Origin of the sequence: Helicobacter sp. 13S00482-2 (assembly GCF_002272795.1) — a bacterium.
GTDB lineage: Bacteria > Campylobacterota > Campylobacteria > Campylobacterales > Helicobacteraceae > Helicobacter_J.
Window position 1 is genome coordinate 1 of record NZ_MLAT01000012.1, and the last position, 50,269, is coordinate 50,269.

Annotated in this window: 50 protein-coding genes, 2 tRNA genes and 1 other RNA gene; 14 read left to right on the forward strand and 39 right to left on the reverse strand. The window is 33.5% G+C overall.

Annotated features, from left to right (window positions below; translation table 11 throughout):
• The 3 genes from BKH42_RS06315 to lolA form a co-directional block, all read right to left on the reverse strand.
• Nucleotides 1-598: DUF4102 domain-containing protein (locus BKH42_RS06315; RefSeq protein WP_143428576.1), on the reverse strand; the 598-nt coding region annotated here is incomplete at its 3' end.
• Between the two features lie 282 nt (nt 599-880).
• Nucleotides 881-1,249, reverse strand: a transfer-messenger RNA (tmRNA) gene (gene ssrA, locus BKH42_RS06320).
• 40 nt (nt 1,250-1,289) lie between these two features.
• Nucleotides 1,290-1,823 carry a LolA-like outer membrane lipoprotein chaperone gene (lolA, locus tag BKH42_RS06325; RefSeq protein WP_095295781.1) on the reverse strand — a complete coding sequence of 178 codons (534 nt, stop codon included), beginning with the start codon at nt 1,821-1,823 and terminating at the stop codon, nt 1,290-1,292.
• 89 nt (nt 1,824-1,912) lie between these two features.
• On the opposite strand from lolA, the gene secA reads away from it, so the two are divergent.
• From secA to BKH42_RS06340, 3 genes are all read left to right on the forward strand, one after another.
• Nucleotides 1,913-4,480: a preprotein translocase subunit SecA gene (gene secA / locus BKH42_RS06330; RefSeq protein WP_180674003.1), complete on the forward strand. Its 2,568-nt coding sequence runs from the start codon at nt 1,913-1,915 to the stop codon at nt 4,478-4,480.
• Nucleotides 4,473-5,708: an ABC transporter permease gene (locus BKH42_RS06335; RefSeq protein WP_095295782.1), complete on the forward strand. Its 1,236-nt coding sequence runs from the start codon at nt 4,473-4,475 to the stop codon at nt 5,706-5,708. Before secA ends, BKH42_RS06335 begins: the two co-directional genes overlap by 8 nt.
• 167 nt (nt 5,709-5,875) lie before the next feature.
• On the forward strand, nt 5,876-6,124 hold the full coding sequence (locus BKH42_RS06340) for an RNA-binding protein (RefSeq protein ID WP_095295783.1): 249 nt from the start codon (nt 5,876-5,878) through the stop codon (nt 6,122-6,124).
• Nucleotides 6,125-6,126: 2 nt separating this feature from the next.
• Here BKH42_RS06340 and thiE read toward each other — a convergent pair whose 3' ends face one another.
• From thiE to BKH42_RS06405, 13 genes are all read right to left on the reverse strand, one after another.
• Nucleotides 6,127-6,750, reverse strand: coding sequence for a thiamine phosphate synthase (gene thiE, locus BKH42_RS06345; protein WP_095295784.1), 624 nt, complete (start codon nt 6,748-6,750; stop codon nt 6,127-6,129).
• Entirely contained in the window at nt 6,751-7,689 is a 939-nt protein-coding gene (hemC, locus tag BKH42_RS06350; RefSeq protein WP_095295785.1) for a hydroxymethylbilane synthase, read from the reverse strand. It abuts the gene before it with no gap.
• An 8-nt stretch (nt 7,690-7,697) separates the two neighbouring features.
• Nucleotides 7,698-8,177, reverse strand: a complete 480-nt coding sequence (locus BKH42_RS06355; protein ID WP_095295786.1) for an FxsA family protein — start codon at nt 8,175-8,177, stop codon at nt 7,698-7,700.
• Between the two features lies 1 nt (nt 8,178).
• Nucleotides 8,179-9,936, reverse strand: coding sequence for a proline--tRNA ligase (proS, locus tag BKH42_RS06360; protein WP_095295787.1), 1,758 nt, complete (start codon nt 9,934-9,936; stop codon nt 8,179-8,181).
• 11 nt (nt 9,937-9,947) lie between these two features.
• Entirely contained in the window at nt 9,948-11,279 is a 1,332-nt protein-coding gene (gene hemA, locus BKH42_RS06365; RefSeq protein ID WP_095295788.1) for a glutamyl-tRNA reductase, read from the reverse strand.
• Nucleotides 11,279-12,172 (reverse strand): polyprenyl synthetase family protein, encoded by an 894-nt coding sequence (locus BKH42_RS06370; RefSeq protein ID WP_095295789.1) that lies wholly within the window; start codon nt 12,170-12,172, stop codon nt 11,279-11,281. Before BKH42_RS06370 ends, hemA begins: the two co-directional genes overlap by 1 nt.
• Before the next feature lie 9 nt (nt 12,173-12,181).
• Nucleotides 12,182-12,574, reverse strand: a complete 393-nt coding sequence (locus BKH42_RS06375) for a hypothetical protein (RefSeq protein WP_180674004.1) — start codon at nt 12,572-12,574, stop codon at nt 12,182-12,184.
• On the reverse strand, nt 12,567-12,854 hold the full coding sequence (locus tag BKH42_RS06380) for a DUF2018 family protein (protein ID WP_095295790.1): 288 nt from the start codon (nt 12,852-12,854) through the stop codon (nt 12,567-12,569). The genes BKH42_RS06375 and BKH42_RS06380 overlap by 8 nt, the downstream gene beginning before the upstream one ends.
• On the reverse strand, nt 12,854-14,155 hold the full coding sequence (gene hisD / locus BKH42_RS06385; protein ID WP_095295791.1) for a histidinol dehydrogenase: 1,302 nt from the start codon (nt 14,153-14,155) through the stop codon (nt 12,854-12,856). The genes BKH42_RS06380 and hisD overlap by 1 nt, the downstream gene beginning before the upstream one ends.
• 1,599 nt (nt 14,156-15,754) lie before the next feature.
• Nucleotides 15,755-15,985 (reverse strand): Arm DNA-binding domain-containing protein, encoded by a 231-nt coding sequence (locus BKH42_RS06390; protein ID WP_095295792.1) that lies wholly within the window; start codon nt 15,983-15,985, stop codon nt 15,755-15,757.
• A 282-nt stretch (nt 15,986-16,267) separates the two neighbouring features.
• Nucleotides 16,268-16,354, reverse strand: a tRNA-Leu gene (locus BKH42_RS06395).
• 9 nt (nt 16,355-16,363) lie between these two features.
• Nucleotides 16,364-16,448, reverse strand: a tRNA-Leu gene (locus BKH42_RS06400).
• A gap of 29 nt (nt 16,449-16,477) precedes the next feature.
• Nucleotides 16,478-16,789: a F0F1 ATP synthase subunit C gene (locus tag BKH42_RS06405; protein WP_095295793.1), complete on the reverse strand. Its 312-nt coding sequence runs from the start codon at nt 16,787-16,789 to the stop codon at nt 16,478-16,480.
• A gap of 232 nt (nt 16,790-17,021) precedes the next feature.
• Between BKH42_RS06405 and BKH42_RS09520 the strand changes: the two genes are divergently transcribed.
• Complete coding sequence (locus tag BKH42_RS09520) at nt 17,022-17,219, forward strand: hypothetical protein (RefSeq protein ID WP_095295794.1); 198 nt, start codon at nt 17,022-17,024, stop codon at nt 17,217-17,219.
• Between the two features lie 389 nt (nt 17,220-17,608).
• Here the strand turns inward: BKH42_RS09520 and BKH42_RS06415 are convergent, their stop codons facing one another.
• The 8 genes from BKH42_RS06415 to BKH42_RS06450 form a co-directional block, all read right to left on the reverse strand.
• A complete protein-coding gene (locus BKH42_RS06415; RefSeq protein WP_095295795.1) occupies nt 17,609-18,781 on the reverse strand; it encodes a pyridoxal phosphate-dependent aminotransferase in 1,173 nt (390 codons plus the stop codon).
• Between the two features lie 132 nt (nt 18,782-18,913).
• Nucleotides 18,914-19,915 carry a hypothetical protein gene (locus tag BKH42_RS06420; protein ID WP_095295796.1) on the reverse strand — a complete coding sequence of 334 codons (1,002 nt, stop codon included), beginning with the start codon at nt 19,913-19,915 and terminating at the stop codon, nt 18,914-18,916.
• On the reverse strand, nt 19,908-21,089 hold the full coding sequence (gene folP / locus BKH42_RS06425; protein ID WP_257874280.1) for a dihydropteroate synthase: 1,182 nt from the start codon (nt 21,087-21,089) through the stop codon (nt 19,908-19,910). The genes BKH42_RS06420 and folP overlap by 8 nt, the downstream gene beginning before the upstream one ends.
• Nucleotides 21,076-21,714 (reverse strand): DNA polymerase III subunit delta', encoded by a 639-nt coding sequence (locus tag BKH42_RS06430; RefSeq protein ID WP_180674005.1) that lies wholly within the window; start codon nt 21,712-21,714, stop codon nt 21,076-21,078. The genes folP and BKH42_RS06430 overlap by 14 nt, the downstream gene beginning before the upstream one ends.
• Nucleotides 21,715-21,721: 7 nt before the next feature.
• Entirely contained in the window at nt 21,722-22,279 is a 558-nt protein-coding gene (locus BKH42_RS06435; RefSeq protein ID WP_095295798.1) for a HobA family DNA replication regulator, read from the reverse strand.
• Entirely contained in the window at nt 22,276-23,481 is a 1,206-nt protein-coding gene (locus BKH42_RS06440; RefSeq protein WP_095295799.1) for an aspartate kinase, read from the reverse strand. The genes BKH42_RS06435 and BKH42_RS06440 overlap by 4 nt, the downstream gene beginning before the upstream one ends.
• Nucleotides 23,481-23,951, reverse strand: coding sequence for an RNA pyrophosphohydrolase (locus BKH42_RS06445; protein WP_095295800.1), 471 nt, complete (start codon nt 23,949-23,951; stop codon nt 23,481-23,483). Before BKH42_RS06445 ends, BKH42_RS06440 begins: the two co-directional genes overlap by 1 nt.
• 107 nt (nt 23,952-24,058) lie before the next feature.
• Nucleotides 24,059-24,367, reverse strand: a complete 309-nt coding sequence (locus tag BKH42_RS06450; protein WP_095295801.1) for a c-type cytochrome — start codon at nt 24,365-24,367, stop codon at nt 24,059-24,061.
• Between the two features lie 90 nt (nt 24,368-24,457).
• Here BKH42_RS06450 and hemW point away from each other — a divergent pair, with 90 nt between their 5' ends.
• Entirely contained in the window at nt 24,458-25,531 is a 1,074-nt protein-coding gene (gene hemW / locus BKH42_RS06455; protein WP_095295802.1) for a radical SAM family heme chaperone HemW, read from the forward strand.
• Nucleotides 25,532-25,611: 80 nt separating this feature from the next.
• Here hemW and tsf read toward each other — a convergent pair whose 3' ends face one another.
• Nucleotides 25,612-26,679 carry a translation elongation factor Ts gene (gene tsf, locus BKH42_RS06460; protein ID WP_095295803.1) on the reverse strand — a complete coding sequence of 356 codons (1,068 nt, stop codon included), beginning with the start codon at nt 26,677-26,679 and terminating at the stop codon, nt 25,612-25,614.
• Nucleotides 26,680-27,477: a 30S ribosomal protein S2 gene (gene rpsB, locus BKH42_RS06465; protein WP_095295804.1), complete on the reverse strand. Its 798-nt coding sequence runs from the start codon at nt 27,475-27,477 to the stop codon at nt 26,680-26,682.
• Between the two features lie 378 nt (nt 27,478-27,855).
• On the opposite strand from rpsB, the gene BKH42_RS06470 reads away from it, so the two are divergent.
• Genes BKH42_RS06470 through folE form a run of 5 tightly spaced genes read left to right on the forward strand, consistent with a single transcriptional unit; the run spans nt 27,856 to nt 31,899 of the window.
• Entirely contained in the window at nt 27,856-28,170 is a 315-nt protein-coding gene (locus tag BKH42_RS06470; RefSeq protein ID WP_095295805.1) for a c-type cytochrome, read from the forward strand.
• Between the two features lie 29 nt (nt 28,171-28,199).
• Nucleotides 28,200-29,228 carry an alanine racemase gene (locus BKH42_RS06475; RefSeq protein ID WP_095295806.1) on the forward strand — a complete coding sequence of 343 codons (1,029 nt, stop codon included), beginning with the start codon at nt 28,200-28,202 and terminating at the stop codon, nt 29,226-29,228.
• Nucleotides 29,228-30,376, forward strand: coding sequence for a tRNA pseudouridine(13) synthase TruD (gene truD, locus BKH42_RS06480; RefSeq protein WP_095295807.1), 1,149 nt, complete (start codon nt 29,228-29,230; stop codon nt 30,374-30,376). The genes BKH42_RS06475 and truD overlap by 1 nt, the downstream gene beginning before the upstream one ends.
• 50 nt (nt 30,377-30,426) lie before the next feature.
• Complete coding sequence (gene htpX, locus BKH42_RS06485; protein ID WP_095295808.1) at nt 30,427-31,353, forward strand: zinc metalloprotease HtpX; 927 nt, start codon at nt 30,427-30,429, stop codon at nt 31,351-31,353.
• On the forward strand, nt 31,354-31,899 hold the full coding sequence (gene folE / locus BKH42_RS06490; RefSeq protein WP_095295809.1) for a GTP cyclohydrolase I FolE: 546 nt from the start codon (nt 31,354-31,356) through the stop codon (nt 31,897-31,899).
• Nucleotides 31,900-31,941: 42 nt separating this feature from the next.
• Here folE and ppa read toward each other — a convergent pair whose 3' ends face one another.
• The 4 genes from ppa to BKH42_RS06510 are packed head-to-tail and all read right to left on the reverse strand — an operon-like array spanning nt 31,942 to nt 35,782.
• Nucleotides 31,942-32,460, reverse strand: a complete 519-nt coding sequence (gene ppa, locus BKH42_RS06495; protein ID WP_095295810.1) for an inorganic diphosphatase — start codon at nt 32,458-32,460, stop codon at nt 31,942-31,944.
• 9 nt (nt 32,461-32,469) lie between these two features.
• A complete protein-coding gene (locus tag BKH42_RS06500; RefSeq protein WP_095295811.1) occupies nt 32,470-33,042 on the reverse strand; it encodes an adenylate kinase in 573 nt (190 codons plus the stop codon).
• Between the two features lie 21 nt (nt 33,043-33,063).
• On the reverse strand, nt 33,064-34,812 hold the full coding sequence (gene aspS / locus BKH42_RS06505; RefSeq protein WP_095295812.1) for an aspartate--tRNA ligase: 1,749 nt from the start codon (nt 34,810-34,812) through the stop codon (nt 33,064-33,066).
• Nucleotides 34,813-34,837: 25 nt separating this feature from the next.
• Entirely contained in the window at nt 34,838-35,782 is a 945-nt protein-coding gene (locus BKH42_RS06510) for a chemotaxis protein (RefSeq protein ID WP_095295813.1), read from the reverse strand.
• 116 nt (nt 35,783-35,898) lie between these two features.
• Here BKH42_RS06510 and ligA point away from each other — a divergent pair, with 116 nt between their 5' ends.
• Complete coding sequence (gene ligA, locus BKH42_RS06515; protein ID WP_095295814.1) at nt 35,899-37,872, forward strand: NAD-dependent DNA ligase LigA; 1,974 nt, start codon at nt 35,899-35,901, stop codon at nt 37,870-37,872.
• Between the two features lie 337 nt (nt 37,873-38,209).
• Here ligA and BKH42_RS06520 read toward each other — a convergent pair whose 3' ends face one another.
• Nucleotides 38,210-38,470 (reverse strand): hypothetical protein, encoded by a 261-nt coding sequence (locus BKH42_RS06520; protein WP_095295815.1) that lies wholly within the window; start codon nt 38,468-38,470, stop codon nt 38,210-38,212.
• Between the two features lie 899 nt (nt 38,471-39,369).
• On the opposite strand from BKH42_RS06520, the gene BKH42_RS06530 reads away from it, so the two are divergent.
• Entirely contained in the window at nt 39,370-40,764 is a 1,395-nt protein-coding gene (locus BKH42_RS06530) for an outer membrane family protein (RefSeq protein WP_095295817.1), read from the forward strand.
• Between the two features lie 26 nt (nt 40,765-40,790).
• Nucleotides 40,791-42,083, forward strand: coding sequence for an outer membrane family protein (locus BKH42_RS06535; protein ID WP_095295818.1), 1,293 nt, complete (start codon nt 40,791-40,793; stop codon nt 42,081-42,083).
• Between the two features lie 7 nt (nt 42,084-42,090).
• On the opposite strand, the gene BKH42_RS06540 is transcribed toward BKH42_RS06535, so the two are convergent.
• The 8 genes from BKH42_RS06540 to BKH42_RS06575 form a co-directional block, all read right to left on the reverse strand.
• Nucleotides 42,091-42,570 (reverse strand): shikimate kinase, encoded by a 480-nt coding sequence (locus BKH42_RS06540; RefSeq protein ID WP_095295819.1) that lies wholly within the window; start codon nt 42,568-42,570, stop codon nt 42,091-42,093.
• On the reverse strand, nt 42,571-43,164 hold the full coding sequence (locus BKH42_RS06545) for an AMIN domain-containing protein (RefSeq protein ID WP_180674006.1): 594 nt from the start codon (nt 43,162-43,164) through the stop codon (nt 42,571-42,573). It abuts the gene before it with no gap.
• A complete protein-coding gene (locus BKH42_RS06550) occupies nt 43,161-43,421 on the reverse strand; it encodes a hypothetical protein (protein WP_095295821.1) in 261 nt (86 codons plus the stop codon). Before BKH42_RS06550 ends, BKH42_RS06545 begins: the two co-directional genes overlap by 4 nt.
• Nucleotides 43,418-44,698, reverse strand: coding sequence for a phosphopyruvate hydratase (gene eno, locus BKH42_RS06555; RefSeq protein ID WP_095295822.1), 1,281 nt, complete (start codon nt 44,696-44,698; stop codon nt 43,418-43,420). The genes BKH42_RS06550 and eno overlap by 4 nt, the downstream gene beginning before the upstream one ends.
• A 10-nt stretch (nt 44,699-44,708) precedes the next feature.
• Nucleotides 44,709-45,755: a recombinase RecA gene (gene recA, locus BKH42_RS06560; protein WP_095295823.1), complete on the reverse strand. Its 1,047-nt coding sequence runs from the start codon at nt 45,753-45,755 to the stop codon at nt 44,709-44,711.
• A gap of 425 nt (nt 45,756-46,180) precedes the next feature.
• Entirely contained in the window at nt 46,181-46,690 is a 510-nt protein-coding gene (locus BKH42_RS06565) for a DUF302 domain-containing protein (RefSeq protein WP_180674007.1), read from the reverse strand.
• A gap of 73 nt (nt 46,691-46,763) precedes the next feature.
• Complete coding sequence (locus tag BKH42_RS06570; protein ID WP_095295825.1) at nt 46,764-47,243, reverse strand: GNAT family N-acetyltransferase; 480 nt, start codon at nt 47,241-47,243, stop codon at nt 46,764-46,766.
• Complete coding sequence (locus tag BKH42_RS06575) at nt 47,243-48,223, reverse strand: phosphatidylglycerol lysyltransferase domain-containing protein (protein ID WP_095295826.1); 981 nt, start codon at nt 48,221-48,223, stop codon at nt 47,243-47,245. Before BKH42_RS06575 ends, BKH42_RS06570 begins: the two co-directional genes overlap by 1 nt.
• 458 nt (nt 48,224-48,681) lie before the next feature.
• Between BKH42_RS06575 and BKH42_RS06580 the strand changes: the two genes are divergently transcribed.
• A partial coding sequence (locus BKH42_RS06580; protein ID WP_143428579.1) for a hypothetical protein occupies nt 48,682-50,269 on the forward strand: 1,588 nt, incomplete at its 3' end.

Genomic DNA, 50,269 nt, shown 5'->3' on the forward strand with positions numbered 1-50,269 from the left:
TATCAGATAGAGGATTAGCTTTTAATAAACCTATATTAAAGGCATATCTCCAAAAGTCCCTAATAAGCCAAAATGCTCTTCTGGCTGAATCAGGACTGCTTGTTTTTTCAAATTTAATAACAATATCGATGACATCTCGATGAGTAACATCATTGATATTCAAAGAAGAAATAATGCTTCTATCCTTATCATATTTTGAAAAATAAGGGAGAAAAAACCCTTCAAAGAATCTTTTAATTCTTTGTATTGCACCTTTTTGTAGTTTTTCACTTTTCCTTAAAAACCATTCCTCATAAATGTTATGAATTTGAGCTTGTGTATCAAATGTTAAAAGCATCTCTTCTTGTTTTTTGATAAATTGAGGGTCTTGATTATTAAAAATAAGTTCTTGATATTCTAAGGCTTTTTTTCTTGCTTGTAATAATGAAATTTGAGGATAAGAACCTAAATTGATGATTTTTCTTCGTTTCTGATGAGTGTATCTGTATTGCCAATACTTATAACCTAAATGATGAACTAATAATCGCAATCCTTTTATATCTGATAAAAAATAGTCTTTTTCTTTTGGTTTAGCATTTTTAATTTCAAGTTCTGTCATTTCTAGCCTTTTTAAAAAATCAAAACAACACAAGACTTCTTTAATTTGGGGATCAACTATAAAAGTGGTTACAAAAAAAGAAGCTATAAAATTATAGCCATTTTTGTGTCCGTTTTTGTAACCATTTTTTATTGACTACAATATACTATGATTAGTATGCAATATACTATGAAATGCAATGAAAATATTAGAAAATAGTTAATCAGCGTTGTTATTTATGAGATTTGGGGTAATCAATAGGAGATAATATACTATGATTGAATATGAAATGGAAAGTTGTAATGGTGGAGCTGTGGGGAATCGAACCCCAGTCCAAAAACCATACCTATCAAGAGCGTCTACATACTTAGGCAGAATTGAAAATTCTTTTTGTATGTTTGTTCAATTCCCAAAACATAACACACAAGCAACCAAAATCTTTCCTTATGAACCTGGCATCTCAGAAGGGCAACTAGCAATTTTGATGATCAGAAAAGCTAGCTAGTATGACTAACCTGATCAGCTCCTAAGAGTTAAGTTAAACTCACGCGATTTTTGCGTAAGCTGGAGCGTAATTTGTATTATTTGCGTTTATTGTTGTTTGTAGTTTTACAGCGTACAGCTGGTATGCAACTCAAGCGATATAGCTCCTGTCGAAGCCAAATCAACCCCAAAAAACCTCCTAATTATACTGAAAAATTTTTAAAAATAGCTATTTCTGATAGATAACATCAATGTCATCGCTAGGGACAAAAATAAAATCTTTATCATCTATAGTTGCATTGATAAGGACATTGCTAAATTTTATCTCTGTGGCATTTCCAAACTCATCTACAAATTCCAATAAATAGGGTTTCTTATCCTTAAAAGTGAGCATATATGAAGTATCTCCAACTTTGGAGCAATACCTTCCATCTTTTGAAATCACAGCCTTTTTAAGTATGGAAATAAAATCAGTCTCCTGTTTTAAATGCGTGATGGTAGCTTGAAACAGATTAGGTTCATAAACAACCACATCCCTTCCATCAATATAAATTTCTTTTTTTAACGGCTTAAAATATATCCATTTTGCAAAACCAGGTGCTTTTGCTTCTATAATACCTTCATAGGAAGCTTTTACCGAACTATCACCACGAACATTTTGAATAAACTGAGCTCGAAAGGTTTTTATATCTTTGTCTAGATCATCGGAATTAGCACTCACGCACAAAAGAAAAAACAAAAACAAAACTCTCATAAAGTACATTCATATCCCTAATAGCAATATTTTTTTTAAACCAATTTTACCCTAACTATGTTAAAATAAAATTACTCAAAAAAATCGAAGGTTATCAAATGATACAAAAACTGATAGGAAAGATCATAGGGACTAGGAACGATAAGCTTATAAAAAAATACCAAAAACGGGTTAATTCAATCAATGCGCTAGAACCAAAATACCAAACGATGAGCGATGAAAATTTACAAGGTGCATTCAATCATCTCAAAATTGCCCTGCAAGAAGGTAAAAAAACTCTTGATGATGTTTTAGAGGATAGTTTTGCAATCACCAGAGAAGCCTCTAAAAGAATATTAAATATGAGACATTTTGATGTCCAGCTCATCGGCGGTATGGTTTTAAATGATGGCAAAATAGCCGAGATGAAGACAGGAGAAGGAAAAACTCTTGTGGCTACTCTAGCTGTTGCATTAAATGCAATGACTGGTAAAAGCGTTCATGTTGTTACTGTAAATGATTATCTAGCCAACAGAGATGCAAACGAAATGGAGCCCTTATATAATTTTTTAGGCTATACCATAGGAGTGATAACAGCTGAAGTCAAAGATGATGAACAAAGACTGCAGGTTTATTCTAACAATATCATATATGGCACAAATAATGAATTTGGATTTGATTATTTACGTGATAATATGAAATACTCTCTTGATCAAAAAGTTCAAAAAGAACATTCTTTTGCAATCATTGATGAAGTAGATTCCATCTTGATAGATGAGGCAAGGACACCACTCATTATATCAGGTCCAGTCAATCGCAAAATGGAAAACTATGAGAGTGCCGATCAAGTAGCAAAAAAACTTAAAGTTAATGAAGATTTTACTATTGATGAAAAAAATCGAGTCATCCTCATTAATGAAAAAGGTATCAAAAAAGCCGAAGAGTTCTTTGGGATTGAAAATTTATATAGTATAGAAAATGCCGCACTATCACATCACTTGGATCAAGCTTTAAAAGCAAATCATCTATTTGCAAAGGACAAAGATTATGTCGTCCAAGAAGATGAGGTTATCATAGTGGATGAGTTTACAGGACGCCTGAGCGAAGGTCGTAGATTCAGTGAAGGTCTCCATCAAGCCCTAGAAGCAAAAGAAAAGGTAAAAATAAAAGAAGAGAGTCAGACGTTAGCTGATATCACATTTCAAAATTATTTTAGACTCTATGAAAAGCTCTCTGGTATGACAGGAACAGCACAAACAGAAGCGAGCGAATTTCTCCAAATTTATAATTTAGAAGTTGTTTCTATTCCTACAAATGTTCCCATCAAAAGAAAAGACCTTAACGATCTTATTTATAAAAGTGAGCAAGAAAAATTTGAAGCGGTTATCAATAAAATCAAAGAGCTTTATTCAAAAGGTCAGCCTGTATTAGTGGGAACTGCCAGCATTGAAAAAAGTGAAGCTCTTCACGCACTTTTACAAAAAGAACGTATCCCTCATACTGTCCTTAATGCAAAACAACATACAAGGGAAGCTGAAATCATCAAAGATGCGGGAAAAAAAGGAGCAGTAACTATCGCTACAAATATGGCTGGGCGTGGTGTAGATATAAAACTTGAAGAAGAAATCAAACAACTAGGTGGATTATACATTATCGGGACAGAGCGACACGAGAGTCGCAGGATTGATAATCAACTAAGAGGAAGGAGTGGAAGACAAGGCGACCCTGGCATAAGTCAATTTTATTTAAGTCTAGAAGATCCCCTTCTTCGGATATTTGGTAGCGATAAAATCAAAGGAATAATGGAAAGATTGGGACTAAAAAATGGTGAACATATAGAATCAGGGCTAGTCACTCGTTCTGTAGAGGGTGCACAGAAAAAAGTGGAAAATTTACATTTTGAATCCAGAAAACATCTCTTAGAATATGATGATGTTGCCAACGAACAAAGAAAAACTGTTTATAAATTTAGAAATGAGCTATTAGATACGCAATACAATATGAGCGAACGCATTGAAGAAAACCGCCAAAGTGCAATTATGCAATCTCTTCAAAAAGTGAAGAGTTTTGAAGGTGATGATATGGATATAGAGGGAGTAATATCTATCATAAAAGAAGAATTTGGCTCACAGTTAAGCAAAAATGTTCTAGAAGATTTAAATCAAGATAAAATTTATGAATACATATTAGAAAAACTTTCAAAAGAATACAAAGAAAAAATGTCTCTCCTAGCAGATGAGCAAAAAAATGAAATAGAAAGAATTATCTATTTACAGGTGCTTGATAATAATTGGAGAGAACATCTCTATACGATGGACAATCTAAAAACAGGTATAGGACTCAGAGGCTATAATCAAAAAGATCCTCTTGTTGAATACAAAAAAGAAAGTTACAATCTTTTCATAGAACTGATTGAATCAATTAAAACTGAAGCAATCAAAACACTTCATATCATACAATTTACTCCCGAAGATAGCAAACAAGCTCAAGATGGAACCCAAAAAATCATAGAAGAACTTGAGGAATCCCAAAAGGAATTGAATTATAATCTTGAAGACATAGAGCTTGATATTAATCCAAAAAAAATATCTAGAAATGATTCTTGTCCATGTGGTAGTGGTAAAAAATATAAACAATGCCACGGTAAAAGTGGTCCAAAAAAAGGCTTATTGGCTCAGAATGCTTAGCAAGACAATTTTGATAAAGTTTTTACTCAAACGTTACTTACGTTTTGACAAAGCTCAACCATTTATATCTATCACAGCTATTTTGGCATTTTTAGGTGTGGGCGTGGGTGTAATGGTGTTGATTGTTGCGATGGCAATAATGAATGGAATGAGCAAGGAGTTTGAAAAAAAACTCTTTGTGATGAATTATCCTCTAACTTTATTTGCGACCACTCCTAAGGGTGTCTCTGAAGACATATTAGATGCATTAGAGGAAAAATTTCCTCATTTACTTTTTAGTCCTTATTTAAAAATTGAATCTGTGACAAGACACAATGGCGTTATGTCTGCTGGAATTGTTTTTGGAGTAGATATTCAAAGAGAGGCTAAAATCAATGAAATATTAGCACAGGCAATCAAAGGCATAAAAATTTCAGATTTTTATCAAGATAAATTTTCTCTGATCATAGGCGAAGGACTCAAAGAAATACTGATGGCACAAAAAAACAGCAAAATCAGTTTATTTTTTACAAAACTTGAGCCCACTGGTCTGACTTTTTCTCCGACAATGAAAAGATTTGATGTGAAGGGTTTTTTTAGTTCAGGACTAAAAGCCTATGATACTAGTTACCTGTATGCAAATATCTCTGCGATTGCTGCGATAAAAAATGTTCCTGCTGGTATCTATAATGGAATACATATATACTCAAAACATCCGATGCAAGATATCGCCAAAATCAAAGAATTTCTCTTGAATACACAAAATAATGGGGTGGCAGTTGAAGGTTGGTGGCAACAAAATGGAAATTTCTTTTCTGCAATGGCGTTAGAAAAAAGAGTTTTATTTATCGTATTGATGTTAATTATTTTGATGGCCTCCTTAAATATTATCAGTTCCCTTTTGATGGTCGTCATGAACAGACGAAAAGAAATTGCACTGCTTTTAAGTTTAGGTGCAAGTTCTAACGAAATTAGAAAAACATTTTTTTGGTTGGGAAATCTTATTGGAATAAGTGGAATCATTTTTGGAGTGATACTATCAATGCTGGTTCTTTATGTTTTATCTACATTTCCTATTATTTCACTCCCTGCAGATGTCTATGGAATAACTAAACTCCCTATTGATCTGTCTTTGATAGATTTTTTTTCAACCATCATTGGGGCAGTTCTTATTGTATGTGCCTCTTCCTATTATCCAGCAAAGAAAGCTTCTGAAGTAAATGCGTTGTCTGTTTTAAGAAATGAATAATCTAAGATTTAATTCTTTTTAAGCTTAACTAGCTTAACATATCATACTTTAGTTTGTAAGTTTGAGTTTTTTGGTATTTCTAAGATCTCTGATTTTCTCTGCCTACACATTAAAGATCGAGTTCGGTTGAGGTTTTACCTCTAATTTTTAGTATAACGGAGAATGAATTGAAAAGTATTTATGTAGGAAATCTCGCTTATAATGCGACCAATGAGGATGTTAAAGAACTCTTTAGCAAGTATGGCAATGTAGTTTCTGTGAAGTTAATTAGCGACAGAGAAACTGACAGAGCTAAGGGCTTTGGCTTCGTAGAAATGGAAGACGATCAAGCTCTCAAGGCTATCAGTTCTTTGAATGAAACAGACTTTATGGGTCGAACAATCAGAGTAAATGAAGCGAATCCAAAAACAAGATAACTTCATTTGGTAAAGGGTTCATCCCTTTGCCATTTTTTCAATAACTCTTTCGCATTTTTTTGTATATCATTTTTCCATAATCCCCCAATAACAGCTATCATATCAGCATTTTTCAGATGAAATACATTTTCAGGCGAAATCCCCCCGATGGCACAGATAGGAATCTCTAACTCTTCTTTTGCTTTTTGTAAAATATCCAAAGGAATTTGCTTAGCACTAGGCTTGGTAGCAGAAGGGAAAAACGCACCGAAGGCTACATAATCAGCACCTTGTGCTTGTGCTTTTCGTGCGAATTTTAAAGAATCATAACAAGAAACTCCAATTTTTCCACTAAATCTTCTTCTAGCTATTTTTAAATCACAATCTTCCCCTCCTATATGAAGAGCGGGAGCATTTATCGCAATGGCAAGTTCAATTCTATCATTCATTACAAACAAAACATCTTTTTGCGTGCAGAGTTCGCATAAACTCTTAGATATATCAAATATTGCATTATCGCTATGATTTTTATCTCGCAACTGGAATACCCTCACACCTCCTAAAATTGCTAGATTGAGCATATCAAAAATTTTTTCATAAGGAGTAAGCTTTTCATCACTGATTGCATAAAGGCCATTTAATTGCATTTATTCGCCCAAAACCATATCTTTTGCTTTTAGCAATAATTCTCTTGCATTATTTTGTATAAAATATTCAGCTAATTGCTTTGCCAAAAAATTGCTATCTGAAACTTCTCCTTCAATACTATGTTTGAGTATTTCGCTCCCATCAGGAAGTCCAAGTATTGCGTTTATAACAATCCCTTTATTTTGAATTTTTGCATTCACACCAATAGGAACCTGACATCCACCTTCTAGCATTCTTATGAAGGTTCTTTCTGCCTCAGCACATACACTAGTGTAATGATGAGAGAGTTTTTTTATTTGGTCATACATATGATGGTTTTCTTTCATCTCAATTCCCAAAGCTCCCTGCCCCATTGCAGGTATCATTATTTGTTCAGATAATGAAACTATATATTTCACTTGTTTTTCATCAATATTCAAGCGATTCACACCTGCTTTTGCCAAAATAATCGCATCAAACTCCCCATCTCTTAATCTCTTTAATCGGGTCTGAACATTTCCACGCAAACTCTGTGTATCCAAATCATCTCTTAAAAATTTTAATTGCATTGAACGTCTTAGGGAAGTTGTCCCCACTTTAGAACCTATTGGTAAGTCTTCCAAACTAGAATATTTTTGACTCAAAAAACAATCTCTGACATCTTCTCTCTCAGTAATACAAGCAAGTCCTAATCCTTCTACAAAATCAACAGGGACATCTTTTAACGAATGAACTGCTAGATCAATTTTATCCTTAAGTAAAAGTTCTTCAAGCTCCTTTGTAAAAAGTCCCTTACCTCCAATTTTCGATAGCGGGACATCTAATATTTTATCCCCTTTTGTTTTTACGATCTGAATATCGCTTAATATTCCCAACTCCTTTTCAAGTCGTTTTTGTATATACTCCGCCTGCCATAACGCTAATACACTTCCTCTTGAACCAATAATAAGCTTACTCATCATTCCCCCTATCGAAGATTTTTTTGTTCTTGCACAATCTCCACTTCTATGATTTCTTGATTTGAATTTTCTTGATAATTCCACATAGATTGCTTGAAATTTCCAAAATCACTAGAATGATTTTCGCTATCTTTAAAAAAAGAATTACCAAGATTTCTTTTGGCAATCTTTAAAACAAAAAAAGCGTATATCTCCAAAATAATCCCTAAAAAATCAGCAAAAATACCTGGGAACAAAAGCAGAAAAGCTCCAAAAATACGAGCAAAGTTACCTCCTAAAAAATCTATCAAAGATATTTCTCCTCGAGTAAATCTTTTAAAACCTTCCAAAATATCACCCCTAGATAAAAACATAATAAACATGCTCAACAAAGATGTAATGACAAATTCTAAGAAAAACATCCAGGCACCAAATTCAGCTATATAAGCAGTAGTACAAACAACCTCGATAAAAATATAACCGATCATAATAAGATAAAAAAATCGCATATTAATCTCTTCTTGTATATTGAAATTTTTGAATGATTTGAGCTGTTAAATCTTCACAATCCAATTCTTCTTTTTGTAAGGTTTCTCGATACACTAACTCAATCTTTCCATCCTGAAAATTTTTACCAACAATAATTCCATATAAGGAACCTATCAATTCGAAATCTGCCATTTTTACTCCAAATCTAATATCTCTATCATCAAAAAGAACATCCAATCCTATTTTTTTTAATTCCTCATAAATTTTATAAGCGTACTGAAACTGTTTCTCATCTTTTGTATTTGAAACAATAATACTCAAATGAAAAGGTGCACTAGATAATGTCCATATACAACCCTTATCATCGGATTTTTGTTCCAATATAGCAGGAAGAAGACGTGACACACCAATCCCATAACATCCCATTTCAAAAAAACAACTCTTCCCATCTTTGTCTAAAAAACTAGCATTCAAGGGTTTTGAATAACGTTGTCCAAGTTTAAAAATATGTCCAACCTCTATACCTTTTTTATATTCAAGAATTCCTTCACAACAAGGACATCTGTCGCCTTCTTTAACCTTTGCTATATCTTCATAAGTTAAAGATTCAAACAAACTTAAATCAACTCCCACAAAATGATAATCTTGCTCATTTGATCCACATATCAAATCTTCGGCATTTTCTAGATCAATATCAAAGATGATATAACTTGCATTTGTAATATTTTTAAGTGCATAAGGGCCAATAAAACCTGGATTCAATCCACATTTAACGAGTTCAATAGCATCAACATCTGCCAACTCCAAAACATTTGCACCGTCTTTATTAAGAACATTTAATGCCTTGGTGATTTCAAGTTCATCTTCTCCACGCAAAAAGAAATAAACCAATTCATCAGGTTTGTTTGCTTCTGAATCAAAAATGGCTTTTTTTACTATGGCTTTGAGTGTAAAAAATTCATCTATCTTAAAAAACTGTGCAAGTTTTTCGATAGTATTAATATTTGGAGTGTGAAATTTTGCAAATTTTGCTTTAGGGGGAATCGCATCGCACGTGAGTTTTGAACGTTTTGCTGCTTCGATATTAGATGCATAATCACACTTAGAACACATCACGATGGTATCTTCTCCAGATTCTGCCAATACCATAAACTCTTTGCTCCCACTCCCACCAATAGCTCCACTATCAGCCTGCACAACTCTAAAATCAAGCCCAAGTATCTCAAAAATATTTCGATAAACCTGCTCCATCTGATTAAACTCTCTATCTAGATCCTCTTTGGTAGAATGAAAGCTATAAGAATCTTTCATTACAAATTCCCGACCCCTCATCAAGCCAAACCTAGGTCTGAGTTCATCGCGAAATTTTGTATGAATTTGATAAAGATTGAGTGGAAGTTGTTTGTAGCTTTTGACATAAGATTTTACAATCTCTGTTATGCTTTCTTCGTGTGTTGGTCCGAGTATAAATTCATTTTCTTTTCTGTCTTTGAATCTTAAAAGTTCATTGCCATATTTTTCATATCGTCCGCTTTTTTTCCATAACTCTGCGGGAGTAACAAATCCCATCAAAAGTTCCTGTGCACCAGAAAGATTCATTTCATCTCTAATGACTTTGGAAATTTTATCTAATACTTTTTTTCCAAGCGGTAAAAAATTATAAATACCACTTCCAATTTGATGAATATATCCTCCTTGAACCAAAAATTGATGACTTTTTAATACGGCATCTTTTGGGGTTTCTTTTGTAGTGGGAATAAACACTTTTGAAAATAACATTCTTCTTATCCTTAGTTTAAGGTCATATCATATTCACATTTATAACGATTGATAAGCATGACTTCATCATCAATATCAAAAACCGCTTTCATTGCCTCTATGATAGGATCAGCATCTTCTTTGTCTGCAAAATTTTTGATATTAATCGTAGGTTTATGCAAAAATACATTAAATGCATTATGAAGTACTTTTTCAATATTGTCCTGATATTCACTAGGAATAAAACCTTTTTTTATGGCTCTATCAAGTTCTTTTATAGACGCTTCCTTTGCAAGTTTTCTAATCGTCTTAATAAGAGGGTCCACTCCTAATGTTTGAAGCCATCTAAAAAACTCTAAAGTAGAAATTCCTACAATTTCATACGCCTTTGTGGTGTTTTTTCTTCTATTAATAAGATTCTCAGAAGCAACCTGTTGTAAATCATCTACAGAAAAAACAGATATATCGTCCATATTAGGATTTTCAATATCTCTAGGCACAGCTAGATCAAACCAAAAACGTTGAAAATCTACAGTTTTTATCATAGAGTTTTGAATAATATGATGAGGCGCAGAGGTGGCACAAAACAAAAGAGGATACTCATTAATAAGCGTGGATAATAGAGAAAAATCACGAACTTCGACCATACCCCTATACTCTGCATTAAGTTCATTTAAAAGATTCAAAGCATTTTGTTTATTTCGATTTAATAGCAATATTTTATACCCTAAATGGAGCAAATGCTTGCTTGCTAAGATACCCATATCCCCAACACCAACCACAATAGCAATTTTATTTTTGATATTAGTTTTTTCAAACAAAGCATTTGCTTCTTTAACAGCTATAGAAGCTATGGAAACAGCATTTTGGGATATTTGCGTACAATTACGAACTTGTGCAGCACATTTAAATGCAAAATGAATCAATCTTGTAAGATTTTTCCCACAAAACCCGCTATCAAAACAAAGTTTATAAGCACTTTTTAATTGGCCACCTATTTGGGTTTCTCCAACTACAATACTGTCTAGACTGCTTGCAACGCAAAACAAATGATGCACAGCCCCTTGATTAATAAAAACATCTGCTATTTCCTTCAATAAATTTACATTGATATCTCTTATTTTTGCAAGCAATGAAATAATAGAATCTCTTGTACTTTCAGGATCGTCTGTATAAGCATACATTTCAAAGCGATTGCAAGTAGAAAGCAGGATCATTTCCTTGAGATGATTGTCTTGAGTTTTCAGGGTTTGCAAAAAACTTTTAATCGACTCCGGAGATGCGAATGAAAGCTTCTCTCTCATTGTTATTTCGGTGTTTTTATGTGAAAAACTAATTGCTAAATATCCCGCCTCTAAATCCATCAAAACTCCCTGTTTATCATATTTTGAACAATCTCTTCAAGAGTCTTATTATTTTCATCCTTAATTGAAGAAATCGCTAAATTCGCATATCTTTTGGCCTCTGATTGAACTAAAGAAATAATATGATATTTCTCAAAACGCTCTTTTAACCACGTTCTTATCTCTGGTTTATCTTGTTTAAAATATGAAATCAAAATCTTTTTTTCATCTTTAGGAAGTGCTTCATAAAGATAAATATAAGGGAGTGTGGTTTTACCCTCTTTAAAATCATTCATCGAAGGTTTTCCAAGAGTCATTGATTCTTGAGTGACATCAAGTAAATCATCTATGATCTGAAAGGCAACCCCAAGATTACTACCATAGGCTTTGTATTTTTGATGATTTAAGTTTGCCAAAATAGCTGCTGACTCAGCACTTGCAGAGATTAAAGAAGCTGTTTTATCCTGGAGCATTTCAAAATATTTTCCCTTATCTGTATTAAATTCCTCTCCCATAAACACATCATCAATCTCGCCTCTTGAGAGCTCGACAACCGCATTAGAAATACTTTTAGCAATTCTATTATCCATCTTGGTAAGTTCAAAAAATGCTTTAGAGTAAAAAACATCTCCGAGCATTATGGAATTCTTATTTCCAAAAACAGCATTCACAGAAGGATTTCCTCGCCTGATATATGATTCATCAATTACATCATCATGGAGCAAAGAAGCACTTTGAATCATCTCAATAATTGCACACAAATCCACAACATCTGGATGATTGGGACATATCGCCAAAACAAGCTTACTTCTAAGCATTTTTCCCGAAGTTATCCTTGAAGAAAGTGCTTTTATACGAGGATTGCCTATCTCAGAAATAAAACTTTCTATCCTTTGAGTGATTTTCTCTAACATCAAATACCCCTAATCTTTATGAAAAAATCGTGCATCCCCAGATACACCCAACCATAATGAAGCTGTATTCTTTTTTTCATCAAAATCTTTAAACGAAAGATAGAGGTATGAAAAATCATTTCCAACATCTTTTTGAGACAACTCAAGCTTAAAACTCTCTCTTTGATAATCACGGTATAAAATAAACTGATAAGGAAATTTATCATAATTCAAATAAACAACAAGTCCTTTGTTCTTATACAGCGTCCATCTAAAAAAAAGTGGCTTTTTGAGATAACCTTGATAAAGTATTCCAGAATACACTTCATCTTTTTTTAAAATAATATTTTCACTTGTGTTCCAAATAGGAGCTTTAGCAAAAAGCAAAACACTCAAAGTAATGAAAATAAAGATTTTATTCATTTTCGCTTAGTATCTTTGCCATTGATTCAATTGCAATATTAATTTTTTGATGTTTAAGTCTCTCTTGCAGCTGCAAGTCATCGTCTAATTTTACATAAAACTCTCTAAGTTTTCCATCAAGAGAATGATCCTCAAGGATAATCTCATAAATCGCTTGCAATTCAAGTAATCTATCAAGCTCTAAACTTGATAATGTCTTGCTAGCGTTAAAAATAATATCCTTCCATTTTTCTAGGGGGTTTCCTTGTAAAACTTCTAAATTATCAAACTCTTCCCACATTATTTAATCTCCTTTTTTCTAACTAAAATTGCCTTTTTATGTGCATCAAGACCCTCTAAATCAGCCAATATAGAACATTTTTCTCCTAATTCATCAAGGGCTTGTTTTGAAAAACTAATAATAGAACTTCGTTTCATAAAATTTTCTGTTCCTAAGGGAGAGAAAAATTTTGCACTCCCACCTGTAGGAAGAGTATGATTGGGTCCTGCAAGATAATCCCCAATAGGTTCTGGAGTATTCTCTCCTAAAAAAATTGCACCAGCGTGCTTGATACTAGGCAAAAATTCAAAGGGGTTTTGAGTTAAAATCTCTAAATGTTCAAAGGCAAGCTTATTGCTCAAAGAAATACACTCATCCATATCCTTAGCTATAATAATAGCTCCACGATTAATAATACTTTCTTTTGCGATATCCTTGCGAGTAAGATCTAATAAAACTACCGATATATAGTCCAAAACTTCTTTGACAAGCTTTTCGCTTGTAGTGATTAATATAGAACTCGCCATTTCATCGTGTTCTGCTTGGGAGAGTAGATCATGGGCAATGTATTTTGGATTTGCATTTTCATCAGCAATGATACCTATTTCACTTGGACCTGCGATCATATCAATATTGACTTCACCAAATACAAGTTTTTTTGCACTCGCAACAAAAATATTTCCGGGACCTGTTATCACATCAACCTTTTCTATACCCTCAATACCATAAGCCATCAGTCCAATAGCACTCGCTCCACCAACTTTATATATATTTTTTATCCCACACAAATGTGCTGTAGCTAGGAGAATGTCATTGGTATGATTTAATGGAGTAGGATTACACACAATAATATCTTTTACACCTGCTACAACTGCAGGTATTGCATTCATTAATAAAGAGCTTGGATATATAGCTTTTCCACCAGGTATATAAAGACCAGCTCTATCAACAGGAGTCACTTTCTGCCCCAGAATAATTCCATTCTCTTCTAAATCAAGCCAGGTTTTTGGTTTTTGCTTTAGATGAAAAGAATAAATTCTGTCATACGCACTATGTAATGCCGACTTTGCCTTATAGTCCAATCGCTCATAAGCTTCTTGAAACTCTTGTGGGAATATACAAATATCATCTAGGTTCTGAGGTTCCCATTTATCAAATTTAAATATATTCTCTTTTAAAGCCTGTAATCCCCTAGAAGCAACATCATCTAAAATACTCTGCACGAGTGTGACTACATTTTTAATATCAAGCTTCCCACGATTTAAAATATCGGAAAAAGCGTGAGGAAAAGCAGAATCTGAAGTATTCAGTATTTTTATCATTCGCACCAATCTTTACTTTCAAGAATAAAACCTGAGGGTATTATAGCACAATCAGAAACAAGCGTTCAGTCTTGATAAAAATAAATACAAATAATAAACCCAATCAATATTTCTTTTTCCATATCCATATAAAATGATTTAGAAAATCCAAAAAATCCACCAAATAGATTTTGGAGCTAAAAAAAATAAAATGTGCAAAAAAATACTTATCTTAGATTTAAAAATCTAGGAATTTTAAAATTCAAAAATTGAAGATAAAACTTTTTAAAAAATATCCCTCTCCTTTTATCTAGATTTTCTGCCAGTTTTTTTTTACAAACTGATTTTCAAAAATCAATCTTCCGCCATTTGGGTTTCTTAAATTCTATAGATAAAGCAGATACGAATTCCGCTCCTTCATGATAATCCTAAACAGACAAACTGTGAAACTAATTAAAATTTTTTAGATGTATGAAAAAAAAAGGGGGGGGGGGACGATAAAATCTGAACTTTAAGACAAATTCTTAACTGTATCTTTTGTGCTAAGCCTAATCATATTTTCAAAAAATCAAAATACATAGTAGATAGATAAGATTTATAAAATCAGAATCTGGTTTTATAAAGATACCAATATTTATAAAAATTTGAATCTATATTTTATCATAAATCAGGTCTATTTAAAAAAGCAAATAAAAGACTTTGCAACCCCCTAACTAAAGTTATGAGTGTATTTTCAAGCAAATTATTTTAAAGAATCTCCTCTATTCTTTTTGGTTATCTCGTGCACGTATAGAAAATCTTAGATCTTATATTTGATGCATTTTTATTTTTGGATTTAAGGAAATATTGCATTTTAAATTTTTATAGTATATAATCCCATCTTCATTCAAGTTTCCAAATAATGTCAAGAGAAGATTGAATGAATTTTTTAAGGCCTTTAATCTACTTGGGCACTTAGATTATTTTGAATGGATAGCGTTCTTAAAATACTGATTTTGATTTGAATGAATATAAAATATTTTATAGAAATTCAAATATAACTTCAAGATTTTAAGGCACTCTTTTCTAGCATACTACCCCCCTCCCCATTCCTATGACAACAACTACAACTTAATCGGGTGCTAACGGGGGTATTGTTTAATTTTTAAAATTAGATCTTTTTAGAATTCATCTAGCTTCTTAGAAGAATTTTTTAGGTAATAGAGATGGGGGGGGGGGCTAAACCCAAAATTTTTCACACCATAATTCAAAGCTATGGTATTTTTGATGATTTTTTTCATAGGGACTCCTTGAGATTATTCCTCTTTCGATCTAAATAATGTCATTTTTCAGTGGAGAGTATAACACAATTTTTTAAACTCGATAGTAAATGAACCTTAAAAAATGCCAAATTATCAAAAATATCACTTATTATTTTTATTAATTAAATTTTTAATTTTATTTTATTGATAATTATTATTTATGAAAAATACTTACATTTAAGCAATAGTTTTTTTGGGAATGATTGATTTTAATCATGATATTTGATAGATCCACAGAGAAAGAAGATGGAGAAATCTTTAATTTAACGCTCTAAGAAGTTGAAAAATGTTAATAAATATAAATAGTATGGATTAAGGGTCAATGATTCAAAATAAGTTCTTGATATTCTAAAGCTTTTTTTCTTGCTTGTAACAATGAAACGTGAGGATAAGAACCCAGATTGATTAATTTTCTTCGTTTTTGATGAGTGTATCTGTATTGCCAATATTTATAACCTAAATGATGAACCAATAATCGCAATCCTTTTATATCTGATAAGAAATAATCTTTTTCTTTTGGTTTAGCATTTTTAATTTCAAGTTCTGTCATTGATAACCTTTTTTATAAAATCAAACAACTCACAAACCCCTTTAGTTTGAACTAGATGTAATAAAGTGGTTACAAAACAAGAGGCTATAAAATTATAGCCATTTTTGTCTCCGTTTTTGTAACCATTTTTTATTGACTACAATATACTATGAATGGGTTGCAATATACTATGAAATGCAATGAAAATATTAGAAAATAGTTAATCAGGGTTGTTGTTTATGAGATTTGGGGTAATCAATAGGAGATAATACACTATGATTGAATAGAAAAGGAAAGTTGTGATGGTGCCGAAGGTCGGACTTGAACCGACACAGAGTTACCCCTACTAGATTTTGAGTCTAGCGCGTCTACCAGTTTCACCACTCCGGCATTTTACTATGGTGCGCTGAGCGAGACTTGAACTCGCACGAGTTGCCTCACCACCCCCTCAAGATGGCGTGTCTACCAGTTCCACCACCAGCGCACAAGCCTCCAAAAATGGAGGCGAGCATATTATCCTATAAAAGGATTTCCATAAATAGCTATAATTGCAAAAACAAGGGTATAAATAACCTGAGCTTCAATCATAGCAAGAGCAATGAACATCGTAGTCAAAAGTTTTCCACCAATGCCAGGATTTCTAGCGGTTCCTGAAATGGTAGCAGCCGCAGCATGTCCCATACCGATAGCACCACCAAGTGCAGCTATTCCTAATCCAATCACAGCACCTGCCACAGAATAGGATTTTATCATATCCATGCCAGTCACTTCGCTAGCAAAAGCAAATCCAATCACACCAAAAAAAACCATTAACAAAATTTTCATAACGAACTCCTGTAAAATTTAAGCTCTTTCGGATCTATCCCCTACTCAAAACTTCTTAAGGTGGGATTATCTCTAAAAATAACTAAATATAGACTTAATCTAGGCATTGAACTTGATTTAGCTTCTGGATAGGAAGATCTCTATCCTCTCTAATGGATTATTACCAGGTATTTCTTCTAAATTCAATAACAAAAGTGGAGGGAATTTTTTAGAAAGCTATCAAACAACACAAATGTTCAATTTCATGAGAGGTGATATTTCTAATATTATTTCTCAGATCTTAAGAGAACAAGTACGTATCAAACCTATCATCACGATTAAAGAAGGTAGCAGGATCTTTATTTCACCCAACACAGATATTTTTTTTCTAGTGCCCAAAAACAATGAATTAACCGCAGAGTTTTATAAAGAATATAAAAATAGATTCTAAGAAAGATATGGACTCCCTAAAGACTTGTTGGATTTTTCATTCGTGGAATGGACTTTATCATTCAGGTCAAAAAAATCAACAATGAGTCTGTGATTGAAGATATGCTTGATGTCAAAAAAGATTTAAAAAGAGTATTAGAAACTGTTTGAATAGCATAAATGAAAAATGGAATAAAAAAATGAAATACACCTAGAAGACGATTAATAAAAGTCAAGAAATGAACACTATTTTAGGGAGTAGCGTTACTGAAATTTTAAAATCAAAATAATCTCAAAAACAAGCTAATATATATATCTATTTGTAAATGTTTATAACTTAAAAACATCAGAGAGTCTGAAAAAAGCCTTACGACATGGTTAATAATTTTAGAAAAATAAGAGGGGAGAATCTCACCCTCTCACAAACCTCTCTATTCTTTTCATTCCTTCTATGATTTGTTCAGCTGAGCAGGCAAAAGAAAATCGAACATAGCCCTCCATACCAAAAGCACTACCTGGGACTAGAGCTGCTCCTTCTTTTGATAAAAGTTCGCTACAAAACTTCATCGAATCTCCGCCAAACTTATTAACCCCCTTAATGTTAATAAATAAATAAAATGCCCCTTGAGGTTTTTGAACACTCAAGCCACCAATATTATTGATGAGTTCACAGCCCAAATCTCTACGTTTCTCAAATGCATCTCGCATCATCTCAATGTCATTATCAGCATCACCATTTAAAGCCATGATAGAAGCCTTTTGAGTAATTGAATTGATATTGGAAGTGCATTGACTTTGCAAGTTATCCATCATTTTGATAAGTTTATCATCCACGCTAGCAAGATAACCCATCCTCCAACCCGTCATAGCAACAGCCTTGCTGAGACCATTAACGGTTATAGTGCGTTTCATCATATCATCACTAATAGAAGCCACAGACGTGAAATCCACACCATAAACTAGCTTTTCGTACATCTCATCACTCACAACCCAAATCTTGGTATCTTTTAATACCTCTGCAATCTCAGTGAGTTCGGCTTTTGTATAGACCATCCCCGTAGGATTAGAGGGAGTGGTAAGTACGAGGATTTTTGTCTTTGGTGTGATGGTGTTTTTGAGCTGTTTTGCGGTGATTTTAAAATGAGTGCTCTCGTCTGTGGAGATAAAAACAGGTTTGCCACCACTATAGACCACCAACTCTGGATAAGTAACCCAATATGGAGCAGGAATAATAACCTCATCTCCATTATCTATAAGTGCTTGAAAAATGTTAAACAGAGATTGTTTGGCACCATTGCTAACCAAAACTTGTCTAGGGGTATAAGAAAGCCCATTGTCTTTTTTAAGTTTTTTTACTATAGCTTCCCTTAACTCTAAAATTCCTGCAACAGCTGTGTATTTTGTAAAACCTGAGTTCAGTGCTCTGATGGCTTCATCTTTTATAACTTGGGGTGTGTCAAAATCAGGTTCTCCAGCAGAAAAACTGAGAATATCCCTACCTTTTGCCTTTAGTTCAGAAGCTAGCGTGCTAATGGCAATGGTGGCAGATTCTGATAGGTTTTGAATTTTCTGAGAATACATTATTTTCTCCTTCTTCTTTTTGGTTTTTTGACTATTCTAGCTGAAATAAATTTAAAATCATTTGATATTGATTAAGGAACATGAATTCACTGCTAAAAAGTTAGTAAATATATTCTATATCAAATTTGATTAATATCATATAAATTTATTTTTTAAAATATTCTGATATGTCTTTATAGATGCATTGAATTTATTTAAAAATGTTTTATTTTTATTTGTTAAATAATTGACCACTCGATGTAAATTATCACCATCAAGCTCAGTGATAACATTCAAAGCAGCTTTTGAAAAATCATTATCATTTGGAGAGTTCATTGCTTCTTCAAGTGCTTTGATATGTTTATTAAAAAGTTTTTTATTGATGATATCTCTTTTGTCTTGCTCAATAATCTCATTTTTTAAAAAAAGTAATTTAGAGATCGAAAGTCGCTTGAGGTAACTTCTAGGATAAGAGTGTGTTAGTTTTAAAACTTCTTGAATCAGATTTATTTTTTCAGGCGTTTCATCATAGTAAGCTTTATAGTTTTCTTCCATCAATTCAGGCATAAAATTTTTTATTATGCTGAGCTTAGATTCTGAAATTCGTTGAATATCACCCACATAATACTCATCTTCTGAAAAATGGTAGATTTGTTTTAGCTTCTTGATATTGTCTCTATTTTTTTCATAATAATGCATCAATTGGATTCTTTCTTCATCAGGAAGAGAAGCAAATCTAATTTTTAACTTTTCTAGCCAAACTTCTTGAAGTTGCCTGTATTTAACCTTTAAGATTTTTTCTATCTTTGGAGCTGGAACACTAAGATAAGATCGAAAAATCTCTAAAAACTGATCGTAAGTATATTCATCAATATATTCATCAATCATATCATACACCTTGGATATATCTCTTCCAATTTTTTTGATCTTTGTTTTGAGTTTATCCTCAATTTCATAATGCTTCAGGCCTTCTGCAGTAGCTATGCATATTTTTTTGTCTAGATCTGATTGGAAAAGATATATGGACTCCAAACTTTCTTTTTTGTAAAGTTCAAAAAGTTCTGAATTAGAGAGATGATCGAGTTCAATTTGAGTATGCCCATTATTAGATAGATAAACTTTCATCGACCTTGCAGAAGGTATATTACTTTTAGACATTAGCACTCTTGAGGGCTTGATAAATTTTTAATACATCAATATGTTCATCCACATCATGCACACGCAAAATATCTGCTCCATTTTGAAAGGCAAGTAGATGTAACGCAAGCGTACCATTAAGTCTCTCAAGGGGAGGTTTATCGATAATAGCACCTACTACACTTTTTCTACTTGCACCAACAAGTAGTGGATATCCAAAATGTTTGAAATGCTTGAGATGGTTTATAAGAGCTAGATTATCTAAAGTTTCTTTGGCAAATCCAATACCGATATCTAAAATAATATCTTCAATCCCATATGATTTGAGATATTCAATTTTTTCTGCAAAAAAATGATCTATATGCGAAAATAAATTTTCATAATCCGTTAATTCTTGCATATTCTTGGGTGTACCTTTAGTGTGCATTAAAATAACTTTTGCACCATATTTTGCAGCAATTTTTGCCATATCAAGATCGGCAAATCCACTTACGTCATTGATAATCTTAAACCCGTGAAAAAGTGCAAAATCTGCAGTAGAAGCATTATAGGTATCAATACTAAAGATAGCTTTTTGATTTAAATTTTGATTTTTAATATACTTGGCTATTTCTTTTATTCGATCTATCTCTTCTTGTGGATCTATCAAATCACTACCTGGTCTAGAACTAGCAGCACCTATATCAATGAGGCTAATACCTTTGTCAATGAGATAATGAATTTTATCAATACATCCTTGTGTGCTATGTCTGCTAGGAGCAAAAAAACTATCTGGGGTGATATTGATAATAGCCATAATTGCTGAAGAGGCTTTATTTTCTGATGAAATGCTAGTTCCATGCTTTAGATGTTCTGATATTGATTTTGCAATTTCTTTAAGACCAAAAGGCTGGATTTTACATTTTTTAATTATTCTTTCTAGCTGTGATTTTGTGGCAATCAATACGCCATCATAATGGCTTTCTTTGCCTAAAATGCATTCATAAGGAGTAGCAAAATCCCCTCCAACACTCAATGCCTCTTGTTTAAGTATATTGGTAGCTGGTAAAGAAAGAGAAGTGATATAAAAACTAAAAATCTCTCCTTTTTTCATCATAATATTACTTCCTGCTTCGTCAGTATTTATTTTTTTTAGATATTCGCAAAGCACTTGAGGATTGATTCTTTTGATAGATGTGAGGTTATTTTTTTGCATTTTTTGCCTTTAGATTTCGTAATATCATCAACAAGAGTGGGAGAAAAATATAAGAATCTTTTTGATAATTTTGATTTACTTCTAAGGCTTCATCAAAACTCTTTAGATCGCCATCATCAAGCTTTATATTGGAGTTTTTTATCATAAAGAGCAAAGACTGAATTCTTTCTTTAGTGGTATCTCTTGAAGGATTTGAGGCACTATCTAATGACTTCAAAAAAACATAAATACTCTTTAATGAAAGATTTTTAATGTCCAAATCAAGTTCCTCAAAAACTTTTGGATTCCTATGATCGTGAATTTGTAATCTTGATCTGATAGTTGGCAAAATAGAGGTCTTATTTCTCGCAATCAAAACAAAACGAGTTTTGCTAGGAGGCTCTTCAAGGACTTTTAATAATGCATTTTGTGCAAAATGATTGTAAGAGTTTGCTGCGATAACAATAGTTTTTGTATCTTCAGAGGCAATATAAGCCTCATTAATAACCTCATGAGAATCTTCTATCTTAAATTCATCACGTTCAAAAAGACGTAAAAACTGCGGAGGAATATCCTTGCTTTGGTTTATGGTTTCTTGTGTGATATTATTGTTTAGCACAATCATTCCATTATAAACTTGTTCCATTTTTCCTCTATTCCAATATGATTTTTCCAAATAAAGCATCAAAAAGAGTTTTTTCAAAGATCCTAAAAAGCTGGATCAATCTATAATCTATCATTGTATCAAGAGAACTTAGTGTCAATCCATCTTGAATAGAATCATCAAAAATCCAAAAAAATCCATTCTCCTTACTAAAAGCTAGATTTGCTAATGGTGTACTGGTTTTTCCGATATACCAAAACATATAATCTTTATAAGAAATATCTAGCACATCGTTAATTAACGAGGTTTCCTTAAATGTCAATGTTTTGGGCAACAATTCATTAGAATCAAATATTGGTAAAATAGGTCTTGACTTCCCACCTAAGCGATTAATAGAGGAGACAATGTATTTTCCAAACCATTGTCTTTCTTCATCAGTACATACAAGGACGGTTCCCCCATTTAAAATGTGACTAATAGTCCTAGAAGTCATAGAAACCCACTGATAGCGTTCCATTTCCAGCCATCCACTCATTCTTGCAAGACTTTCACCTTCTTCTCTAATCGCCTTAAGCATCCAATCTGATATTTCAACAGGAGTTATCATTTGTCTAACTCATATACAGAATGAAGTGTTCTAACTGCAAGTTCAGAGTATTTTATATTGATAATCATAGAAACCTTAATCTCACTAGTGCTTATCATCATAATATTGATATTTTCTTTTGCCAAAGCCTTAAAAGCAGCACTTGCAACTCCTGAATGAGACTTCATTCCCACTCCAACAATTGATACTTTTGCGATATCACAATCATAATCAATAGATTCAACATTACTCAAAAACTTTTCCAACACTTTTTTGGTCAAATCTGTTTCGGTTTCTGAAATAGTAAAATCAATATCTGTCTTGCCATCTCTACCGATAGTCTGGACAATCATATCAACATTGATTTTATTATCAGCAAGAGATCCGAAAATTTCTGCAGCTATTCCAGGTCTATCTTGAACATTAGCGATACTTACTCTTGCCTGATTTTTATCAAGTGCAATGCCACTTACAATTGGTTTTTCCATAATATTCTCCTCCATAGTGATTAATGTGCCTTCATCGTGAGTAAAAGAACTTCTTGTGACAAGAGGAACATTCCATTTTTTTGCTAATTCTACAGATCTATTTAATAAAACTTTAGCTCCCATAGAAGCAAGTTCCAACATTTCATCATAACTGATTTTATTTATCTTCTTAGCATTTTTTTCAATTCTAGGATCGGTTGTATAAACCCCATCAACATCTGTATATATTTCACACAAATCAGCATTTAAAGCACCTGCTAATGCGACCGCTGATAAATCACTACCCCCTCTTCCTAACGTAGTGACTTCTCCTTTTTTTGTAACCCCCTGAAAACCAGAAACGACTACAATATAGTCTTGTTTGAGTAAATCGGTAATTTTTTGAGTATCTATATATTCAATTCTAGCTTTTGTGTGGATATCATCAGTGATAATTCCTGCACCTCTTCCGCTAAGAGAAATGCATTTTTGTCCCATTGCATTTATTGCAATTGCTAAAAGGGCGCTAGTGATGCGCTCTCCACTGCTCAAGACCATATCAACTTCTCTCTCAACTGGGAACTTAGAAAAATGCTTGGTATAGCCTATAAGCGTATCTGTTTGACCACTCATAGCCGAAACAACCACAACCAAAGAATTTCCTGACTTCTTTGTCTGAAGTACGCGATCGGCAACATTTTGAATTCGTTCGCAATCCCCCATACTTGTGCCACCATATTTCTGAACAATCAACATTATAGATACCCTTCTTTTTTAAAATAATCAATAACCTGTTTATAGACTTGTTTTTTAAAATGTGTTACCCTCTCAAATAATTCATCATAACCTACAAACTGATATTCATCAAACTCTGGAATATCTGTTTGAATATTAATACTTGAATCATTTTTTAATCTCACAAGAAAGTACTTCTGTCTTTGTCCATCAAAAGGATAAAGCTTTTTGCTAAGCGTGGAAGGAAAGTCATATTTTATCCAAGTTGGACATTCAGCAATAATCTCTATTTCATCTGTTCCTATTTCTTCTTTGAGTTCTCTATAAAGTGCCGATAATGGAGTTTCATCCTCATCAATTCCACCCTGAGGGAACTGCCAAGCTCCTTTGATGTCACTGCGTTGAGCAATAAAAAATTCGCATTTGTTGGGATAGTTTGAAGACAAAATCACCGCAGCTACATTGGGTCTGTAGCTTTTTTTGATTCGCATAAATCGCTCCAGTTTTGAAAATATGACACACATTATATTAAATAATTGCTTTAGAGTGGTTTTTTAGAAGTAATTTTTGAATAATGTTGGGGAAAAATCCCCAAGAGTTATTTTTTAAGAGTTGGGATATATTTTGCAAGTGCATCAATATCAGCATCGCTTAATGGTTTGATTTGTCCCCACATAGTAGCTCCAAGTCCATACTGATTCAACTTACCAGCTTTATATCCCATTAAGTCTGTTTTTATTTTTTCTGTGCTTAGAGTATTGACAATTTTACTTTTTCCCAATGCTTGTTTTTCCATACTAGCACCATGACAAACCTGACATTTTGTCTTGATAATAGTTGCAGGATCTGCCTGTAATCCTAGTGTCATTAAACCGAAAATTCCAATCGCCAACAATGATTTTTTCATTTTACTTCCTTTTTTGATAAAATTACAACTGCAATATTAATGCTAAAATCGTTAATACTTTCTTAATAAAAAATTGGAAGCTTTGAAACTATGATACTTTACATTCACATTCCATTTTGCAGTAGTAAATGTGGTTACTGCACGTTTAACTCTTATGACAAAGAAGATCATCATAAAATTGAATATATGAAGGCACTCAAGAGAGATATCATTGATTCACTCAAACAAAACACAAAAACAATTGACTCCATATTTTTTGGTGGTGGGACTCCTAATAGCATTGATTCTAAACTTTATGGAGAGATTTTTGAATCCATCCATAAATATTCAAAATTATCAGAAAATTGTGAAATCACCACAGAAGCAAATCCTGATCTCATTACCAAAAAATGGTGTGAGGATATGAAAAGTTTTGGAGTGAATCGAATGAGCGTAGGGGTTCAAAGTTTTTTTGAAGACAAACTTTTATTTTTGCAACGTGAACACAAGTATGCGGATATTCATAAATGTATGGAAGTGATTTATCAAAGTGGGATTGAAAATATCAGTATAGATCTCATCTATGACACTCCTCAAGACACTAAAGATAGAATCTTTAAAGAAATACAAATGAGTTCTAAATTACCCATCAACCATCTATCTGCATATAGCTTAAGTATCGAAAAGGACTCCAAATTAGCACAAATATATGACAAAAATCCTCAAAAAAAATCTTTTTTTCAAGAAATAAAGGAAGCATTGGTGGATTATGGATTCTCTATTTATGAGGTTTCAAACTATTCAAAAGGCTACAAAGTAAAACATAATCTAGCTTATTGGAGAGGTGAGGAATATATAGGATGTGGTGCTGGAGCTGTTGGAAGAAAAGGCTTTAGGAGATATTATCCTCAAAGAAATATACAAAAATACATTAACAATACGCTAAAAAAAGACATAGAATATCTGAGTGAAGAAGACTTAAAAACTGAAGCAATATTTTTAGGTCTGCGTTCTGAGATAGGAGTGGATATTGAAATGTTAAAAAATAAAAAAGAAAAAATAAAGATCTTGCTTGAAGAAAATAAATGTTATTTGAATGAAGAATTTTATAATCAAAAGAAGATTCAAAGATTGGTAGCGAAGGACTTCTTTATCGCTGATGAGATCGCCTTGTGGCTTATGTGAATTTTATGTTGAAATTTGGTATTGATTATTATGGAATCAAAGATATGATTCCATAATAATGATCGTGTGTGGATAAAAAGTTATTTCATCTGTGCCATAACTTCTTCTGCAAAGTTTTCTACTTTCTTCTCTATACCTTCCCCTAATTCAAACCTAATATATTCAAGAATTTTGATTTCATCGCCAAGTTCTTTAGATTTGTGCTCAATAACCTGTGTGATAGTTTTCTTATCATCCATTACAAAAAATTGTCCTAAGAGTGTCATTCTCTGATCTATTAAAGTATTATCAGCTATAAATCTCTCCATCTGACCGGGTATAATCCTATCCCAAATAGCCTCTGGTTTATTTTGTTTTTTAAGATCTTCTTTGATGGTATTTTCTTGATTTTTTAAAACAGTATCAGTTATTTCAACTCTACTGATATATTCAGGAATATGTTTTAAAGGCTTACCAAGTCTTTTGAGTTCCTCATTTTCTTTTTCTATCTCTGCTATAAGAGCAACCTTTTCTTTTTGGATAAAATCCAAATCAAAAGACTTATAATCAAGGACTTGAGGCTTCATAGCGGCTGCATGCATACAGATATTTCGGACAAATTCTGCACAAGCTTGAAGATTTTTTTTATCTTTATAGCTAACAGAAATAAGAACCCCTACTCTACCATTAGAATGAACATACCCATTTACAATTTGATTATCCGTAGCCTTGATTCCAGCTATCCTTCTCACAACGATATTTTCACCAATTTTAGCAATTTGTGTTTTTAGATATTCTCCATATCCCATCCCATCTATAGAACTTTTCTCTAAAGTCTCTAAACTAAATGTTGGCATATCTTTTGCGAGATTTGAAGTTTTTTCTACAAGGTCTTTGAATCCATCATTCTTAGCGACAAAGTCAGTTTCGCTATTAATCTCAATCATCACAGCTTTGGAAAAATCAGGAGCAATTTTGATAGATACAACCCCTTCAGAGGCGATTCTATCAGCTTTTTTTGCAGCCTTGCTAAGTCCTTTTTCCCTAAGGTACTCCACAGCTTTGTTAATATCTCCATCTGTTTCTACGAGTGCTTTTTTGCAGTCCATCATTCCAGCATCAGTCATTTCTCGTAGTTGTTTTACAAGTTGCGCATTGATTTCTGCCATTTATTCTCCTTCTGTCATTTCTTTTGCGAGTTCAGCAGTAACTTCCTCAAAAAGTTCTTGTTTTTCTTCATCTGAAGCAGGTTCATTTTCTTGAACTTCTTCAAGAATTTCATCTTTTCCTGCAATTTCTCTACCTTCAATGATAGCTTCACTCATCTCTTTACAAAATAATTGTATGGAACGAATTGCATCATCATTTCCAGGAATTGGATAATCGACCACATCAGGATCGCAATTTGTATCCAAAGGTGCTACAACAGGTATTCCAAGTCTTCTAGCTTCTGCAACAGCGATTTTCTCTTTTACAACATCAATAACAAAAATCATATCTGGGGCTTTTTTCATATGCCTAACACCACCTAGATATTTATCGAGCTTTTCTTTTTTTCTCAAAATCATAAGTTTTTCTTTTTTTGTAAGCAGATCAATCTGACCACTAGCTTCCATTTCCTCTATGATTTCAAGCTTTCTAACGGATTTTTTTATGGTGCTAAAGTTTGTTAGCATTCCGCCCAACCATCTATAATTTACGTATGGAACTTGAGTTTTTTCTGCATATTCTTTAAGAGTTTCATTGGCTTGTTTTTTTGTACCAACAAACATAATCGTTTTTCCTTCTGCAGTAGCATCTCTAACGATATTATAAGTGTATCGAAAATACCTAAGTGTTTTTTGTAAATCAATAATATGGATATTCTTCCTAACTCCAAAAATAAAACGCTTCATTTTTGGATTCCATCTTCGGGTCTGATGTCCAAAATGAACACCACATTCAAGCAAATCTTTCATTGTTACCATTGTATTCTCCTTGTTTTGATTAATCAGTTTCTGCCTCCACGCCCATTAAACGGTAAAAAACCGCAACCTTTTGAGAACTGACGTGTGTGAGCTTATTTCATTTCAATTGCTATAATGAAAATGAGGCCACATTATACCTAAAAAATCTAATATATACCTTATTTGAAGCGACTTTACTAAAAATTATTGACACAAAAAAACTCAAAAATATCAAATGAATAAAATATATCCTTAAATATTTATTATTAAATTTTCAATAAATATTACGACATTAAGGTGTTATTATTTTTGCATTAGGATTATCTAAGCTTAAAACTTGTAGAATATTAGGAAAGTTGCTTGATTTCAGGTAATTTGAGATAAACAAAAGGAAACACGATGAACAAACTTCTCATTCTAACACTACTAGGTGCTATGAGCGTAGCAATGGCTGCTCAAGCTCCCGCTGCATTTAAAAAATGTATGGCTTGCCATGGTGCAAATGGGCAAAAGGTAGCTCCAGGAGCAAAAGGTGGGGTCACTATCGCTGGTTTATCAAAAGATAAACTACTGAAAGATCTCAAAGGTTACAAAGCTGGAACGGCTGATAATGGTGGTGCAAAAGCAATTATGTATAGCCAAATGAAAAATGTTTCTGAAGCAGATATTGAAGTTCTTGCTGATTATATTAGTAAGCTTCCTTCAAAAAAATAGTCCAATGGGGGTCCCCCCCCCTACCAAATATGTCTGAAATACTTATAAACTCAACAAAATTCAAAAATAATCTTGATGTCATTGCACAACACATCGGTGATAAAAATAAATTGGCTTTAGTAATAAAAGATAATGCATATGGCCATGGACTCCAAGAAATTGCTACACTAGGTTGTGCTTATGGCATCAAGAATGTCTTTGTTAAAAATGAGGCTGAAGCGTTAAAAGTAATCCATTTATTTGAGCATATAACTGTTCTGTATGGACAGGTCTGTAGCACTTCTCCACGGAATATCCACGCTTCTATTAACTCAATGGAAGGCATCCAATTACTAGAACCCTCTCGCTGTGTGGAACTCAAAGTAAATACAGGAATGAATCGCAATGGAATTCCTAGAGAAAAGCTACAGGAGTTTATCGAAAAGATACTCTTAAGAAAACTCACTCTTTTGGGAGTATTTACACACAATGGTTATGGAGATACCACAGATGAGTCATTCCAAGACGCTCAAAAGATTTTTTCAGAAGTTAAAGAGGAAGTCATATATTTATCCAAAAAATTAAGCTTTAAACTCCCAAGATTTCATTCTCTTAGTTCATCAGGGGCACTTAGAAGTGAAAAAATAGAAGACGATTTGGTAAGAATAGGAATTGCTGCATATGGCTATCTAGGCAATATTTTTGATATTCCATTGAGTAAAAAACTCTCTCCAGTAGCCTCTCTTTGGGCTGATAAGATTTGCGAACAATCATTAAAAAAAGGAACCAAAATTGGCTATGGCGGTAAAACCTTATTACAAAAAGATATGATTATTAGCACTTATGATGTGGGTTATGGGGATGGCTTATTTCGTATAAATGGGAATAAAGCTCCTGTTAAAACTGCTGAAGGTTACACAATATTGCCAGTAACTTCGATGGATTGTTTTTCTTGTGAAGGGAGCAATCAAAGGGTTTGCGTCTTTGATGATGCACGTTCGATAGCACAGATATTTGATACCATTCCCTATGAAGTCCTCACAAACCTATCTCCTTTTATCAAGCGTTCTGTTATTTAATGAATAAAATCTATTCACTCAATCACTCACCCATTGATTTTTACTTTTCACAAAATCCAAGAGATTTTATCGTCAGAGAAGTACCTCTTTATGATTTTAGTAATGATGGAGAACATCACATCCTTAATGTTCGTAAAAAAGGCCTGAATACTCTAGAAATGATAAAAATATTTTCCGCAATATTGGGAATCAAATCAAATGAAATTGGATATAGCGGATTAAAAGATAAAAATGCGATGACCTCTCAATATATTTCTATCAATAAAAAATTCACTCAAAATCTTGATTCTAAACTTTCACTTTTAGAAGCAAAAAATATCAAAATCCTCTCTAGCACTTATCACAACAATAAATTAAAAATAGGACATTTGAAGGGCAATAACTTTTTCATTCGTTTGAAAAAAATCACTCCAAATATTTTTGAAAAAATAAACTCTGTCCTGAAGGTAATCGAAAAAAATGGCCTACCCAATTACTTTGGATATCAGAGGTTTGGAAAAGATGGTGATAATTTTCTAGAGGGAAAAAAAATCATTCAAGGCGAACTAAAACTCAAAAATAGAAAAATGAATGATTTTCTCATTTCAGCTTATCAAAGCTTTTTGTTTAATCAGTGGCTTAGTTTTCGCCTCAAAATCAGTAAAATTTTCGATAGTTTTGAGCCTCAGGAAATCCTTCAAGCACTCCAAATGCAAAATTTGTTTGATATATCTGAAAATCATTCAAGCATACAGAGTTTAAAAATACTTGATATTGCAAAAATCAAAGCTATCAAAAATCAACCTTTCTTTTTTAGGCTTTTTGAAGGTGATATTATGCACCATTACCCGCATGGAAAGGCATTTGAACTGGAAATACAAAATGACATTTCTCGTTTTTACAACAAAACCATCACTCCCACAGGTTTGCTCAGCGGAGAAAAAGTCTTAAATGCAAGTTCAATAGCTAGAGAAATTGAATCTTGTTTTGATGACAAACTCATAAAATCACCAGGTGCAAGGCGTTTTGGATGGATATGGGTAGAAAACCTAAAATACAACTACATTCAAGAAAATGCTTGGTTAGAGCTTGAATTTTTTCTCCCAAAAGGTAGCTATGCTACAACACTTATTGAAGAGATTGCTCATCAAAATGTTAAGATTGATTAAAATTCTTTTGCAATAATGAAGAGGATTTAATCTGACTCAAAGGCAACTAAATGAATTTTCAAAGAATCATATTTCGCAATCATCTCAAAACAACTGCCGTTTTGATGACCTATGTTGTGATCTTTGTTTTTATTGGCCTACTTGTAGATATTGTTCGTATCAATGCCCCATCTTTCCTTTTAGCATTAAAAGAACTCTTAACATTTCAGATTATACCAGTTGTCACACTATGTATGCTTATAGCGGCTATCTTGATTATCTGTATTTGCGTCATGAATTTTACACAGATCGTGCTTAATGGCAGTGAATACAAACTAGTAGATCCATCAAAAGTAATGAATCAAACAGAACGACGGATATATGGTATTTTAAAAGATATCATTAGGGAATCAGGAAGTACTTTTATTCCTAAGCTCTATATCATAGATGCTCCATATATCAATGCATTTGCAAGCGGATGGAATGAGAATAACTCTTTGATTGCACTGACTATTTCGTTGATAAAAAAACTTGAATATGAAGAAATTAAAGCAGTGATGGCACACGAACTTAGCCACATCAGACATGGAGATATAAGACTCACAATGTGTGTGGGTATATTGAGTAATATCATGCTTTTAGTTACTAATTCTATTGTGTGGATATTTTTAGGATCAAATCGCGAAAAAGGTGCTAATACCGCTAGAACAATCTTATTAATCTTGCAATTTATTTTGCCTATTTTTACTCTTATCTTACAAATGTACCTGAGTCGAAGTAGAGAATATATGGCAGATAGTGGAGCTGCTTATATCATGAATGATGCCAGGCCCATGATAAGAGCATTACAAAAAATCAGTGCTGATTATGCTAGTACCGATTACTCTGAAGTAGATACAAACCCAACTCGAAAGGCTGCCTATATTTTTAATACTTCTGAAACTTTCAGCACCCATCCAAGCATTCAAAACAGAATAAAATCATTACTAGGTAGATAGATGACTCAAGATTATTTCAATTATTTTTTTAATAAAATTGGTGAAGATGCAAATAGAGAAGGACTTATAAATACGCCTTCAAGAATTCAAGAGTCTTGGGATTTTCTATACAGCGGTTACACGCAGGATCCAAAAACTGCACTTGGAGATGTGTTTAGACAAGGTGCTTGTGATGAGATGGTGATGATAAAACATATTGAATTTTATTCAATGTGTGAGCATCATATCCTTCCATTCTTTGGTCATATAAGTGTGGGATACATACCAGATAAAAATGTAGCTGGAATCAGTGGTTTGGTGAAATTAATAGAGATCTACTCAAGAAGACTTCAAATACAAGAACGACTCACAACGCAAATAGCGGACACAATTATGGAAGTTTTAAAACCAAAAGGTGTGATGGTAGTGTGCGAAGCGAAGCATTTATGTATGAGTATGCGAGGAGTTCAGAAACAAAATGCAAAAATTAATACCAGTGCTATACGTGGGCTATTTAAAAGCGATTCTAAAACCAGATCGGAGTTCATGCAACTTCTAAAATCTTAAAATATATTTTCACAAACTCTCCATAAGGAGGGCTTGTATCTCTTATTTGACTGCTTTGATAGCTTTCTCTAATATGGCTTGTGCTTGTGCTTTATCTTGAAAATCTTTTACTTTTACCCATTTGTTTGGTTCAAGCATCTTGTAAGTTTCAAAGAAATTTTTGATTCTATCTAAAGTGATCTTTGGTAAATCGGCTAATGTTTTAATATCATCATATCTAGGATCAATTTTACTCAAAGGAACAGCCAAAAGCTTTTCATCCATACCGCTTTCATCTTCCATAACAAGAACACCAATCAAACGAACCTTAATGACACTTCCAGCTTGAAGTGGATATTCATTTAACACTAAAATATCAGCTGGATCTCCATCTTCACTAAGCGTGTTAGGCACAAAACCATAATTAGCTGGATAGAACATTGCACTATACATCACCCGATCTACAACCACTGCACCACTATCTTTATCTACTTCATACTTAATATTAGATCCATAGGGAATCTCTATAATAGCATTTACCTTATCAGGGTTTTCTCCAAATGGTATTTTTGATATATTCATTTTCACTCCTTATATTTTTGATTGAATAAATGTTTGCATTTCGCTTACAATCTCTTGAATGCTTCGCTCACCATTGATTTTTTTGAGTATATTTTTTTGGACATAAAACTCTTGAATTTCTTTTAATGGATCTGTATAAACTTTCATTCGATTATTGAAAACTTCCACATTATCATCAGCTCCTCTTGCCCTTCCTAAAACCCTATCACGAGCTACGCTCTCGCTAACATTCACCTCAATAACGCTCACCAAAGAAACATCACTTTGAGATTTTAATTCATTATCAAGTGCTTCCATTTGTTCAACGCTTCTTGGGTAGCCATCAATAAGAATGACCTCTTTAGTGGTGCTTTTGATAGCTGCAATAATGGTGCTAACTACTATATCTAGGGGAACCAAGTTACCCTTGCTAGTAAAACTTTCTATCAGTTTTCCTTGTTCGCTACCACTTGCTACCTCTGCTCTTAAAAGATCTCCTGTAGAATAATGTGCAATTTTATCGCTACAATTTTTTGCTATCAATTCTGCATCGGTGGTTTTCCCACTTCCTGGAGCCCCGATAATTAAAAATAACTTTTTCATTTTTTCTCCTTTTGAAATACTTTAGTTTTTGACACTTGGGTTTCTTAAGCGAATATGAAGTTCTCTTAATTGTTCCTCATCTATACTACTTGGTGCATCGCTAAGAGGACAAGTCGCTTTTTGAGTTTTAGGAAATGCGATAACATCTCTAATACTACTAGAATTCGTTAATAACATTACTATCCTATCAAGTCCCATAGCAAATCCTCCATGTGGTGGTGCTCCAAAACTCAATGCATCAAGTAAAAATCCAAATTTATCTCTGGCTTCTGATTGTGAAATTCCTAAAATATTAAATACCTTTTCTTGTATTTCTTCTTTATGTATCCTGATGCTCCCACCACCAAGCTCAACGCCGTTTAAAACAACATCATAAGCGATTGATTCTATTTCTTCAATATCTTCTTTATCTAAATTCTTTGGCATCGTAAAAGGATGATGAAGAGCATAAGCACGTCCATCAGTTTTTTCAAACATAGGAAAATCCACAACCCATAAAAATTTAAAGTCATTTTCTTGATAAAGCTTCATATCTTTACCAATTTTCAGACGTAGCCTCCCCATGTAATCCCATACATTTTTTTTATCTCCTGCACCAAAAAAAATAATATCTCCAACTTTTACTTCAAGTCTCTGTATTAGTTTTCTTAGATTTTCTTCAGATATGAATTTCACTAATGGACCTTTTGCGCCATCTTCTTTGATTTGAATATAAGCCAAACCCTTGGCGCCAAACTTTCGAACAAATTCCTCAGCTTCTCCCAAAGTTTTACGAGTAAAAAATTCATCCCCTCCATCAACTTTCAATGCCTTAAAACGATTTTTATTTGTATCTAAAGCGATACTTTTGAATATTTCATTGCTAGAATCAACAAATAAATCAGCAACCTCAACTAAAGGCATATCAAATCTTAAATCAGGCTTATCTGAACCATAAGATTCCATTGCGTGAGAATACTTCATGCGTTTAAAAGGAATTTGCACATCTATGGAAGCAACCTTAAAAATATCCCTGATGAGATTTTCTGCCACCTCCATCACTTCTTCTTGAGAACAAAAACTCATCTCAACATCAATTTGAGTGAATTCTGGTTGTCTATCTGCTCTCAAATCTTCATCTCGAAAACATTTTGCGATCTGAAAGTATCTATCAAATCCACTCATCATCAAAAGCTGTTTATAAAGTTGAGGACTTTGTGGTAACGCAAAAAACTTCCCATCATTTACCCTGCTTGGAATCAAATAATCTCTCGCTCCTTCAGGAGTGGCTTTTGACAGTATGGGTGTTTCTACTTCCATAAAACCCATCTTTGTCAGTGTGTTCCTAGTGGTCATAGCCACATCACTACGAGTTTTGAATACATCATATGATTTCTTAGAACGTAAATCCAAATATCTGTACTTAAGCCTCAAGTCTTCATTCACGCTTTCATCACCAATAGCTATAGGAGGAGTTAGGCTTTTATTTTCAATAATCAAATCACTCAAAATAACTTCAATTTTACCTGTTTTTAATTTTGGATTGCTGAGCCCTTCCCCCCTTGATCTAATCTTTCCTTTAGCAATAAGAACATATTCATCACGCACATTTGTTGCTATAGAATGTGCTGGAGTTGCTGGATCAGAAACAAGCTGTATCAATCCACTTTTATCCCGAAGATCAATAAAAACAACTCCTCCGTGATCTCTATAAGTATTACACCAACCACACAAAACAACTTCTTTGCCAATATCTTTTTCATCCAAGTCAGTGCATAAATGTGTCCGCATTCTCTTCCTTTCTAAATTATTTAATTTAATGTGCCAAAAATTTTCGTAACAACTCTTCTATTTCATCCCCATTTGATTTAGTGATAAAACCATCTGCGTGTAAAGTATGTGCCATTTGCTTATTAGAATCACTACTCATTGAAGAATTCACAATCACCGCAATATCCTTAGTTTGTGGGTTCTCTTTGATAGATTTTAGTACCTCAAAACCCGATATTACTGGCATTTCAAGATCTGTAATGATTGCCCCAATATGATCAATTGAAGCTTCTGAAAACACATAATCCAAAAGCATTTTTCCATTTGGAAATGTGAAATATTTGAGTCCTAATTTTTCAATGATTTTTTGTAAAGATTTGGCAGCTGATTTTGAGTCTTCAGCGAGTAAAATAATTTTATCGCTATGGATTATCTCTAAAGATTGCAAGTTCAGATTTGAAAAATTATCAAACATAGGAAAAACATCAGCGATCATTCTCTCCACATCTAGTATTTGAATAACAGAACCATCATCATATTTTGTTGTAGCAGTGACCTTGCTACTGCCATCAAGACCATATTCACTACCAACGCTCACTTCTGACCAATTTCTTTGAATGATACGCTTCACACTCAGAATTTTAATACCTACAGTATAGTTTGAAAAATTGCAGATCACCACAAGACTCTTTTGTGAATCAATAGAATAAGGTCTTAAATCCCGTTTTGGTTCCTGAGAACTGTAGTGTAGCCAACGCCTCATATCTATAAGCGGTATAGATTCCCCTCTAACAGTCAAAAATCCTATCATCATCCCATCATTTTCGCCCACAGTCTCTGTGAAGTCTCCGTTATAATAAATAATCTCACGAATTTTAAACACATTCATTGCATACAACTCTGAATGATTGTCTTTATCAAGAGTGAAACATAAAAATTGGACTTCATTGTTTAGATGTAGCGAAGTAGTTCTATCAATATCACTTATCAAGATAATTCCTTGAATTTTAATAAACTTTTGGTTTAATTATCCAAACCAAACAAGTCAAATCAGTGCTATAATATTACCCAAAAATAGATTGATTTCATCAAAAATGAGGTATCAATATGATAGAAGATTTTGAAAGTTACCAAAAAAACACCGATTTACTCAAAAAAATGGCTTATCATTACTACGTACTTGATGATCCTATAGCAACAGATGAACAATATGATATTCTCTATCACCAGCTCAAAGATTACGAAGAAAAAAATCCTAATCAAATCATCTCAACATCACCCACCCAAAGAGTTGGAAATAAACTCTTAGAGGGGTTTGAGAAATACAAACACATTCAGAGAATGTGGAGTTTAGATGATGTATTTGATGCCACAAAACTAGAAGAATGGGTAAATAGAATCTACAAAAACTATCCACAAGCTAATTTCACCTGTTCTCCCAAATTTGATGGAGCATCTTTAAATCTATATTATGATGATGGTATATTACAGAGTGCTGCCACAAGAGGAGATGGGATACAAGGAGAACTTGTAACACAAAATGCGAAAACCATTCAATCCATTCCGCTTGAGATTCCTTATAAAAAACCCATCGAGATAAGAGGGGAAGTTGTCATCACAAGAGAAGATTTCGAAAAAATCAACAAAGAAAGACTTAACAATAATGAAAATATTTTTGCAAATCCCAGAAATGCAGCCGCAGGAAGTTTAAGACAACTTGATCCAAAAATCACGGCAAAAAGAAAATTAAAATTCGTCCCTTGGGGTATGGGCAAAAATGAATTTGAAACAGGTAGTTTCTATGAGCTTTTAAACACTATTTTAAATTATGGTTTTTATAGAACGCCTTTTATAACCCTATGCAAAAATGAAGCTGAAATTCAAGCACTCTATGAAGATCTAATAAAAAAACGACAAGATTATTCCATAATGCTAGATGGAATGGTTATCATGGTGGATTCACTGCAATCTCAAAAACAAATGGGTTTTACCATCAAATCTCCTAGATTTGCGTGTGCGTATAAATTCCCTGCGATAGAAAAAACATCTAAAATTCTGGCCATAAAACCACAAGTAGGTAGAAGTGGAGTTATCACACCTGTGGCAGAACTAGAGCCTGTGGAGATAGAAGGAGCTATGATATCTAGGGCGACGTTGCACAACTATTCAGAGATACAAAGAAAAGATATCAAGATAAATGATACAGTCATCATTATTCGCAGTGGAGATGTAATCCCTAAAATCATCAAGCCTATAATCGAGCTTAGAGATGGCAAGCAAATTGATATTAACAAACCAACACACTGCCCAGAATGCGGAAGTGAGGTATTAGTTGAAGAGATTTTTATACGCTGTCAAAATCTATCCTGCAAGGCAAGAGTAAAAGAATCTATCGTATATTTTGCTTCCAGAAAAGCCTTAAACATAGAAGGTTTGGGTCAAAAAATAGTGGATCAATTATTTGAAAAAAAAATCATTTCAAATATTTTGGATCTCTATCATATAGGGGTGGAGGATTTGATTTGCCTTGAAGGGTGGCAAGAAAAAAAGGCCAAAAATCTCATTGAGTCCATCAAGGGAACCAAAAATATCCAGCTATGGAGACTTTTAAACTCTCTTGGGATTGAACACATCGGAGAAGGTGCAAGCAAAAAACTAGCTATCAGCTTTGGGCGTAAAATTTTTGAAATTCCAGCAGAAGAAATCAGCAAGATTGATGGTCTTGGAAATGAAATGGCAAACTCTATCGTTGATTTTGGTATCGTCAATAAAGAGCTCATAAAAAAACTCTTTGAAATCATAGATCCCATCGAGCCTGAGAAAAGTATTTCTCATATCTCAGCATTCACAAACAAAACTATCGTACTTACTGGGACTTTAAGCAAACCTAGAGAAGAAATCAGTGCTTTACTTGAATCATTGGGAGCGAAAATGACTTCAAGCGTGAGTAAAAAAACAGATCTGCTCATCTATGGAGAAAATGCTGGGAGTAAGCTTGAAAAGGCAAATACCTTGATGGTAGAATCAATCAATGAAACAGAACTAATAGAAATGTTAAAAAAAGAAGAGGTTCAATATTGAAAATTCTTAAGATTGCACCTTCTTTAGCTTCAAGCCCCTCTTAACACTCAATCACTCCCCTATCAAGCATCTTTTTTACTCTTTAAATAATAAGCTTTTATTTAAAGGAGTGAAATACCCTCATCTAAAATAGATAGAATCTCTGCAATGGCTTTTTCTCTTTGGTCTCTGGGATATTGATATTAAATTTCATTGGGTTATTTTTTGATAAATTAAATCTGATAGCACCTTGAGCTAAAATAAATAAAAACAATCGTATATGATTTTAACGCAACCAAAAAGCCACAAAACACGCAGTAAGCTCTCAAGGTTATGCAATCTAAAACCAAAATAAAAATTACTTAGATATGTTTGCGCCTCTTGCTGAAATAACAATACCGATAATATTCCAACCTCTTGAGGCGTTTGAGATGATGTAGTGAAAATATATCATCATGCTTGAGGATATTTTGTTTTCACCTAGATTAAACGTTACATAATCCATACAATCTTTTGAAATCTTGGATAGTAAAAGAATATTCATATAAGTTATAAATGGCAAATCAAAACCAAAATCCTCTTTTATTTTTCCAGATAATCCTATATAGATTTCACCCATATCTCTCCCCTAGCCTTAGTTCCTTGCAAATCTCATGAAAACCATAAAAACGAACTTTGGATCAGGGCTTTTTCTGCAACTCTTTACAGAAAAGTGATTTTTTGTAATGCTTGTATTGCTGAGTCTAAAGCAAGTGAGTACTGATGCAATGGTCTTTTGTTCAGGAAGAAAAGGGAGGAATATGCGTACATTGTTTAAATCTTTTGAATGTATATGCATAATCAATCTTCCTTGTCCTTAATGCATCAATCTGCCTAAAACCTCCCATATTAAGGCAATAGCTTATAAAAATAGGATTGAGATTTTCTCTCGGAGAAAAAAATGCATTATCATCACCTATGCAAGTTATTTATCTCCTATAGATGTAGCATATTTTCCAATATCCCACCTTATTTCTCCAAAACACACAAATACCATATCACCAATATTCAATAGACTTGGATGTCTCTGTTGTTTGTTTAAAAATAATGCAAAATACCCTCTTATCACAAAATTATATTTAGCGTATATAGCACAAGGAAATCCATCAATTAAAATCAGCTTTTGTGATTTTAAATCCCTTGAAAGATTCAGCTATATCCCCTAGCCTTACTTACTTGTAAGCCTCATGAAAACATTCAACATCTTGAATGTTTTCATCATCTTTCTCATGCAGCAAACCACGATCAATCTAAGTGGGAGCATTAACTTGTAGAGTTTTATATGGGGTTGTTTTTTATTTTGATACCAAAGTTTGTCTTTTTTGTAGTCCTAGATTCAAGATGGATTGACAAAAAGCCAATCCAAAATGAATTTAAACAAGCATTTATGCATAGTATAGAGGCTTGATTGATGATGATTTTAGTGTTAAAGGAAGTTTGTGATACAATTCCAAGATTTCAATCAAACTAGCGGGGAATATGATAAAAATGCTTCTTAAGAAATTTTTAATCTTACTTTTTTTTATATTTGAGTTGGGATTTGGATTTGATTACACTTTTTCTGGAGATGTGGCCAATTATTCTAAAATCGGATTCAACCACGTGAGTATTGATAAGGCTATGGGTCGATATCCCACAGATAGTTTTTCAATTCTTTATGCCACACCCAATGTGAAATTTCATACTGATAGTAATTTTGATATGGGTATTGGGTTTGCTTTTGGTGGGCTAGTTTATGATTCTACAGAACGAGATAGGGATACATTGGGCAATCTAGTAAATCCCGATGGACTTGGCTATAAATATTTTGGCTATTATCTAGGCAAAAATGGCAAAGAAAAAGCCAGTGGAAAAAACACGAAAGATTATTTTTTTTCTAATATCTATATAGGATATGAAAATGATTTTTTTAGTTTCAAGATTGGAAGATTCTTATTTAAAAATACAGATTGGCTCACAGGGAATCAAGAAGGTGGAGAAATTCATTTAAAGGCCAATTTTGGTGAATGGAGTAATGATTTTTGGGGAGTTATAACTGAAAAAAAATCTTCCCTAGGGGGCAAATGGCTCAAAGATTTTAAATTCTTGAATTCAAGCCCTATTCCTACCATTGCAGCTGGAATAAAAATCAAAAATTCTCATATGAGTTTCACTCCTTATGTGCAATCTCAACCAAATCTATATGTGATGACAGCTTTACATTTTGTCTATAATGTGACTTTTTTTATTGGAGATGTTCCCATAGAGTTCCAAACTGATTTTTTACCAATGTTCGTGCATCACACACTTGGAGCACAAAATAGATTTTCTGTTTATGACAATGGAGATAGATCAGTATTTTCACCATCTGTGAATCCAAAAAATCCATATTTATATGGATATGAAGGAAGGCTAGTAGAAAAAGGTGGCGAAAGCGTGTATTTAAAACAGCTTTTTAAAATCTCCAAAAACTCTTTAAGACATCATTTTGGATTTCAGATATACAAAAATTTTGGGAACCCCAATGAATTTGTAGGGGGTTGGGGTAATCCTATAGGAATAGATTTAAATGATAGCACTATCTATGATAGAGGAACGGCAAACAACGCAATATTTGCAAGTGATGCATTCAATAATATCTTTTTTTATGGACTTCAATATCAAAATTTCAACATCAATATGCTCAATCGTTATACCATAAGTCCTAGAAGCAATGAAGAGAGTTTTTCTATCAATATGGACTATCTTTTTCCCAATAAACTAAGCATAGGTATCAATCTTACATATTTTGATGATATTACCAAGAAGGGTTATGAAGTTTATCAAACCTATCTCAAGCAAGATATTAGAGAAGATAGAAGTTATATATCTACATACATAAAACACAGCTTTTGATATTCATTTTAAAGGAAAATATATATATGAGGAAGATTTTAAAGACAGCATTTTTTTGTGGGATGTTTATCACTTCATTTTATGGCTTTGACTTTGATCTCACAGGCAGTGCAAGTGCCTTTTCAAAAATTGGCTTTGATGGTAGAAAATACGATCCTACAAACAATATATATCCTACAGATAGCTATACAAGCATACTTGGTGAAATGAATTTTGAATTCAAAAATATCACACAAGGTTTAGATATTGTTGTTGGCGGAATGCTCAATGCACTCGTTTATGATTCCACTATTCATCAAGGTCAAGGACAAGGCTATCCTTATGATTTTGGGACTCAATACATAGGATATTGGGCAGGACATAGTGGATTAGAAGTCCAATCTCCAAGATTCTTTATGGTTCATAATGCATACATTAACTACGATTATGAAGGATTTTTTGGTTTGAAACTTGGAAGATATGAAACAAGTGCTCAAGACTGGTTCACCGCCTTTAATCAAGGGGGTGAGTTCTATGGAAAATACGAAAATTTTAAGATCTGGGGAATGTTCTCTGATGCTAGGGCTTCAGCATATAATGATTGGTTTTGGGATTATGGACGTTTTTATACACAAGGAGAACCCCTAGTATCTGGTGGGATTGAATTTTCCAAATATGGACTGAGCATATCGCCTTATTATTACTATATTCCAAATAGCATGAATGCTCCTGGATTCAATATCACTTATGATACAAATCCCGATTTTAAAAATGTTGGTTTTAGATCAAAAACAACAATTGTAATGCTTTTTCCATTTTATTCAAATACTTCATCTAGCACATTAGATGTAATAGCATTCAATGAAGTGCTTGGAAAAAATGCACAAAGTCTATTCATACGAGAACAGCTTTATTATGACAATTATAACTTTGGAGCCATGATCTATAAAAATTTTGGAAATGCAAATGGTAGGATTGGAGTATATGGAGATCCTATAACATATAATATTTGGACAGGAAGTGTATATGATTTTGGCCCTTCGCTTTCAAATATGGTCGGAAAGGATGCCTTGAGTGGATTTTTATATGTTGGGCAAACATTAGATAAACTGAATTGGAAAATTTTAGGTCGTCTCACAAGTTCTCCAAGGGCAGATGAACAAAGCTTAGCATTATATCTAGACTATGATTTTAATAAAAAAATCAATGCTGGATTCAAACTAGAATATATGCAAGTGAATACGCATCAAGGTTATCAAATCGGATCCACAGCTCCTCTTAAAACTGAAAATTTTTCAGACAGAAGTCACTTGATGATGCATATCACTCATAGCTTTTAAGTGACACTCAATTCAAGATATTTTTAATGATTTCTTCTATAGGAGCATTGGCATTGATAATCTTGTCCGAAACTCTTTCATAAATACTTTTCCGTTCTTCATACAAGTATCTAGCCTCACATAGATTCTGAAACAAAGGTCTTTTGGCAATCTGCTCAGGATCTAAACGCTTAAGAATTGCATCAAAGTCTATTTCCAGATAGATTACCTTTCCAAGCCCTGAGAGTGGATTGAATATTGGCATTCCCCCACCTGTAGCAATGATGGCATTAAAAAGACTTCCTTGTGCCCATTTTATAAAGTCCCCTTCTAGCTCACGAAAGTATTTTTCTCCCTTTAAGCTAAATATATCTGAAATACTGCAATCTTCCTGATTGCTAATAAGTACATCACTATCAATAAAAAACCTGTGTGTATGCTTTGCAAGTTCCCTACCTACAAAACTTTTTCCACTCCCCATAAAACCTATAATTACAATATTATTCACTTACTTTACACTAACAATATAATATTGATCTTCTTTATCTATCTTGTATCTATACTGACCATCTAAGGTAATGACAATACGATAAAAATTTTCGTGCGTACCTACAGAAATTTTGCTGTAATATTTTTTTGCAATATCGATACTTTGATTGACATTAGGATTTTTTCTATCTATATCAATAACAATTCGATAAGGAGTGGGAAGAATAAAACTACGCTGAATATTCTCAGTGGTATGAATATAAAGCTTATCATTTTGAATAAAGAATTCAAATGGTTTGATGGTGTAATAATTTGTCTCTTCCGAAACAAAAGCACTTTTTTGACTAAAACTCAAAGGATAATGCCAATCTATACTCCTATCAATATCAAAAGTTTTTGTCTCAATAGAACCATCAATGTTTTGATAGATAACACTCACCCCTTTTAAAATTCTCGCAGTAGTAGGCAATTTGAAATCAAATGCTTCAAAATATTTTTTTGAATCTTGAATCTCATTTTCAGAGCTATTTTTCGGATTAACAACAGATTCAAAAGGGTTTTCTCTACCAACAAGAATGCAAAAAATAAAAAATATAGCAATAATTTTTTTCACGGTTCCAATCCTTTGAGTTCAAAAAGTTGTTTTTGAAGTTTGGAATTTTTATACTGCAATGTATGTACAACATCTTCAAGCGAATCTCGTTTATTTCTCACCTGAAGTAGGACTTCAAGTGAATTCGTCCCAAAAAGCAGATATGCCATATAAGCACCAAATCCCATCAACACAAGAAAACTAATAATAATGGCACGATTAACATAAACTAACCTTGCAAATTTGGCATAAGCATTCTTATCATTGCTATCTATCATTTATTTTTAAAAAGTTCCTTGCCAACATACTCAGTATAAGCAACTTCAGACTCTATCTGCAACAAACGATTATATTTTGCTATACGTTCGCTTCTCGCAGTTGAGCCAGTTTTGATTTCTCCTGTATTTAATGCAATCGCAAAATCAGCTATAAACGCATCTTCACTCTCCCCACTTCTGTGACTCATAACGCATCTATAATTATTTCTTTGTGCAAGTGCAACAGTCTGCATGGTTTCACTCACTGTTCCGATTTGATTGGGCTTGATGAGTATGGCATTGGCAATATTTTGATCAATGCCATGTCTTAAAATATCTTTATTGGTTACAAACAAATCATCTCCAACCAACTGTATCTTATCCCCCAATCGCTCCGTCAGATATTTCCAACCATCCCAATCATCCTCGCTTAGTCCATCCTCAATTGACACGATAGGATATTTCCTTACAAGTTCTTCATAATAAGAAACAAGCTCATGAGAGCTGATTTTTCTCCCCTCTCCAGCTAGATTATACAAGCCATCTTTTTGCACTAACTCACTACTAGCAACATCTAAGGCAATAGATATTTCTTCACCAGGCTTATATCCTGCTTTTTCAATCGCTTTCAAGATAATCTCTATCGGCTCAGTATTATCCTTAAGATTTGGGGCAAAACCACCTTCATCTCCTATGCTTGTGATATGCTTAGTATCCTTTAAGATACTCTTAAGATGCTGATAAACCTCCGCACTAGCTCTCAAAGAATCCTTGAAAGTATCAAACCCAAAAGGAACAATCATATACTCTTGAAAATCTACCGTATTATCAGCGTGGGCACCACCATTGATGATATTAAGCATAGGAACTGGCATTGTAATGGCATTACAACCTCCAATATAGCGATAAAGTGGCATACCCAAAGAAGTGGCTGCAGCTCTAGCTATTGCCATTGAAACCCCCAATACTGCATTGGCTCCAAGATTTGAATAATTATTTGTACCATCAACGCTTTTAAGCAACCCATCAATGTGCCCCTGATCAAAAGGAGTGCTATTAATAAGTGCATCTGCAATCACAGTATCTATATTCTCACAAGCCTTCAAAACACCTTTACCCAAATAACGAGACTTATCCCCATCACGCAACTCCAAAGCTTCTCTTTTTCCTGTACTTGCACCACTAGGCACGATAGCAGACTCAATAGTGCCATCACTTAAAACAACACTAGCCTTGATAGTTGGATTCCCTCTACTGTCAATAACTTCTCTAGAATAAATATTTTCTATATAAACCATTTAGAACTCCTTATTCAGACATTTCATCAAGAGGTTCATCAGGAAGAGGCATAATTTCTTCTGTAGAACCGATCTGTTCTTTTATTTTTGAGATAATCTCAGTAGCTAGAGCCTTATCTTCTTTGAGCAAAGCTTTAGCGTTTTCACGCCCCTGCCCTAGTTTTCTATCCCCATAACTAAGCCAAGAACCGCTTTTATCGACAATATCAAGCTTGATACCATAATCAATAATCTCACCCTCACGGCTGATTCCTTCTCCAAACATAATATCAAACTCAGCCTCTCTAAAAGGTGGTGCGACTTTATTTTTCACAACTTTTGCTTTTGCACGATTTCCTATTTGCTGTTCATTTTGTTTCAAGGTAGCAACACGCCTAATATCGATACGAACACTCGCATAAAACTTCAACGCATTCCCCCCAGTAGTAGTCTCTGGACTACCATAACCCATCTGACCTATTTTCATACGAATCTGATTGATAAAAATTAAAGTCGTATTCATCTTATGCAAAATAGCTGTTATTTTTCTCAACGCTTGGCTCATCAGTCTTGCTTGTAATCCCACGTGAGTATCGCCCATTTCACCTTCTATTTCTGCTCTTGGAGTAAGTGCAGCCACAGAGTCGATGACCACAAGATCAATAGCCCCACTTCGAGTGAGTGTCTCAAGAATCTCTAAAGCCTGTTCACCATTATCAGGCTGAGAGACAAGTAAATTTTCTGTATCCACCCCAAGTTTTTTAGCATAATAAACATCTAAAGCATGTTCTGCATCAATAAATGCACAAATACCCCCATTTTTTTGACATTCAGCAATAATCTGAAGACTAAGCGTGGTTTTCCCACTAGATTCAGGTCCATAAATTTCGATTATTCTACCTTTAGGGATTCCACCAATTCCAAGTGCCATATCTAGCCCTAATGAACCTGTCGAAATAGCATCAATTTTTTCTATCTGTTTATCACCCAATCTCACTAAGGCACCTTTTCCAAATGTCTTGTCGATTTGTTTGAGTGCTAACTCAATTGCTTTTTGCTTTTTTTCATCCATCGCCATCAGATTCCTTTTTTGAAAATTCATAGTTTGATATGCTTTGAATTCTATCTAAGTCTTAACTAAAATTAACTTAGTTTTTGGATTTTTTGGAACTTTACATCAAAATCCAAAAATATCAATCCAAATAACCCACCTCCATAAAATCAAAATAGCAATACCTAAAGCAAAATTTCACACCATCAAGGCAATAACGCCAAGCCCTTAGTGCTTAAAATAAACAACCCTATTGTATTAGACTTTCCATCTTCAAGCTTTTTAATATTCCATCTAGATAGATTTAGTATCCTTACCAATATATTTATTTTAACACCTGCATTTTTACCTATTTAGCCAAATTTAGCACTTTTAGCTGTTGTATCTAGTGATTTTACAGGTATTTTATGATGCCAAATCCTCTCACTTCAATAGCAGAATTATCGATATTTCTAATGCATTTTAGTGATGGCATCAGTGAATTTTTCATAAGCTTCTTGCGTGGCTTTTATAAAAGAATCATCAGCACCAAAACCCAAACCTTTTGGATAAAAATCAAGCCTTAAATATCCCACAAAAACATCTTTATCTCTTTGATATATCAACACCTTCATAGGTAACTCAATAGCGATATTAGGATGTGCATTCATCACATTTGTTCCCACAGCTGGATTTCCAAAAACAATCACAACCGTAGGAGGAAGCGTTTTATCAAATTCACTAGCAGCTTTTGAATGATCCAAGATAGCAAAAAGTTTGATTTTTTGCTTTTTGATGAGATCTTTGGCGCGTTCAAGTGTAGTGGCAAAATCATAATCACTCTTTTTCAAACTAAAATATCTAGCATCATACTGACTAATATTTTTAGGATTCACATGAAGATTTTTTATATCCAAAACCTCCTTTGCATTTGCGATAGAAACAAAACCTATTGACAATAATATAAATAAAATCAACTTCATCATAACCTCTTTTTTTTAAAATATACCCGCATTTTAGAGTAAAAATGCAGAAGTATTGCTGAAACAACAAAATCTACAAATCCTGATATTTTCTCTTTAACATATGAGCTGTTTTCTCATTTTTGAACTGTTTTCTCATTTTGATACCATCTTCATTACCATAATACAATGGCAAGATTTTCCAAACCTTAAAACCCAATGAAGCATACAAGGCAATTGCCTTTTTATTGCTTGATCGAACCTCTAAAGAGATAGATTTTTTGGACTTCTTTAAAGCCAACCCTATAGCATACTCACAAAGTCGCTTTCCATATCCCCTGCCCTGATATCTACAATCTATGGCAAGAGAGTATATCCTAGCACTTTTAGCATACATTATCACCAGAATATATCCTGCAATATATCCATCTTCCCAAAGCACAAATATACGATTATCCAGCCTAAAGTGATAATCTAAAACCGAGCGAGTGAATCTTCCTTCTTCAGGAGTAAAAAGAGCCTCCTCAAGTCTATAAAGTTCTCTTATGTCCTCTTTTTTAGCTTTTGTAATCATTATTTTTGATAAATAGTGTATTTTGGAACCAATTTTTCAGGTCGATAGGACATCTTTACCTTTTTGAGATTTTCAAATCCCATATCATCTCCGACATTTAAATATTCAGTATTATACTTATCCTTCAAGACCTTGCAAAATTCTCTAAATATGAACTGTGCACAACCCAAAACCTCAAAATCAGTCTTTTCGATCAATACACTCGCAGTATCTTCCCTAACCTGTTCGCCAACTGTAAAACCTTTGAGCTCATCTCCAATATAAATAACAAGTCCAACCAATCCAAGTGCTTGATAATCTTGCAATACCCTTTTAACCGCAAGACGTTCTTGATAAATCCCATCCATAAAGTTATCTACTTCCTCTTTAGGCATATACTTGATACGATCACTCACCCATTTATTGAAGAGGTTATTGATAGGGATTGTATGAATATCAGGATCTAGAGTTTCTATCTTAAAATCAGGGTACGCCTTTTTAAACTTATTGATTTCATTTCTCTTCACATGATAGGCATTGCCTTTGAGCTCGATGAGATCATCTGTCTTATAGATATAATCCACAAGCTTTTTTTCAATCACATAATTTTCCAATGATGAAAAAATCACCTCCCCTTCATTGCTATAAGTAATAAAACCTTCCAAAAGTTCATCACAAACATACTCAATCTTAGAGTAATAATTTGAGGAATTATTTTCATTCATGATCTCAAAGCATTTAAAAATAGCATTATAAGAATTTCTTGAATTTCCAAGAGGTGGGAGCAACATAGAAAGCTCCCCTCCTGTCATCACAAACAAACAAAATGTATCATCAATGATTTCATAAAAACCACTTGTTCGTGAGAGCCATATATAGTTCGCAGCAAAAGAATAATCACTCACATCCACTTGTGTTTTTTGTAGATACTCCTCCATAATCTTTTTTGTTTCCAATACAAAAGGCTTAAGCCTATATTCCAAGATATTTATTGTCGCCATAATAAAAGCCTTTATTTAAATTTTAGGCGAAATTATACTCCTTAATCTTCACTTTAATTCTCCTAGTTTCAAGTATTTTTTTCACCAATACAAACATCCCTTTTTGCATCTTTATTTTCATATGCCTTACAAAAACCCTGAGAAATTTAATACATCAAAATATATCATCACATTGAGTCCCATCTCATAGATGACAAAGATAGCTACCAACCACAAGCCCTTCGCACAAAAAATACAAGTAATAAAATCACAAATAAAATAAACAATACTATATACATTAAACTTGCGTTATAGCACTCATATAGGGCAAATCAGATATGCTATAGTAAAACTCTTTATAAAAATTAAAAATTATTGTACCAAATATTGAATTTTATGAGATATAATACCTCCGAGTCAAACAACAATCTAAAAAGGACATCTTATGAACAATGACAATTTTTTGCTTTTAAAACGCAATGGGGGGGGGGGCATCAGAAAAACTCATCTCTAAAAAATCCCATCATCCATTTCCAAAGTCTCAAAATTTCCCAAACCATACTCTCTTCTCATTTTTTAAAACCAAATCACTTGTTTTAAGTCTAACTCTAGCTGGAGTGTTTTTTCCTCTTAGGATGCAAGCTGTTACCTTTGATACAGGTGCTTGTCCTACTGATAAGAATTGTGGTCATCTTGGATTCATCACTGATGATGATGGATCTGCTTTGCACTACACAAGAGTCGGTCTTGTTAAACCGTATGATCACATCAAAGTCAAAAATGCTTCAACAGTCAGCCCCTTGCAGAACTTTAGAGGTTACATCACCAATCTCCAAATGCAAGGCTACTCTATCAACGCTCCAGTCTTACTGTTTAAGAAAGATAGCTCAAGTCTAATTTCATACATCGAAGATTCTAAAATCACTTCACTCATCAGTGGGAGTTTAGGTCAATTCGATTTTCAAAAAAGTTCTGTTGATGGAGATGTCAATATCACAGGAGGAGATACCAACGCTTTGAACTTTTATTCTAGCTCAATGAAAGGAGATGTCAATATCAATGGTGGAACTACTAATAGTGTTTATTTTGATAATAAATATAATACCAAATCCACCCCCACTTTAGATGGAAACATCATCTTAAATACAGGGGGCACACTTGATGTTAAATTTACTGATGCTATCTGGAATGGATCTTTCAAAGACATCGGAGGAAATGCAGCCTCGGTGATAAATTTTACTTTCACTAGATCCAAAATCAATCCTACTAGCAATCAAATCACCAATTTCACCTTCTTGCACGGAACTGATAATGTTACGCTAAATAGCTCAAATCTCAACGTTGATGTCTATACCCAAGCCACTAAGACCAATATCACATTAAATAACAACTCCTCAATGAACAACATCAATGTGATGGGAGGAACGAATGTAAAAAATATCACTTTAAATAATGGATCTTATATTCATAAGCTTATCTCCACTGGTGGGGGTGGTGCCAATCTCGTATTAAATAATAGCACCATAGGGAAACTTGATGACCAAGATTCCATCGCTATGTTCTCTAGTGGTGCGAATATCTACGTAACAGCAACCAATAACTCCACTATCAATGGACATTTTGACTCTGATGCGTATAATACCTCTGAACTGAAAATCTCTGATAGCATCTGGAATGGTAGGGATGTTAAAATAAGTGCCATTGATTCTCCTCTTGGCAAAGAACTTACCACGAAGATGGCGATCTTGAACTACTATGGAACACTCCTTAGTTCCTCTTATATTAATAACTCCACCATCAATGGAGGCATTCTTTGGATAAAATCAAATTTTGGATCAGGAGAAGGTCTTAGTTTTACAAAAAGCACCTTAAATGGTAGTCTGTATCATAATTATTCAGGGGTACCAGCAAACGTTGGAAACGACTCCATCGGGGCGTCCTTTAACTTCAATGCTTCTACCATGAATGGAGACATCATTGATGGCACTTCAGCTATCACAACTACAAATGGCACTGCCAATCATGCCCTCACCAACGTGACCTTTAGAAATAAATCCACCTTAAATG

Bases quoted from the DNA above. Each gene is read 5' to 3' on its own strand.
- lolA (WP_095295781.1), bottom strand. From the start codon at position 1,823: ATGTACTTTATGAGAGTTTTGTTTTTGTTTTTTCTTTTGTGCGTGAGT.
- secA (WP_180674003.1), top strand. From the start codon at position 1,913: ATGATACAAAAACTGATAGGAAAGATCATAGGGACTAGGAACGATAAG.
- BKH42_RS06335 (WP_095295782.1), top strand. From the start codon at position 4,473: ATGCTTAGCAAGACAATTTTGATAAAGTTTTTACTCAAACGTTACTTA.
- thiE (WP_095295784.1), bottom strand. From the start codon at position 6,750: ATGCAATTAAATGGCCTTTATGCAATCAGTGATGAAAAGCTTACTCCT.
- hemC (WP_095295785.1), bottom strand. From the start codon at position 7,689: ATGAGTAAGCTTATTATTGGTTCAAGAGGAAGTGTATTAGCGTTATGG.
- BKH42_RS06355 (WP_095295786.1), bottom strand. From the start codon at position 8,177: ATGCGATTTTTTTATCTTATTATGATCGGTTATATTTTTATCGAGGTT.
- proS (WP_095295787.1), bottom strand. From the start codon at position 9,936: ATGTTATTTTCAAAAGTGTTTATTCCCACTACAAAAGAAACCCCAAAA.
- hemA (WP_095295788.1), bottom strand. From the start codon at position 11,279: ATGGATTTAGAGGCGGGATATTTAGCAATTAGTTTTTCACATAAAAAC.
- BKH42_RS06370 (WP_095295789.1), bottom strand. From the start codon at position 12,172: ATGTTAGAGAAAATCACTCAAAGGATAGAAAGTTTTATTTCTGAGATA.
- BKH42_RS06375 (WP_180674004.1), bottom strand. From the start codon at position 12,574: ATGAATAAAATCTTTATTTTCATTACTTTGAGTGTTTTGCTTTTTGCT.
- BKH42_RS06380 (WP_095295790.1), bottom strand. From the start codon at position 12,854: ATGTGGGAAGAGTTTGATAATTTAGAAGTTTTACAAGGAAACCCCCTA.
- hisD (WP_095295791.1), bottom strand. From the start codon at position 14,155: ATGATAAAAATACTGAATACTTCAGATTCTGCTTTTCCTCACGCTTTT.
- BKH42_RS06390 (WP_095295792.1), bottom strand. From the start codon at position 15,985: ATGACAGAACTTGAAATTAAAAATGCTAAACCAAAAGAAAAAGATTAT.
- BKH42_RS06405 (WP_095295793.1), bottom strand. From the start codon at position 16,789: ATGAAAATTTTGTTAATGGTTTTTTTTGGTGTGATTGGATTTGCTTTT.
- BKH42_RS09520 (WP_095295794.1), top strand. From the start codon at position 17,022: ATGTTCAATTTCATGAGAGGTGATATTTCTAATATTATTTCTCAGATC.
- BKH42_RS06420 (WP_095295796.1), bottom strand. From the start codon at position 19,915: ATGTCTAAAAGTAATATACCTTCTGCAAGGTCGATGAAAGTTTATCTA.
- folP (WP_257874280.1), bottom strand. From the start codon at position 21,089: ATGCAAAAAAATAACCTCACATCTATCAAAAGAATCAATCCTCAAGTG.
- BKH42_RS06430 (WP_180674005.1), bottom strand. From the start codon at position 21,714: ATGGAACAAGTTTATAATGGAATGATTGTGCTAAACAATAATATCACA.
- BKH42_RS06435 (WP_095295798.1), bottom strand. From the start codon at position 22,279: ATGATAACTCCTGTTGAAATATCAGATTGGATGCTTAAGGCGATTAGA.
- BKH42_RS06440 (WP_095295799.1), bottom strand. From the start codon at position 23,481: ATGTTGATTGTTCAGAAATATGGTGGCACAAGTATGGGGGATTGCGAA.
- BKH42_RS06445 (WP_095295800.1), bottom strand. From the start codon at position 23,951: ATGCGAATCAAAAAAAGCTACAGACCCAATGTAGCTGCGGTGATTTTG.
- BKH42_RS06450 (WP_095295801.1), bottom strand. From the start codon at position 24,367: ATGAAAAAATCATTGTTGGCGATTGGAATTTTCGGTTTAATGACACTA.
- hemW (WP_095295802.1), top strand. From the start codon at position 24,458: ATGATACTTTACATTCACATTCCATTTTGCAGTAGTAAATGTGGTTAC.
- tsf (WP_095295803.1), bottom strand. From the start codon at position 26,679: ATGGCAGAAATCAATGCGCAACTTGTAAAACAACTACGAGAAATGACT.
- rpsB (WP_095295804.1), bottom strand. From the start codon at position 27,477: ATGGTAACAATGAAAGATTTGCTTGAATGTGGTGTTCATTTTGGACAT.
- BKH42_RS06470 (WP_095295805.1), top strand. From the start codon at position 27,856: ATGAACAAACTTCTCATTCTAACACTACTAGGTGCTATGAGCGTAGCA.
- BKH42_RS06475 (WP_095295806.1), top strand. From the start codon at position 28,200: ATGTCTGAAATACTTATAAACTCAACAAAATTCAAAAATAATCTTGAT.
- truD (WP_095295807.1), top strand. From the start codon at position 29,228: ATGAATAAAATCTATTCACTCAATCACTCACCCATTGATTTTTACTTT.
- htpX (WP_095295808.1), top strand. From the start codon at position 30,427: ATGAATTTTCAAAGAATCATATTTCGCAATCATCTCAAAACAACTGCC.
- folE (WP_095295809.1), top strand. From the start codon at position 31,354: ATGACTCAAGATTATTTCAATTATTTTTTTAATAAAATTGGTGAAGAT.
- ppa (WP_095295810.1), bottom strand. From the start codon at position 32,460: ATGAATATATCAAAAATACCATTTGGAGAAAACCCTGATAAGGTAAAT.
- BKH42_RS06500 (WP_095295811.1), bottom strand. From the start codon at position 33,042: ATGAAAAAGTTATTTTTAATTATCGGGGCTCCAGGAAGTGGGAAAACC.
- aspS (WP_095295812.1), bottom strand. From the start codon at position 34,812: ATGCGGACACATTTATGCACTGACTTGGATGAAAAAGATATTGGCAAA.
- ligA (WP_095295814.1), top strand. From the start codon at position 35,899: ATGATAGAAGATTTTGAAAGTTACCAAAAAAACACCGATTTACTCAAA.
- BKH42_RS06520 (WP_095295815.1), bottom strand. From the start codon at position 38,470: ATGGGTGAAATCTATATAGGATTATCTGGAAAAATAAAAGAGGATTTT.
- BKH42_RS06530 (WP_095295817.1), top strand. From the start codon at position 39,370: ATGATAAAAATGCTTCTTAAGAAATTTTTAATCTTACTTTTTTTTATA.
- BKH42_RS06535 (WP_095295818.1), top strand. From the start codon at position 40,791: ATGAGGAAGATTTTAAAGACAGCATTTTTTTGTGGGATGTTTATCACT.
- BKH42_RS06550 (WP_095295821.1), bottom strand. From the start codon at position 43,421: ATGATAGATAGCAATGATAAGAATGCTTATGCCAAATTTGCAAGGTTA.
- eno (WP_095295822.1), bottom strand. From the start codon at position 44,698: ATGGTTTATATAGAAAATATTTATTCTAGAGAAGTTATTGACAGTAGA.
- recA (WP_095295823.1), bottom strand. From the start codon at position 45,755: ATGGCGATGGATGAAAAAAAGCAAAAAGCAATTGAGTTAGCACTCAAA.
- BKH42_RS06565 (WP_180674007.1), bottom strand. From the start codon at position 46,690: ATGAAGTTGATTTTATTTATATTATTGTCAATAGGTTTTGTTTCTATC.
- BKH42_RS06570 (WP_095295825.1), bottom strand. From the start codon at position 47,243: ATGATTACAAAAGCTAAAAAAGAGGACATAAGAGAACTTTATAGACTT.
- BKH42_RS06575 (WP_095295826.1), bottom strand. From the start codon at position 48,223: ATGGCGACAATAAATATCTTGGAATATAGGCTTAAGCCTTTTGTATTG.